The organism is Agromyces larvae (assembly GCF_022811705.1).
GTDB lineage: Bacteria > Actinomycetota > Actinomycetes > Actinomycetales > Microbacteriaceae > Agromyces > Agromyces larvae.
The window spans coordinates 342,648-398,638 of the sequence record NZ_CP094528.1 but is presented as its reverse complement, the minus strand read 5'-3'; the positions used below and the strand labels follow the sequence as shown (position 1 = coordinate 398,638).

53 protein-coding genes and 1 pseudogene (2 of these 54 cut by a window edge) are annotated in these 55,991 nt (G+C 71.3%); 24 read left to right on the top strand and 30 right to left on the bottom strand.

Translation table 11 applies throughout. The features are described from left to right. On the top strand, positions 1-206 hold the 3' end of the coding sequence (gene bcp / locus MTO99_RS01760) for a thioredoxin-dependent thiol peroxidase (RefSeq protein ID WP_243556442.1). It extends 271 nt beyond the left edge of the window; the window shows 206 of its 477 coding nt (coding positions 272-477); its start codon lies off the left edge, out of view; its stop codon occupies positions 204-206. Between the two features lie 47 nt (positions 207-253). On the opposite strand, the gene MTO99_RS01755 is transcribed toward bcp, so the two are convergent. Next, positions 254-676 carry a hypothetical protein gene (locus tag MTO99_RS01755; protein ID WP_243556440.1) on the bottom strand — a complete coding sequence of 141 codons (423 nt, stop codon included), beginning with the start codon at positions 674-676 and terminating at the stop codon, positions 254-256. Between the two features lie 206 nt (positions 677-882). Here MTO99_RS01755 and MTO99_RS01750 point away from each other — a divergent pair, with 206 nt between their 5' ends. Beyond that, a complete protein-coding gene (locus MTO99_RS01750; RefSeq protein ID WP_055859573.1) occupies positions 883-1,131 on the top strand; it encodes a WhiB family transcriptional regulator in 249 nt (82 codons plus the stop codon). Positions 1,132-1,179: 48 nt separating this feature from the next. Here MTO99_RS01750 and MTO99_RS01745 read toward each other — a convergent pair whose 3' ends face one another. The 3 genes from MTO99_RS01745 to MTO99_RS01735 form a co-directional block, all read right to left on the bottom strand. After that, on the bottom strand, positions 1,180-2,688 hold the full coding sequence (locus MTO99_RS01745; RefSeq protein ID WP_243556438.1) for a sensor histidine kinase: 1,509 nt from the start codon (positions 2,686-2,688) through the stop codon (positions 1,180-1,182). Positions 2,689-2,754: 66 nt separating this feature from the next. Continuing rightward, positions 2,755-4,014, bottom strand: coding sequence for a CpaE/TadZ family protein (locus MTO99_RS01740; protein WP_243556436.1), 1,260 nt, complete (start codon positions 4,012-4,014; stop codon positions 2,755-2,757). After that, a complete protein-coding gene (locus tag MTO99_RS01735; RefSeq protein ID WP_243556434.1) occupies positions 4,014-4,649 on the bottom strand; it encodes a hypothetical protein in 636 nt (211 codons plus the stop codon). The genes MTO99_RS01740 and MTO99_RS01735 overlap by 1 nt, the downstream gene beginning before the upstream one ends. Before the next feature lie 139 nt (positions 4,650-4,788). Between MTO99_RS01735 and MTO99_RS01730 the strand changes: the two genes are divergently transcribed. Continuing rightward, positions 4,789-5,091, top strand: coding sequence for a helix-turn-helix domain-containing protein (locus MTO99_RS01730; protein WP_243556432.1), 303 nt, complete (start codon positions 4,789-4,791; stop codon positions 5,089-5,091). 18 nt (positions 5,092-5,109) lie between these two features. On the opposite strand, the gene MTO99_RS01725 is transcribed toward MTO99_RS01730, so the two are convergent. Next, the gene (locus MTO99_RS01725; RefSeq protein WP_243556430.1) at positions 5,110-5,697 is read right to left on the bottom strand and encodes a hypothetical protein; all 588 of its coding nucleotides are present in this window, start codon (positions 5,695-5,697) and stop codon (positions 5,110-5,112) included. A gap of 163 nt (positions 5,698-5,860) precedes the next feature. On the opposite strand from MTO99_RS01725, the gene MTO99_RS01720 reads away from it, so the two are divergent. Next, entirely contained in the window at positions 5,861-6,310 is a 450-nt protein-coding gene (locus tag MTO99_RS01720) for an Rv3235 family protein (RefSeq protein ID WP_243556428.1), read from the top strand. Positions 6,311-6,613: 303 nt separating this feature from the next. Here the strand turns inward: MTO99_RS01720 and secA are convergent, their stop codons facing one another. The 6 genes from secA to mtrA form a co-directional block, all read right to left on the bottom strand. Continuing rightward, a complete protein-coding gene (secA, locus tag MTO99_RS01715; protein WP_243556426.1) occupies positions 6,614-9,412 on the bottom strand; it encodes a preprotein translocase subunit SecA in 2,799 nt (932 codons plus the stop codon). A 168-nt stretch (positions 9,413-9,580) separates the two neighbouring features. Then, positions 9,581-10,276 (bottom strand): ribosome hibernation-promoting factor, HPF/YfiA family, encoded by a 696-nt coding sequence (gene hpf / locus MTO99_RS01710; protein WP_243556424.1) that lies wholly within the window; start codon positions 10,274-10,276, stop codon positions 9,581-9,583. 91 nt (positions 10,277-10,367) lie between these two features. Further along, positions 10,368-11,129 carry a ComF family protein gene (locus tag MTO99_RS01705; protein WP_243556422.1) on the bottom strand — a complete coding sequence of 254 codons (762 nt, stop codon included), beginning with the start codon at positions 11,127-11,129 and terminating at the stop codon, positions 10,368-10,370. Positions 11,130-11,220: 91 nt separating this feature from the next. Next, positions 11,221-12,909 (bottom strand): LpqB family beta-propeller domain-containing protein, encoded by a 1,689-nt coding sequence (locus tag MTO99_RS01700; protein ID WP_243556420.1) that lies wholly within the window; start codon positions 12,907-12,909, stop codon positions 11,221-11,223. Next, positions 12,902-14,659: an MtrAB system histidine kinase MtrB gene (gene mtrB, locus MTO99_RS01695; RefSeq protein WP_243556418.1), complete on the bottom strand. Its 1,758-nt coding sequence runs from the start codon at positions 14,657-14,659 to the stop codon at positions 12,902-12,904. Before mtrB ends, MTO99_RS01700 begins: the two co-directional genes overlap by 8 nt. Before the next feature lie 6 nt (positions 14,660-14,665). Further along, entirely contained in the window at positions 14,666-15,346 is a 681-nt protein-coding gene (gene mtrA, locus MTO99_RS01690) for an MtrAB system response regulator MtrA (RefSeq protein WP_243556416.1), read from the bottom strand. 161 nt (positions 15,347-15,507) lie between these two features. On the opposite strand from mtrA, the gene MTO99_RS01685 reads away from it, so the two are divergent. Genes MTO99_RS01685 through MTO99_RS01665 form a run of 5 tightly spaced genes read left to right on the top strand, consistent with a single transcriptional unit; the run spans position 15,508 to position 21,137 of the window. Then, positions 15,508-16,755 (top strand): hypothetical protein, encoded by a 1,248-nt coding sequence (locus MTO99_RS01685; protein ID WP_243556414.1) that lies wholly within the window; start codon positions 15,508-15,510, stop codon positions 16,753-16,755. Positions 16,756-16,762: 7 nt separating this feature from the next. Further along, positions 16,763-17,452, top strand: a complete 690-nt coding sequence (locus MTO99_RS01680) for a DUF4129 domain-containing protein (protein ID WP_243556412.1) — start codon at positions 16,763-16,765, stop codon at positions 17,450-17,452. Continuing rightward, positions 17,449-18,777, top strand: coding sequence for a DUF4350 domain-containing protein (locus MTO99_RS01675; protein ID WP_243556410.1), 1,329 nt, complete (start codon positions 17,449-17,451; stop codon positions 18,775-18,777). Before MTO99_RS01680 ends, MTO99_RS01675 begins: the two co-directional genes overlap by 4 nt. Then, positions 18,774-19,745 carry an AAA family ATPase gene (locus MTO99_RS01670; RefSeq protein ID WP_243556408.1) on the top strand — a complete coding sequence of 324 codons (972 nt, stop codon included), beginning with the start codon at positions 18,774-18,776 and terminating at the stop codon, positions 19,743-19,745. Before MTO99_RS01675 ends, MTO99_RS01670 begins: the two co-directional genes overlap by 4 nt. Further along, entirely contained in the window at positions 19,746-21,137 is a 1,392-nt protein-coding gene (locus tag MTO99_RS01665) for a DUF58 domain-containing protein (protein ID WP_243556407.1), read from the top strand. It begins immediately after the preceding gene. A gap of 100 nt (positions 21,138-21,237) precedes the next feature. On the opposite strand, the gene MTO99_RS01660 is transcribed toward MTO99_RS01665, so the two are convergent. Then, positions 21,238-22,233, bottom strand: coding sequence for a stage II sporulation protein M (locus MTO99_RS01660; RefSeq protein WP_243556405.1), 996 nt, complete (start codon positions 22,231-22,233; stop codon positions 21,238-21,240). Positions 22,234-22,252: 19 nt separating this feature from the next. On the opposite strand from MTO99_RS01660, the gene MTO99_RS01655 reads away from it, so the two are divergent. Beyond that, complete coding sequence (locus tag MTO99_RS01655; RefSeq protein ID WP_243556403.1) at positions 22,253-23,095, top strand: RDD family protein; 843 nt, start codon at positions 22,253-22,255, stop codon at positions 23,093-23,095. A 105-nt stretch (positions 23,096-23,200) separates the two neighbouring features. Here MTO99_RS01655 and ahcY read toward each other — a convergent pair whose 3' ends face one another. The 3 genes from ahcY to MTO99_RS01640 all read right to left on the bottom strand — a co-directional run bounded on the left by ahcY (position 23,201) and on the right by MTO99_RS01640 (position 26,438). Next, a complete protein-coding gene (gene ahcY / locus MTO99_RS01650) occupies positions 23,201-24,676 on the bottom strand; it encodes an adenosylhomocysteinase (RefSeq protein ID WP_243556402.1) in 1,476 nt (491 codons plus the stop codon). Positions 24,677-24,758: 82 nt separating this feature from the next. After that, on the bottom strand, positions 24,759-26,201 hold the full coding sequence (locus MTO99_RS01645; protein ID WP_435520785.1) for a phosphomannomutase/phosphoglucomutase: 1,443 nt from the start codon (positions 26,199-26,201) through the stop codon (positions 24,759-24,761). 18 nt (positions 26,202-26,219) lie between these two features. Continuing rightward, positions 26,220-26,438, bottom strand: a complete 219-nt coding sequence (locus MTO99_RS01640; RefSeq protein WP_256461028.1) for a DUF3499 family protein — start codon at positions 26,436-26,438, stop codon at positions 26,220-26,222. Between the two features lie 132 nt (positions 26,439-26,570). On the opposite strand from MTO99_RS01640, the gene MTO99_RS01635 reads away from it, so the two are divergent. After that, the gene (locus tag MTO99_RS01635; RefSeq protein WP_243556395.1) at positions 26,571-26,927 is read left to right on the top strand and encodes a hypothetical protein; all 357 of its coding nucleotides are present in this window, start codon (positions 26,571-26,573) and stop codon (positions 26,925-26,927) included. Positions 26,928-26,974: 47 nt separating this feature from the next. On the opposite strand, the gene MTO99_RS01630 is transcribed toward MTO99_RS01635, so the two are convergent. The 5 genes from MTO99_RS01630 to MTO99_RS01610 form a co-directional block, all read right to left on the bottom strand. After that, positions 26,975-28,420, bottom strand: a complete 1,446-nt coding sequence (locus MTO99_RS01630; RefSeq protein ID WP_243556394.1) for a DUF5719 family protein — start codon at positions 28,418-28,420, stop codon at positions 26,975-26,977. Further along, the gene (locus MTO99_RS01625) at positions 28,410-31,643 is read right to left on the bottom strand and encodes a glycosyltransferase (protein ID WP_243556392.1); all 3,234 of its coding nucleotides are present in this window, start codon (positions 31,641-31,643) and stop codon (positions 28,410-28,412) included. The genes MTO99_RS01630 and MTO99_RS01625 overlap by 11 nt, the downstream gene beginning before the upstream one ends. A 129-nt stretch (positions 31,644-31,772) precedes the next feature. After that, a complete protein-coding gene (locus MTO99_RS01620; RefSeq protein WP_243558884.1) occupies positions 31,773-32,093 on the bottom strand; it encodes a WhiB family transcriptional regulator in 321 nt (106 codons plus the stop codon). A gap of 169 nt (positions 32,094-32,262) precedes the next feature. Then, complete coding sequence (gene galE, locus MTO99_RS01615; protein ID WP_243556390.1) at positions 32,263-33,225, bottom strand: UDP-glucose 4-epimerase GalE; 963 nt, start codon at positions 33,223-33,225, stop codon at positions 32,263-32,265. A 79-nt stretch (positions 33,226-33,304) separates the two neighbouring features. After that, complete coding sequence (locus MTO99_RS01610; protein WP_243556387.1) at positions 33,305-33,457, bottom strand: hypothetical protein; 153 nt, start codon at positions 33,455-33,457, stop codon at positions 33,305-33,307. Between the two features lie 92 nt (positions 33,458-33,549). Between MTO99_RS01610 and MTO99_RS01605 the strand changes: the two genes are divergently transcribed. Next, entirely contained in the window at positions 33,550-34,524 is a 975-nt protein-coding gene (locus MTO99_RS01605) for a GlxA family transcriptional regulator (protein ID WP_243556385.1), read from the top strand. A gap of 378 nt (positions 34,525-34,902) precedes the next feature. Next, positions 34,903-35,271 (top strand): GIY-YIG nuclease family protein, encoded by a 369-nt coding sequence (locus MTO99_RS01600; RefSeq protein WP_243556384.1) that lies wholly within the window; start codon positions 34,903-34,905, stop codon positions 35,269-35,271. 124 nt (positions 35,272-35,395) lie between these two features. On the opposite strand, the gene manA is transcribed toward MTO99_RS01600, so the two are convergent. Then, complete coding sequence (manA, locus tag MTO99_RS01595) at positions 35,396-36,640, bottom strand: mannose-6-phosphate isomerase, class I (protein WP_243556383.1); 1,245 nt, start codon at positions 36,638-36,640, stop codon at positions 35,396-35,398. A gap of 113 nt (positions 36,641-36,753) precedes the next feature. Here manA and MTO99_RS01590 point away from each other — a divergent pair, with 113 nt between their 5' ends. The 3 genes from MTO99_RS01590 to MTO99_RS01580 all read left to right on the top strand — a co-directional run bounded on the left by MTO99_RS01590 (position 36,754) and on the right by MTO99_RS01580 (position 40,754). Further along, positions 36,754-37,932 (top strand): acyl-CoA dehydrogenase family protein, encoded by a 1,179-nt coding sequence (locus MTO99_RS01590; protein WP_243556382.1) that lies wholly within the window; start codon positions 36,754-36,756, stop codon positions 37,930-37,932. A gap of 162 nt (positions 37,933-38,094) precedes the next feature. Beyond that, positions 38,095-39,444 (top strand): O-antigen ligase family protein, encoded by a 1,350-nt coding sequence (locus tag MTO99_RS01585; RefSeq protein WP_243556381.1) that lies wholly within the window; start codon positions 38,095-38,097, stop codon positions 39,442-39,444. Beyond that, positions 39,441-40,754 (top strand): O-antigen ligase family protein, encoded by a 1,314-nt coding sequence (locus MTO99_RS01580; protein ID WP_243556380.1) that lies wholly within the window; start codon positions 39,441-39,443, stop codon positions 40,752-40,754. Before MTO99_RS01585 ends, MTO99_RS01580 begins: the two co-directional genes overlap by 4 nt. Before the next feature lie 35 nt (positions 40,755-40,789). Here MTO99_RS01580 and MTO99_RS01575 read toward each other — a convergent pair whose 3' ends face one another. Together MTO99_RS01575 and MTO99_RS01570 are read right to left on the bottom strand one after the other, a co-directional pair. Continuing rightward, entirely contained in the window at positions 40,790-41,401 is a 612-nt protein-coding gene (locus MTO99_RS01575; protein WP_243556379.1) for a class I SAM-dependent methyltransferase, read from the bottom strand. A gap of 30 nt (positions 41,402-41,431) precedes the next feature. After that, positions 41,432-42,757, bottom strand: a complete 1,326-nt coding sequence (locus MTO99_RS01570; protein ID WP_243556378.1) for a polysaccharide biosynthesis protein — start codon at positions 42,755-42,757, stop codon at positions 41,432-41,434. Between the two features lie 38 nt (positions 42,758-42,795). Here MTO99_RS01570 and MTO99_RS01565 point away from each other — a divergent pair, with 38 nt between their 5' ends. After that, entirely contained in the window at positions 42,796-43,746 is a 951-nt protein-coding gene (locus MTO99_RS01565) for a glycosyltransferase family 2 protein (protein WP_243556377.1), read from the top strand. Between the two features lie 76 nt (positions 43,747-43,822). Here the strand turns inward: MTO99_RS01565 and MTO99_RS01560 are convergent, their stop codons facing one another. Both MTO99_RS01560 and galE (MTO99_RS01555) read right to left on the bottom strand, forming a co-directional pair. Further along, entirely contained in the window at positions 43,823-44,812 is a 990-nt protein-coding gene (locus MTO99_RS01560; RefSeq protein WP_243556375.1) for a glycosyltransferase family 2 protein, read from the bottom strand. Further along, the gene (gene galE, locus MTO99_RS01555; RefSeq protein ID WP_243556373.1) at positions 44,809-45,765 is read right to left on the bottom strand and encodes a UDP-glucose 4-epimerase GalE; all 957 of its coding nucleotides are present in this window, start codon (positions 45,763-45,765) and stop codon (positions 44,809-44,811) included. The genes MTO99_RS01560 and galE (MTO99_RS01555) overlap by 4 nt, the downstream gene beginning before the upstream one ends. Positions 45,766-45,853: 88 nt before the next feature. Here galE (MTO99_RS01555) and MTO99_RS01550 point away from each other — a divergent pair, with 88 nt between their 5' ends. From MTO99_RS01550 to gmd, 6 genes are all read left to right on the top strand, one after another. Continuing rightward, positions 45,854-47,287: a hypothetical protein gene (locus MTO99_RS01550; RefSeq protein WP_243556371.1), complete on the top strand. Its 1,434-nt coding sequence runs from the start codon at positions 45,854-45,856 to the stop codon at positions 47,285-47,287. Between the two features lie 48 nt (positions 47,288-47,335). Then, positions 47,336-48,256 carry an alpha-1,2-fucosyltransferase gene (locus MTO99_RS01545; RefSeq protein WP_243556369.1) on the top strand — a complete coding sequence of 307 codons (921 nt, stop codon included), beginning with the start codon at positions 47,336-47,338 and terminating at the stop codon, positions 48,254-48,256. Positions 48,257-48,316: 60 nt separating this feature from the next. Further along, positions 48,317-49,600 carry a lipopolysaccharide biosynthesis protein gene (locus MTO99_RS01540; protein WP_243556367.1) on the top strand — a complete coding sequence of 428 codons (1,284 nt, stop codon included), beginning with the start codon at positions 48,317-48,319 and terminating at the stop codon, positions 49,598-49,600. Between the two features lie 121 nt (positions 49,601-49,721). Further along, entirely contained in the window at positions 49,722-50,648 is a 927-nt protein-coding gene (locus MTO99_RS01535) for an NAD-dependent epimerase/dehydratase family protein (protein WP_256461027.1), read from the top strand. A gap of 36 nt (positions 50,649-50,684) precedes the next feature. Beyond that, on the top strand, positions 50,685-51,857 hold the full coding sequence (locus tag MTO99_RS01530; protein ID WP_243556363.1) for a DegT/DnrJ/EryC1/StrS family aminotransferase: 1,173 nt from the start codon (positions 50,685-50,687) through the stop codon (positions 51,855-51,857). A 60-nt stretch (positions 51,858-51,917) separates the two neighbouring features. Beyond that, the gene (gmd, locus tag MTO99_RS01525) at positions 51,918-52,949 is read left to right on the top strand and encodes a GDP-mannose 4,6-dehydratase (protein WP_243556361.1); all 1,032 of its coding nucleotides are present in this window, start codon (positions 51,918-51,920) and stop codon (positions 52,947-52,949) included. Positions 52,950-53,106: 157 nt separating this feature from the next. Here the strand turns inward: gmd and MTO99_RS01520 are convergent, their stop codons facing one another. The 3 genes from MTO99_RS01520 to MTO99_RS19235 form a co-directional block, all read right to left on the bottom strand. After that, positions 53,107-53,253, bottom strand: a complete 147-nt coding sequence (locus MTO99_RS01520; protein ID WP_243556359.1) for a hypothetical protein — start codon at positions 53,251-53,253, stop codon at positions 53,107-53,109. Further along, entirely contained in the window at positions 53,250-53,471 is a 222-nt protein-coding gene (locus MTO99_RS19240) for a hypothetical protein (RefSeq protein ID WP_435520784.1), read from the bottom strand. Before MTO99_RS19240 ends, MTO99_RS01520 begins: the two co-directional genes overlap by 4 nt. A gap of 167 nt (positions 53,472-53,638) precedes the next feature. Beyond that, positions 53,639-53,908, bottom strand: a complete 270-nt coding sequence (locus MTO99_RS19235; protein WP_435520783.1) for a DDE-type integrase/transposase/recombinase — start codon at positions 53,906-53,908, stop codon at positions 53,639-53,641. Positions 53,909-54,234: 326 nt separating this feature from the next. Here MTO99_RS19235 and MTO99_RS01505 point away from each other — a divergent pair. Continuing rightward, positions 54,235-55,193: pseudogene (locus MTO99_RS01505) on the top strand (IS30 family transposase); the annotation flags it as partial. 353 nt (positions 55,194-55,546) lie between these two features. Here the strand turns inward: MTO99_RS01505 and MTO99_RS01500 are convergent. Together MTO99_RS01500 and MTO99_RS01495 are read right to left on the bottom strand one after the other, a co-directional pair. Continuing rightward, a complete protein-coding gene (locus MTO99_RS01500; RefSeq protein ID WP_243556352.1) occupies positions 55,547-55,924 on the bottom strand; it encodes a DUF2304 domain-containing protein in 378 nt (125 codons plus the stop codon). A 16-nt stretch (positions 55,925-55,940) separates the two neighbouring features. Next, positions 55,941-55,991, bottom strand: partial view of a glycosyltransferase family 2 protein gene (locus MTO99_RS01495; protein WP_243556350.1) — the end only. Its footprint extends 594 nt past the window's final position; 51 of the gene's 645 nt are visible here — the last part of the coding sequence; the start codon falls outside the window, past its right edge; it ends in the stop codon at positions 55,941-55,943.

The following is a 55,991-nucleotide window of genomic DNA, read 5'->3' as shown; positions in this document are numbered from 1 at the left end:
TCACCCTGCTGAGCGACCCCGACCTCGCCGTGCAGCAGACCTACGGCGTGTGGGGTGAGAAGTCGCTCTACGGCAAGATCGTCGTCGGCGCCATCCGCTCGACGTTCATCATCGACGAGGACGGCCGCATCGAGAAGGCGCTGTACAACGTGAAGGCGACCGGGCACGTCGCGCGCCTGCGGCGCGAGCTCGGCCTCGCCGCCTGAGCCGGCGCACCGCAGCACCGCATCCGCCGCGACCCCGCCCGGCCGCCTCAGTGCGCCGAGGCGGGGTCGCGTCGCGTGAACGCGAGCCGCACCGGGTTCCAGAGCAGCAGCCCGGCCACCACGACCGCCGGAACGAGCAGCAGCCAGCCGATGTCGGGTCGAGCGAACAGGCCCTGGAACGCGCCCACCGCGACCGACACCTGCAGCACCTGCCACACGATCGCCGCGCCCCGGGTCCACGGTGCGAGGCGGAACGCGCCGATCGCGCATCCGGCCACCCACAGCGTGCCGATCACCACGAGCACGATGAGCGCGATCGCCGTCGCGTAGCTCGACGGTTGCAGCGAGAACAGATCGACCACGAGCCATCCGAGCACCGCGACCATCGCGAGCGCCTCGAGCGCGAGCAGCACGCGAACCGTCCAGATCGCCGCACGCACTCCTGGGGGCGTTTCGGCGGCCTCATTCACAGCGTTATCCCATGCACGACTATTGATTCGCTCTCTGCCCTATGCCACCATTTAGGTGACCGAGTTGATGCTCACAGGGACGTGAGCCGATCAGTTCTTGATCCTACTTCCCGAGATTCGGTCACTCCCCCCGCAACCCACCGGTTCCCGGTCGTGCGAACACGCGCGCGTGGTTGTGACCCGAAGAACCCACAAGGAGCATCTCCATGGATTGGCGCGACAAAGCCGCCTGCCTCACGGCCGACCCCGAGCTCTTCTTCCCGGTCGGCAACACCGGCCCGGCGGTCGACCAGATCGAGAAGGCCAAGGCGGTCTGCGCGCGCTGCACCGTGACCGAGATCTGCCTCCAGTACGCCCTCGAGACCGGTCAGGACTCGGGCGTGTGGGGCGGCCTCAGCGAAGACGAGCGCCGCGCCCTGAAGCGCCGCGCGGCACGCGCCCGTCGCGCGGGCTGATCCCCGTTCGCGCCGAACCCGCGCCGACGACATCGGCGCGGGCTCAGGTCAGCGTGCCACGGTCGCCTTGCCGGCGATCCAGTGCAGCGGCACCTCGATCGTGACCTCGGTGCCGCGACCGACGATCGTGTGCCAGTCGATCGTGCCGCCCAGTTCGCCCTGGATCAGGGTGCGGACGATCTGCGTGCCGAGCCCTTCGCCGACCTTGCCCTCGGGCAGGCCCGACCCGGTGTCGCGCACCTGCACGGTGAGCGTCAGATCGCTGCGGTCGGCGATCACCTCGACGTCGCCCTCCTGACCCGCGAGGCCGTGCTCGACCGCGTTCGTCACGAGCTCGGTCAGCGCCAGCGCCAGCGGCGTCGCGTAGGCGCTCGGCAGCACGCCGAACGTGCCCGACTTCTTCGGGTGCGCGGTCGTGTTGTGCGCTGCGGCGACCTCGGCGACCAGCAGCAGCGCCCGGTCGAACACCTCGTCGAAGTCGACGTTCTGGCTGAGCCCCTCGCTCAGCGTGTCGTGCACGACCGCGATCGCGCCGACGCGGCGCATCGCCTGGGTGAGGGCCTCGCGCGCTTCGTCCGAGTGCGTGCGCCGCGCCTGGATGCGCAGCAGCGACGCCACGGTCTGCAGGTTGTTCTTCACGCGATGATGGATCTCGCGGATCGTGGCATCCTTCGTGATCAGTTCCTGCTCCTGGTGGCGCAGTTCCGTCACATCGCGGGTGAGGACGATCGCGCCGATCCGCTCGCCCCGGTGCCGGATCGGAATGGCACGGATCGCGACCGTGACCCCGCGCGACTCGATCTCGGTGCGCCACGGCGCCCGGCCGGTGACGACCAGCGGCAGCGATTCGTCGACGACGAGCTTGCCGGTCAGCAGCCGGGTGGTGACCTCGGCCAGCGACTCGCCTTCGAGCTCGTCGTCGAATCCCATGCGGTTGAACGCGCTCAGCGCGTTCGGGCTCGCGAAGGTGGTCACGCCGTCGGCATCGAGCCGGATCAGCCCGTCGGATGCGCGCGGCGCGCCTCGGCGCGGGCCGGTCGGCGCCCCGAGGTCGGGGAAATCGCCCGAACCGATCATCTGGAACAGATCGTCGGCGCAGTCGTTGAACGTGAGCTCCTGCCGGCTCGGCGTGCGCGTGGTGCTGAGGTTGGTGTGCCGCGTGATGACCGCGATCGGTTCGGGTGCCAGTTCGGTGCCGGCCGGTGAGAGGCGGCGCATGACCGGGATGGCCCGCACCCGGGTCGGCATCTCCTCGTACCAGTCGGGCGAGGACGAATCGACGATGCGCCCCGACCGGAACGTGCCGGTGACCAGGTCGCGCCACTGCGGCTTGATGGCCTGGCCGACGAAGTCGCGGTAGAACAGCGTGGCCGCGCTCGAGGGTCGCGAATGCGCCACTGCGACGAAATCGTCGTCGCCGGACGGAACCCACAGCACGATGTCGGCGAAGGCGAGGTCGGCGAGGAGTTGGAGGTCGCCGACGAGCATGTGCAGCCAGTCGACGTCGGCCTGACTGCTGCGGCCCTGGGCGAGGACGAGTTCACTGAGGGTCGACACGTTCCCAGCGTAGTGCCCGGCTCCGGCGGGGTGCCGGGCGCGCTGTCCGGGCTGGGGCCCTCGGGCTCACGCGGGCGGTGCGACCGGTGCCGGGCGACCGAGCCCGGGAAGCGCGCGACGGCGTCGCGGCGCGCGCTCGACCGGCGGGGCGAACGCGGCATCCGCGTACGCCCGGAGTGCCGAGCGCAGCGGCGACCGCGGTGCGGCCACGCGCAGCGGGGCGCCCATGAGCACCGCGGCGTCGCACGCGCGCGCGTCGTTCGGCAGCAGCACGGGGCGATCGATGCCGCCGAACCGGCGCAACGTCTGGCGCACCTGCATCGACGCGTCGACGCCGAGCACGCTCGCGCGCACCCGGTTGACCACGACGTCGACGCGTTCGGCCTCGACCGCCTCGAGCAGTTCGGCGTGACCGCGCAGCAGCCGGGACAGCCCGATGGGATCGGCGAGGCCGACCGCGAGCACGCGGTCCGCGGCGGCGAGTGCGGCGAACGTCGCGCCGTTCCGGCGCGGCGCGAACGGGTCTCCGGTCACCGATTCGTCGGTTTCGAGGCTGAACCCCGTGTCGACGACCACGACGTCGGCGATCGTGCGGATCGCGTCGAGCGCCGTGGCGACGCGGTCTTCGGCCAGCTCGGGCCAGCGCCCGGGCCCGACCAGGCCGGTGAACACGTCGAACGCCACGCGGGATGCGGTCGATCGCTGGGCGATGCGCACGAGTTCGGCACGGTCGAGCGCGCCCGATGCCGCGAGCCGGCACGCCGACGCGAAGCCGGGCGCCTCGTCGAGTAGCCCGAGCACGGGTGCGACGGTGCCCCCGTACGGATCGGCGTCCACGAGCGCGACGCGCAGACCGGTCGCGGCGAGCTCGGCCGCGAGGTTCACCGCGATCGTCGTGCGCCCGGGGGCGCCCGCCGGACCCCACACCGCGACCACGCGGGAGCCCGACCGGGCGGGCGGCAGCGGACCGGCAGCCCTGGATGCCACAGGCACGCCGCCGCTCACGAGCCGTTCGATCTCGGCCCACGACGCCGACGAGTCGACGATCTCGTGCAGTCCGAGCTGCGCGGCCATCGCCCGCTCGCGGTCGTCGCGGGCGACGGCGATCAGCCGCACGGCGCGCTCGTCGCACGCCGTCAGCAGTTCGGCGCTCAGCGTGTCGCGCCCGGCCCCGACGAGGACGACGTCGATGGACGCGCCGTCGAGGCCCGCCGCGACTTCGCGCCAGTCTGCGGCACGGGCGACGAGATCGTGCCCGTGTTCGACGAGATCGGCGAGCAGACGATCTTCGGTAGCGGGGTCGAGCGCGACGATGAGCCGGGCCATCAGTGCGCACCGCCCTCGCGTGCGGCGACGAGATCGATGGCATCGCCGGCGGCGAGGGCCTGCAGCACGGCGGCGATTCGGTCGCGGGGAACGAGCAACTCGACCTGGGCGCCGCTCTCGGTGATCATGCCGTCGGTGTCGATGAGCGCGGCCACCTCGGCGCCTGGGACGAGCACGGCCGGGGTATCGAAGGTGCCGTGTTCCAGCGCTGCGGAGCTCCACACGTCGACTCGTGCTCCGGCGGCGACCCCCTCGGGCAGCAGCCCGCGGGTGACGACGACCACGCTCGCCACGTCGGCGTCGGCCCGATCGCCGACGGCCGAGACGGGCACGAGTTCCCCCGCCCCGATCGTGCGGAGGACCACGAGCCCGCCGTCGGGCAGGTCGTCGGCGGCGAGATAGCGACCGGTGTCGGCCGGCGCGCCGAGTCGCACCGACCGCACCTCGAGGTCGTCGGCGGTGAGTTCGGTGCCGGGCGTCACGGTCTCGCGCACGGCGTACACCTCGGTGGAGGCGTCGAGTCCCGAGACGAGGGCCCACACCCCGAGCACCGAGCCCGCGACGACGACCATGCCGATCAGCAGCCGGGGGTCGAGCCGGACGGCTCCGCGATCGTGATCGGGGCGGCGTGGCATGGGGCACCTCTTTCTCTGACGACGCGTCGGTCGCGGCCTGCGCGACCGCGTCGCATCCATCGTGTCCCGAACCCGAGAGGCCGCCGTGAACTTATCCACACGCTGCCCGTCGCGCGCCGGGCGGCCCGATAATCGAGGAATGACCAGACGTCGCACCAGTGAGGTCGGCAGATTCATGTCGGTGGCCGATGCCGCCGAGCTCCTCGCCGTCGACGTCGCCACCGTCGACGAGCTGATCCGCACCGGCGAACTGCCTGCGATCCGGGTCGGCGAGTCGGGTCCGTGGCGCATCGAGGTCGCCCAGCTCCAGCTCTGGGTCGACGATCGGTACGAAGACACGCGTCGCTACTCGAGTTGGCATCAGGGCGAGTTCTCGAACGTGTTCGAGCTCTCGACCGCGGGCCGCGGCGGCCGGGTTCGTCCCGTCGACGGCGACCTGTAGGCGGCTGCTCGCTCGCCGCTACTCGAAGCCGACGAGCACGATCCGGTCGAACGACACGATGCGGTAGCCCCGGACCTCGCGTTCGCGGCGGGGTACGCCGGCGTCGTGCTCGGCGAGGTCGAGATGGTCGCGTGCGACCCGGTCGATGGTGCCGTGGTACCGGCCCTCGACGGTCGTGACGGCCACGGCGGTGCGCCGACGGGACAGATCGCGGAGCACGAACGCGAGGCCGATGCGCTCCTGCAGGGCGTTCGCGCGGGGCGGCGCCGGCACCAGCCCGGCCCGCACCTGCTCGCGGGTCGGCAGCACCGCCGCCACCGCGGCGAGCGGGACCACGCAGCGACGCGGGCCGAGCTCGGCGCCGACGGGGTCGCCGCTCAGCCAGTCGCGGCCGAACCCGGTCGGTCGGATGCTCCGACGCTCGCCGTCGGCGAGTTCCAGTCGGAGCGGAGCATCCGACTCCGCCGCCATCGCGACGAGCCGCTCGCGCAGGGACAGCCGGGCGAGCCGGAGCCGTTCCTCCTCGATCGCGAGGGCGCGCTCCTCGTCGCGCTGCTCCTGGTCGAGCTGCGACTCGAGGTCGTCGAACAGCAGGTCCCAGCGCATGCTGCGACGCTACCCGCGGGCGCGCGGGGAGGAACCGAGTTCTCCACAATCCGACACAATGCTTGACACCGGAAACGGACGCGACATACCGTTCCCATCACGACCCATCCCCCGGATGAGGGACAGGCCGCCGCCCCCGCTGCCCCGCCCTACAGGAGCGCCCATGCCCGCACTCAGCGCCGACGCCTCCGCGCGCGCGTCCACGTCCCGTGCGTACGGGCCGGCCCTCGACGATGACGAGCTGTTCGGGCGACAGCGCTCGTCCCGCGCCGAGCTGCCCGATCCCGCCCCGATGCTCCGCTCGCTCGCCCACTGCGTGATCGAGATCTTCGCCGGGGCACGCGACCTCGAGCAGATCGCCCGATGGGTGACCGACGACGTCTACCGCAACCTGTCCAAGCGGGTGGTGCTGTCGGCGCGAGCGCGCCGCGCGAAAGGCCTCAGCCCCCAGCGCCCCGTGTTCGGCGTCGGCAACGTGCACGTGTGCGAGCCGATCGACGGGGTCGTCGAGGCCGTCGTGCTGGTGCACCAGCGTCATCGCGTGCGCGCCGTGGCGATCCGACTCGAAGGGTTCGATGCTCGCTGGCGCGCGAGCGCCATCGGCGTGCTCTGAGCGCGGCCCGCGCGCCCACGCTCGCACAACCCCACCCGGCACGCCCCGTTCCAGGTCGATCCCCGCGATCGAGTTCGCCCGGGCGCGTCCTCGCTCACCCGAACCGACCTCGCGGCAAGCACGCCTCGCCGCGAGCACGCCTCGCGGCAAGCACACCTCGCCGCAAGCACGCCTCGCCGCAAGCACGCCTCGCCGCAAGCACGCCTCGCCGCAGGCGGCACGGACGCGGATGCCCCGCCCGATCGAACCGATCGGGCGGGGCATCCGCACACCGTCATCGCGACGGGCGACCCGACTCAGTACTCAGTTGCCGCGGCGCTCCTGGGCGCGCCGCTGGGCGCGGTTCTGCGGCTCCTGGCCGGCGGCGTCGCCCGAGGCGGGCTGGCCGAACGCCCCACGGGCCGGGGGCTGCTGCGGCTGCTGGGGCGCCTGCTGGGCCGCGACGGCGCGACGGGCGCGCTGGGTCGCCGCCTGCTGCACCTGACCGCGCTGGTTGCGCACCTCGACGCCGCCCGAGTCGCTCGGCGCCGAGTAGCTGAGCTTCTCAGCGGGAGCTTGCGGCCGGCTGAGCCCCTTCGCCTCGATGGTCGGTGCGGCCCCCTGCTGGGCGACCTCCACCTCGAGGTTGAAGAGGAATCCGACCGTCTCCTCGCGGATCGCACCCATCATCTGCTGGAACATGGCGAAGCCCTCGCGCTGGTACTCGACCAGCGGGTCGCGCTGGGCCATGGCGCGCAGGCCGATGCCGTCCTTCAGATAGTCCATCTCGTAGAGGTGGTCGCGCCAGCGGCGGTCGATCACCGACAGCACGACGCGGCGCTCGAGCTCGCGCATCGCGGGCGAACCGAGCTGCTCTTCGCGGCGCTGGTACGCGAGCCTCGCGTCGGACAGGATCTCGCGGCGGATGAAGTCGCGGTTGACGCGGCCCTTCTCGCCCGCCTCGGCGACGACCTCGTCGATCGTGATGTTGATCGGGTAGAGCGTCTTCAGCTCGGTCCAGAGGGCGTCGAAGTCCCACTCGTCGGGGTTGCCCTCGGCGGTGTGCTGGTCGAGCACCTCGTCGATGACGTCCTCGAGGAACCGCTGGGTGCGCTCGTGCAGGTCGTCGCCCTCGAGGATGTGCCGGCGGTCGGAGTAGATCGCCTCGCGCTGGCGGTTGAGGACGTCGTCGTACTTCAGCACGTTCTTGCGGATCTCGGCGTTGCGCGCCTCGACCTGCGACTGCGCCGAGCGGATGGCCCGGGTGACGACCTTCGACTCGATCGCCACGTCGTCGGGCACGCCGCGGGCCATCAGGCTCTCGGCGGCGCCCGCGTTGAACAGGCGCATCAGGTCGTCGGTCAGCGACAGGTAGAACCGGCTCTCGCCGGGGTCGCCCTGACGCCCCGACCGGCCGCGCAGCTGGTTGTCGATGCGGCGCGACTCGTGCCGCTCGGTGCCGAGCACGTACAGCCCGCCGGCGGCGAGCACCTTCTGCGCTTCGACGTCGACCTCGGCCTTGACCGCCTCGAACACGGTGTCCCACTCGGCCTCGTACTCGTCGGGCGTCTCGGCGGGCGACAGGCCCTTCTCGTGCATCTTCTGCACGGCGATGAACTCGGCGTTGCCGCCGAGCATGATGTCGGTGCCGCGGCCGGCCATGTTGGTGGCGACGGTGACGGCGCCGAGCCGGCCGGCCTGCGCGACGATCGCGGCCTCACGGGCGTGGTTCTTCGCGTTCAGCACCTCGTGCCGCACGCCCTTCTTGGCGAGCAGGCGCGAGAGGTACTCGCTCTTCTCGACGCTCGTCGTGCCGACCAGCACCGGCTGGCCCTTCTTGTGGCGCTCGACGATGTCTTCGACGACCTGGGCGAACTTCGACTCCTCGTTCTTGTACACGAGGTCGGGCTGGTCGATGCGCACCATCGGCTTGTTCGTGGGGATCGGCACCACGCCGAGCTTGTACGTCGACATGAACTCGGCTGCCTCGGTCTCGGCGGTGCCGGTCATGCCGGACAGCTTCTCGTAGAGGCGGAAGTAGTTCTGCAGCGTGACGGTGGCGAGGGTCTGGTTCTCGGCCTTGACCTGCACCCCCTCCTTCGCCTCGATGGCCTGGTGGATGCCCTCGTTGTACCGGCGGCCGACCAGGATGCGGCCGGTGTGCTCGTCGACGATGAGCACCTCGCCGTTCATCACGACGTAGTCCTTGTCGCGCTTGAACAGCGCCTTCGCCTTGATCGAGTTGTTCAGGAACGAGATGAGCGGGGTGTTGGCCGACTCGTACAGGTTGTCGATGCCGAGGTAGTCTTCGACCTTCTCGATGCCCGGCTCGAGCACGCCGACCGTGCGCTTCTTCTCGTCGACCTCGTAGTCCTCGCCGGGGACGAGCCGCTCGGCGAGCCGCGCGAACTCGTTGAACCAGCGGTTCGCCTCACCCGACGCCGGACCCGAGATGATGAGCGGCGTGCGCGCCTCGTCGATGAGGATCGAGTCGACCTCGTCGACGATCGCGAAGTAGTGGCCGCGCTGCACCATGTCGCTGGCCTGCCACGCCATGTTGTCGCGCAGGTAGTCGAAGCCGAACTCGTTGTTCGTGCCGTAGGTGATGTCGGCGGCGTACTGCTCGCGGCGCTGGGCCGGGTTCTGCCCGGCGACGATGCATCCGGTGGTCATGCCGAGCGCGCGGAACACGCGACCCATGAGCTCGGACTGGTACGACGCGAGGAAGTCGTTCACGGTGACCACGTGCACGCCGCGGCTGGTGAGCGCGTTCAGGTACGCGGCCGTGGTCGCGACGAGCGTCTTGCCCTCACCGGTCTTCATCTCGGCGATGTTGCCGAGGTGCAGGGCGGCACCGCCCATGAGCTGCACGTCGAAGTGGCGCAGACCCAGCGTGCGACGCGAGGCCTCGCGCACCGCGGCGAACGCCTCGGGCAGCAGGTCGTCGAGCGACTCGCCGTTCGCGTACCGCTCGCGCAGCTCGACCGTCTCGTGCTTCAGCTCCTCGTCGGTGAGGGAGATGAAGTCGTCTTCGAGGGCGTTGATCGCCTTCGCGTAGTTCTCGAGCCGCTTCAGGGTTCGGCCCTCGCCGACGCGAAGGACCTTTTCCAGAATCGAAGCCACGAATGCTCTCCTGTCATCGTCGGGCGCTCGGCCCTCGGGTGGGCCGGGCACGCCGGAAGGCGCCTGTGCAGAGGCACATCGTACCCATGCTAGTCGCGTGCAGGCTGAGCGGCTGCGCCGGAGCCGGCTCCGGTCGGGGGTCGAGGCCCGCCCGACCGGAGCCGGGGCTCAGGCCGTCACGCGCTGCGGCTCGCGCGCATCGGCGTCCCCGGATGCCTCGGCGCGCTCGTCGAGCCCGATGAGCCCGTAGTCCCAGCCCTTGCGCCGGTAGACGACGCTCGGGCGCCCGGTCTCGGCGTCGACGAACAGGTAGAAGTCGTGGCCGACCAGCTCCATGAAGTAGAGCGCGTCATCGACCGTCATCGGTCCGGAAGCGAACACCTTGCGTCGGATGACCACCGGGCAGTACACGTCGTCGTCTTCGGCGGGAGCCTCGTCCACGACCGGGATGGCCCCGGTGCGCACGCGCTCGAGCACCTCGACGTCGGCGGCCTGCATGCCCACGCCGCTGAAGCCGTCGTCCGCGGCCTCGCGCAGCGAGGTGGGTCGGCGCTGCCCGCGGTGCACCTTGCGGCGGTCCTTCGCGCGGCGGATGCGCTCGAGCAGCCGCCCCAGGGCGACGTCGAACGCCGCGTACTTGTCGGTGCCGTCGGCTTCGGCGCGGACCACCGGCCCGCGGCCGACGAGGGTGAGCTCGACGCGGTCGGACCCGGGGTTGCCGTTCTTCTCGTTGTGGCGCGTCAGCTTGACGTCCAGCGAGATCGCGCGCTCGGCCAAGTGGGAGACCTTTTCGGCCTTCTCGGTGACGTAGGCACGGAATCGATCGGTGACCCCCAGGTTTCGTCCGACGATGTTCAGTTCCATTTCGGCCTCCATCTCCCGGCGTGTCACCCGGTTCTGAAGGGGTGGTTCGACCACGCCTGTCCTGACACGGTACGCCCGCGGCCTGTGGATGTCACGAGAATGTCACGACGCGTCCTGCGACGGGCTCGGGCTCGGGCCGCGGCACGGCCGGGTTGCGCCGCGGCGTCTCGGCGATCACCGCCGCGCCGACGACCTCGCCGCCGGCGGCGATCAGGGCCCTGGATGCCTCGGCGAGCGTCGATCCGGTGGTGCAGACGTCGTCGACCAGGATGAACCGGCGCCCGTGCAGCGGCCGCCCCGCCGCGAGCGAACCGGCGGCGTTGCGGCGACGCGAGGCGAGGTCGAGTCCGGCCTGATCGGCATGGTCGCGCACGAGCCCGAGGACGCGTGCGGGACGCAGCCCCGCAGTGCGCAGCAGCCGGTCGACCGGCACGAACCCTCGCGCCCGTCGCGCCGCAGCGGTCGACGGCACGGTGCAGAGTTCGACTCCGTCGACGTCGAGCTCGGCGAGCGCGGCACCGATCGCGGCGACCAGCGCCGCGGCGAGCGGAAGCGCGGCATCGGTGCGCCCGCCGTCCTTGTAGGCGGTGATCACCCGGGCGACGGTTCCGCCGTACTCGAGCGCGGCCCAGCCCGCCACACCCTCCCGGCTCAACCGGCGGGGTGCGGGCCGCAGCGGCGCGAGGCATCCGTCGCAGACCGAGCGATCGGGCGCGCCGCAGCCGGCGCACGAAACCGGCAGCACCACGGCGAGCGCATCGCGCACCGCACCGCGGACGGCATCGCGCACCGGGGTCGCCGCGGCGCGCCCGCGCGCGGCGGAGGCTGCGGCGGTCGGCGCGGGTCGGGGCATCCGCCCATGTTCGTCGATCGCGACGATCCGCCGGGCGCGGCCGCCCGCACCGGTGCGGCCCCGGTGACGGACGAGCGCCGGGGAGGAGTACTCAGTCGGGCTGCTGCGCGGCGAGGAACCGCAGGCCGCTCGCCTGCACCTGCCAGCCGACCCCGCTGCGGCCCGAGAGCTCGCCCGCGGCGGTGAGCACCCGCACCTCGCGTTCGGCGTTGCCGCCGACCAGCGTGCGCCCGTCCGCGGGGCCCGGGTCGGAGCTCGCCGGGGCGCCCAGCACTTGCGTGGTGAGTCTCGTTCCCGCGTCCGTCGAGCTCAGCACCGCCACGGTGCGGTCGTCGAGCCAGGCGGCGTCGAGCGGTGTGCCCGTCACATCGGCGAGCTGGAGCACCTCGGGTCCGACGGCGACCGGGATGCCGTCCTCGTTGCGCTCGACCGCGGCCGCGACGAGACGGGCGCGCACTCCGTCGGCGATGAGCGCGATCACGCGGGTGCCGTCGCGCGAGACCTGCAGCGCGATGAGCCGCCCGCCGGCCCAGGGCACCGCCACCTGGACCGGCTCCGCGGCGGCGCCGGCCGGACCGTACACGACGACCTGGTCGGGCGTGGCGGCCGGGGTCGACCACACCACGCCGAGCGAGTCCAGGACGGGGGTGACCAGCCCGTCGCGCGGGTCGAGCTGCTCGGGCTCGCCGTCGGCCGAGACGCGCCAGACGCCGTCGGCGGTCAGCACCGCCGCCGTCTCGTCGCCGGGACCGACCGCCGCCGCCAGCGGAGCGCGTGCCGCGACCTGCTCGCTGAGTCCCGCGATCGGCACCACGCCGTCGTCGCCGACATGGCCGAACCGCTCGCCGTCGAAGGCGACCGGCTGGGAGCCCACCCGGGGGTTGACCGTCGGAGTGGACGCCGACTCGGGGACATCCTGGACCGCGCCGTTCAACGAGAGGCGCACCCGCTGCACGCTGCGCACCGACTCGAGGCTCAGACTGAGCTGGGCTTCCATCCGCTGGATGCTCCGGGTGTCGTCGGCGACGGCGTCGACGTCGACGGAGGCCACGCCCGCGACGATCGGCACCGTGTCGGCCTCGAGTCGCGACCCCTCGGGGAACGCCGACTCCACGCCGGGCGCGAGCCAGTCGGCCGGGCCGTCGAGCAGGGCGCGCACGATGCTGGTCTGCACCGCGTCGCGGCCCGCGAACCAGCGCACGTCGGGCACCGCGTAGCGGAACCCGGGATCGAAGAAGTAGAGCGTGTGCGTGCGGTAGACCCGCGCGAAGTCGAACGCGTCGATGAGCAGGCCGAGCGGTGCCGCGCTGATGCGCCACTCCCCCTCGACCTGGGTGAAGGTGTACGTCAGCGGGATCGGGGCGCTGGAGGCCGCCGGCTCGTACTGGCCGTTCGGCAGCAGCGAGGCGGTCGGGATCGCCTGCACGACCATCTGGTCCTCGCCGGTCTGCTGGTACGTGCGGTCGACGGCCTCGTCGACGGTGGCGCCGGCACCCGCGTCCCACTCGTCGGCGAAGCCGGGCGCGAGGAACTGGCGCGCGACGTAGTAGTTGTTGCGCGGGTCGGTCGCCGCGTCGATGAACCCCCGCAGGATCTGCTCCTGGTCGGCCCCGGCCCGCGGCATCGACGCGACCCGATCGAGGTCGAGGGCATCTGCCGAGGTCTGGCTGCCCCCGGCGTGCACGCCGCCGCTCGACGGGATGCTCGCGCAGCCCACGAGGGCTGCCACCACGGCGAGGGCGACGGATGCCGCCGCGAAGCGCCTCCGCGTCCTACGCATCCCGGACCCCCGCTCGATCGTCGCCGGGACGGCCGCGTGCGGCATCGCCGACACCCCGCCAGGCCGGCGGCACGGCCTCGACCCCGAACGCGCCGGTGTCACCCGGTCGCGCGAGATCGGGCGGGGCCGGTTCGGGACCCGTGGCATCGGGGTCGTCGGGCTCGAGCGGGAGCGGCGGCTCGATCACCTCACGGCCGCGCGTGCGCGGCACGACCAGGCGGAACACGGTGCCGCGCCCCGGCTTCGACCACACGTCCAGCGTGCCGCCGTGGGCGGCCGCGTCCTCCAGCGAGATCGCGAGCCCGAGCCCGGTGCCGCCGATCGTGCGCGACCGGCTCGGATCGGCCCGCCAGAACCGGTCGAACACCCGCACCCGCTCCTCCTCGGTCATGCCCATGCCGTAGTCGCGCACGCTGAGGCCCACCGCCTGCTCGTTCGAATCGACCGCGACGACGATCGGCCGGCCCTCACCGTGCTCGATCGCATTGCCGACCAGGTTGCGCACGATGCGCTGGATGCGCCGCGGATCGACCTCGGCGTCGAGGTGGCCGCCGGGGGCGACCAGGCGCAGCTCGCTGCCGTGTTCGCGGGCCAGGTCGTGCATCGACTCCACCGCATCGCCCGCGAGGTGCACCAGGTTGGTCGGCTCGGTCGCCAGCTCGACCGAGCCGGCGTCGTAGCGGCTGATCTCCAGCAGGTCGCCGAGCAGCGCCTCGAACCGCTCGGTCTGGGTGTGCAGCAGTTCGACGGTGCGCGCCGTGGTGGCGTCGAACTCGTCGCGCTGCCCGTGCAGCACGTCGCCCGCGAGCCGGATCGTGGTGAGCGGGGTGCGCAGCTCGTGCGAGACATCCGAGACGAAGCGCTGTTGCATGACGGACAGCTCGGCGAGCTCGCGGATGCGCGCCTGCAGGCTGTCGGCCATGCCGTTGAAGCTGGCCGACAGGGTCGCGAGCTCGTCCTCGCCCTTGGCTGGCATCCGCACCCCGAGATCGCCGGCCGCGAGCCGGCGGCTCGTCGCCGCGACCGTGCGCACCGGTTCGATGACCCACCGCACGACCAGCAGGATGATGGCGCTGAGCAGCAGGATGAGGGCGATCGCCCCGATGAGGCCGGTCACCTGCATGAACGCGAGGGTCGCCTCGGCGTCGGCGAAGTTGTAGCCGATGTAGAGCAGGTAGCGGCCGGCCCCGGGCACCTGGAGGTCGCTGCCGACGACGACGCCGGGGTCGGTGCCCGTCTCGAGCGCGGCCGGCACCCGCGGCAGCGCGACCGACTGCCAGAACTGGGTGCCGGGATTGTCCTGCACGACGTCGCGCAGCTCGGGGGTGATGACGCCGGCGAGCTGCGGCGAGAGCTGATCCTGGGGGGCGAGGGTCGACGGATCCTCATCGGTGTCGCGGAACAGGCCGATCGCGGACGAACCCGACACCGCCTGCACGCTCTTGACCGCCTGATCCATCACGTTCTGCAGCGCGACGCGCTCGGTCGCGTCGGTCGAGCCGACGATCGTCTGCGCCGCGTCGGTCGCCGCGTTCGAGGCGTCGAGCACGCGTTCGAGCTGGTTCGTGAACAGGTTGGATGCCACGTTGAACGTGATGAACAGCCCGATCACGAGGATCGCGAGCGTCGAGAGGCCGATCGTGAGCAGCACCGTGCGGAACTGCAGCGATCGCCGCCACAGCCCGGCGATGCGCCGCGGCACCGCCCGCCAGCCGCCGACGGCGCGCACCGCGGGTGCCGACCCGGTCATGGCGGCCTACGTGGTGGCGCCCGCGCGGTACCCCACACCGCGGACGGTCATGACGATGCGCGGATTGTCGGGGTCGTGCTCGACCTTCGCGCGCAGGCGCTGGACGTGCACGTTGACCAGGCGGGTGTCGGCCTTGTAGTGGTACCCCCACACCTGCTCGAGCAGCATCTCGCGGGTGAACACCTGCTGTGGCTTCGACGCGAGCGTGAGCAGCAGGTCGAACTCGAGCGGAGTGAGCGCGATGCGCTGGTCGCCGCGGCGGACCTCGTGGCCGGCGGCGTCGATGACGAGGTCGCCGACCGCGATCGTCTCGACCGCCGGCTCGGGCGCGGGGCGCAGCCGGGTGCGGATGCGGGCCACCAGCTCCTTCGGGTTGAAGGGCTTCACGATGTAGTCGTCGGCGCCCGACTCGAGGCCGCGCACCACGTCGGCCGTGTCGCTCTTGGCCGTCAGCATGATGATCGGCGTGCCGCTCTCGGCGCGGATACGGGTGCACACCTCGATGCCGTCGACCCCCGGCAGCATGAGGTCCAGCAGCACCAGGTCGGGCTTCGACTCGCGGAACGCCGCGAGCGCGCCGCCGCCGTCGGCGCAGAACACCGGGTCGAAGCCGTCGGCGCGCAGGACGATGCCGATCATCTCGGCGAGGGCCGTGTCGTCGTCGACGACGAGTACGCGTGAGCTCATGCGTCCAGTTCTCCGGTGGGGCGTCGGTGGGTCATAGCGTAGTCGCTCGCCGCCGCGAGATGGCTGAGCGCGCGGCCTCGCGGCCGGGGCGGTGGATGACGCCTCACGGCCGCCGCCGCCTGTGCCACCATTGGGGAACGACCCGGAGGGAGCGCGACGACGTGTCCGATCAGGAATGGCAGGCACCCGGTGGCGGCGCCTGGCCGCCCCAGGTCCCACCCGCGCCCGCCGCGCAGCCGGGGTACCCGCAGCCGGGGTACCCGCAGCCCGGGTACCAGCAGTCGGGGTACAGCCAGCAGCCGGGTCACGACCAGCAACCGGGGTATCCGGCGCCCGGCGCGCCCGCCGGCTGGACGCCGCCGCCGAAGCCCGGGCTGCTGCCGCTGCGCCCGCTGGGCTTCGGCACCCTGCTCTGGGCGCCGTTCCGCACGCTCCGGCGCAATCCCGCGCCGACCTTCGGCACCGGGCTCCTCGTGCAGCTGGCCACGGTGGTGGCCACCGCAGCCGTGGTCGTGCCGTTCATGTTCATCCTGCTCGACCGCACCGGCAGCGCCGCCGGCGAGGACGCCGACACGCTGTTCGCCGGCGCCGTGGGCGGATTCCTGCTGCTCATGCTCGTCCCGATCGCGGTGTCGGTGGTGGCGAGCGCCCTCGTGCAGGGCGTGATGGTCGTCGAGGTCGCCACCGGCACGCTCGGCGAGAAGCTCGGGTTCGGGGCGCTGTGGCGGCGCGCGGCGCGGCGGATCTGGCCGCTCATCGGCTGGACCCTGCTGTTGTCGGCGGCTGTGCTGCTCGCGGTGCTCTCCGTGGTCGTGGTCGTCGTGATCGCGGCGATGCTCGGGCCGGTCGGCCTCGCGGTGGGCGTGGTGTTCGCGATCGTCGCGGGCCTGGGGCTGGTGGCGCTCGGCGCATGGCTCGGCGTGAAGACGTCGCTGGTGCCGAGCATCATCGTGCTCGAAGAGGCCGGCATCCGGCGGGCGGTCGCGCGATCGTGGCGGCTCACCGACGGCTACTTCTGGCGCACCCTCGGCGTCGAGTTGCTGGTCGCGGTCATCCTGAGCACGGCGTCGAACGTCGTGGTCCAGCCGATCTCGTTCCTCGGGGGCATGCTCTCGGTGCTGATCGATCCGACGGGCACCGGCTCGGGCGCCGTCGTGCTCATCGTGCTCACGGTCGTGTCGACGGTGCTGTCGTTGCTGATCGGCGCGATCACGCTCGTCGTGCAGTCCGCGGTCATCGCCGTGATCTACCTCGACCTGCGGATGCGCAAGGAGGGGCTCGACCTCGAGCTCGAGCGCCACGTCGAGCTCCGCGATGCGGGGCATCCGGTCGGCGACCCGTACCTGCCGCGCCCGGTCGCGCCGGTCCCCGCGCCCGCGTCGCCCGGCGCGCCGTACGGCTGGGCCTGACCGCCTCGTGCAGCTCGAGATCCCCGTCGACCCCGACGCGCCCGAGGCGCGGCGGTGGCTGCAGGACGAACTCGCCAAGGCCGAGTACCAGGCTGCGCAGCCGACCTGGTTCGACCGCCTGATGGCGGCGATCCGCGACTGGTTGGCCGGGCTGTTCGACGGCTCGATCGGCGTGCCCGGCGCCGTGGTCGTCGCGATCGTCGTGGTCGCGGTGCTCGCGCTCGTCGTGATCGGCCTGCTCGTGTTCGGGCTTCCGCGCCTGCGCCGTCGGCGTGCCGCACCCGCACCGCTCTTCGACGACGGCGACACCAGAGACCTCGACACCCTGCGCCGCGCCGCCGACGCGGCGGCCGGCCGCCAGGACTGGCCGTCGGCGATCGAAGAGCGGTTCCGCGCGCTGGTGCGCGGCCTGGTCGATCGCGACCTGGTTCGGGTGCATCCGGGCACCACCGCGCACGGCGTGGCGGATGCTGCGAGCCGACGGTTCCCGGCCTACCGCGCCGGACTCGGGGGTGCGGCCGACGAGTTCGACGGCGTCCGCTACCTGGGCCGGCCCGGTGGGCGCGAGGCGTACGAGCGGTTGACCGCCCTCGAGCGGGCACTCGCGTCCGCGGCACCGCACCGGGACGAGCCGCACGGCGCCAGCCCGCACGGCGCCGGCCCGCACGGCGCCGAGATCGCGCAGGGGGTGCGATGAGCCTCGCCGCACCGCCGAAAGCCCGCCCCGACGGCGCAGCCGAGCCGGTCGCCGCCGTCGCCGACACGCCGACCGTGCGGGCGGCGCTGCGACGCGCCCGCACCTGGATCGTGCTCGGCGCCGTGCTCGTCGTCGGTGCGATCGTCGTGCTCGTGGTGCAGGGCGGCCTGCGCGCCCCCGGCCCGGCGCTCGGTGCCGACAACGCCGCGCCCTCGGGCGCCCGGGCGCTCGTGCAGGTGCTGCGCGGCCAGGGCGTCGAGGTGACCGTCGCGCACCGTCTCGACGCGGCCGTCGACGCGGCCGACGGTGCGACCGTGCTGCTCTACGACGAGTTCGGGTTGCTCGACCGGGCGAGCCTGCGCCGTCTCGCCGGCGCGGCCGACGGCCTGGTCATCGCCGCCCCGGGCTTCGCCGCGCTCGAGGCGCTGGCGCCCGGGGTGCGCCTCGCGGGCACAGCGGTCGGCGACCTCGACGAGGCGGACTGCGACCTGCGGGCCGCCGAGCGGGCGGGCGAACTCGGCGCCGGACAGCGGCTCCTCACCGTCGACGACGCCGCGGCCGATGCGGGCTGGGTCGGCTGCTTCCCCGACGACGATCACGGTTTCGCGCTCGTCGTCGGCCCGTCGGTCTCGGGCGGCGAGCTGTCGCTCGTGCCCTCGACGGCGGTGTTCGCGAACGACACCATCGACGAGCGCGGCAACGCGGCGCTCGCGCTGGGCCTGCTCGGCTCCCGCGAGCACCTGGTCTGGTACCTGCCCGGGCCCGCCGACGCCGAGCCGGCCGCGGCGACCGCCGGCGAGCTCACGCCCGGCTGGGTCAGCCCCGTCCTGGTGCTGCTGCTCGTCGTGGGGCTCGCCGCAGCGATCTGGCGCGGTCGCCGGTTCGGTCCGCTCGTGATCGAGGATCTGCCGGTCGAGGTGCCCGCCGGCGAGACCGCCGAGGGGCGCGCACGCCTGTACGCCCGAGGGACCGGTCGCCTGCACGCGCTCGACCAGTTGCGCATCGGATCGGTGGGCCGGCTCACCGCACTGCTGCGCCTGCCGCGATCGGCGCCGCTGTCCGAGGTGATCACCGCGACCGCCGCGGCGACCGGGCGGGCGCCGATCGACGTCGAATCGGTGCTCGTGGCGGCCGTCCCGGCCGGCGACCGAGAGCTCGTCGACCTGGCCGATCGCCTCGCCGCGCTCGAGCAGCAGGTGCGCGACGCGCTCGGCCCCGCAGCATCCGGCCCCGCAGCATCCCGCCCCGCAGCATCCGGCCCCGCGACCACCCGCGACCCCGCGGCATCCGACCCCACCACCGACCCCCGAGGAAGGCGACCATGACCGACCCGAACCCCGCCGACGCCGATCTGCGCGCCGCGCTGAACCGTGTGCGAGCCGAAGTCGGCAAGGCCGTCGTCGGCCAGGACGGCGCGGTGACCGGCCTCATCATCGCGCTGCTCGCGAACGGCCACGTGCTGCTCGAGGGGGTCCCCGGCGTCGCGAAGACGCTGCTCGTGCGCACCCTGAGCCGCACGCTGCACCTCGAGACCCGTCGCCTGCAGTTCACCCCCGACCTGATGCCGGGCGACGTGACGGGCTCGCTCGCGTACGACCCGCGCACGGGCGACTTCACCTTCCGCGAGGGGCCGGTGTTCACGAACATCCTGCTCGCCGACGAGATCAACCGCACGCCGCCGAAGACGCAGTCGGCGCTGCTGGAGGCGATGGAGGAGCGCCAGGTGTCGGCCGACGGCGTCACCCGGCCGCTGCCCGACCCGTTCCTGGTCGCCGCGACGCAGAACCCGATCGAGTACGAGGGCACCTACGCGCTGCCCGAGGCGCAGCTCGACCGGTTCCTCATGAAGCTGGTGCTCGACGTGCCCGAGCGCGACGCGGAGTGGGCGATGCTGCGTCGGCACGCCGACGGGTTCGATCCGCACGACCTCGCCGCCGCCGGCGTCGAAGCCGTGCTCGATGCGGCCGAGCTGGCGGCCGCGCGCGCCGCCGCCGCCCGGGTCGGCGTCTCCGACGACGTGCTCGCGTACGTCGTCGACCTCGCGCGCGCGACCCGCCGCAGCCCGTCGATGCGGCTCGGGGTCAGCCCGCGCGCGGCGACCGGGCTGCTCGCCGCCGCCAAGGCCTGGGCCTGGCTGACCGGATACGACTCGCTCACACCCGACCACGTGCAGGCGATGCTGCTGCCGGTGTGGCGGCACCGGGTGCAGCTGCGCCCCGAAGCCGAGCTCGAGGGGGTCGCGGTCGACCAGGTGCTGCGCGGCATCGTGCAGCAGGTGCAGGTGCCGCTCTAAATGGCCGTCTCGGGTCGGTTCGTGTGGCTCGTCGCGGCGGGCGCGGTCGTCGTGGTGCTCGCCGGGTGGGCGGGCGGGTCGGCGCCGAGCGGCTCCGCGGCGGGCGGGTCGGCGCTGCCCGGCGACGGCGCGGCGGCGGCCTGGCTCGCGCTCTCGGCCTGGCTCCTGCTGGCGGCCGGCATCGGCGCGATCGACCTGTCGCTGGCCGGGTCGCCGCGGCACGTCGCGATCGAGCGCACCCTGCCAGAACGGGTGCGGCTCGACGAGCAGGCGACCTCCGAGCTCGTGGTCGTGAACCTCGGATCGCGACCGCTCCGCGCGGTCGTGCGCGACGGCTGGCAGCCGTCGGCCGGGGTGGTCGGGCCGAATCGCACGCGGGTGCGCATCCCGCCGGGCGAACGACGGCGGATGTCGCAGACGCTGGTGCCGACCCGTCGCGGCGACCGGCGCACCGAGCGGGTCACGATCCGCTCGTGGGGGCCGCTCGGGCTCTGGGCGCGGCAGACGTCGCTCGTGGCCCCCGGGCGGCTGCGGGTGCTGCCGCCGTTCCGGTCGCGCGTGCACCTGCCGTCGCGCCTCACCCGCCTGCGCGAGCTCGACGGGCGCACCCCGCTGCTCATCCGCGGCCAGGGCACCGAGTTCGACTCGATCCGCGAGTACGTGCGCGGTGACGACGTGCGGGCGATCGACTGGCGCGCCACCGCCCGCCGCAGCGACCCCGAGTCGCGCGGCGGCTCGAAGCTCATGGTGCGCACCTGGCGCCCCGAACGCGACCGGCGCATCGTGATCGTCGTCGACACCTCGCGCACCGCGGCCGCCCGCATCGCCGACGAACCCCGCCTCGACACCGCCTTCGAGGCATCCCTGCTGCTGGCCGCGCTCGCGTCGCACGCCGGCGACCGGGTCGACCTCGTCGCGTGGGACCGCCGCGTGCGCGGGCGCGTGCACGGCACGACCGGACCCGAGCTGCTGGCCCGCATGGTCGACGTGATGGCGAACCTCGACGCCGAGCTCATCGAGGCCGACTGGTCGCGAGTTCCCGCGCAGGTGCGCCGGCTCACCAGTCGCCGCGCGCTCGTGGTGATCCTCACCGGCGCCGACTCCCCCGCGAACGCCCGGGGCCTGCTCGCGATGTTGCCGCAGCTCACCTCGCGGCACACGGTCGTCGTGGCATCCGTCGCCGATCCCGACGAGGTGCTCGCGGCCCGCCGCATCGACGATCTCGACGAGGTCTACCGGGCCGCGGCCGCCGAGCGCTCGCTGCTCGACGGCGCGCGGGTCGGAGCGGCCATCCGCCGCCTCGGCGCGGAGACGGTCACCGCCCCGCCGCTCGAGCTGCCGCCCGCCCTGGCCGACCGCTATCTGGAGCTGAAGGCGGCCGGGCGGCTCTGACCCGCCGGGCGACGCCGTGCCGCCGGGCGACGCCGTGCCGCCAGGCGACGCCGTCCCGCCGGGCGACGCCGTGCCGCGGCAGGCCGTCGGCCCGGTCGGCTCAGCCCGCGACGAGGCGACGCGACCCGGCTTCGAACTCGACGAGGTCGCCCGTCTCGCCGGCGCGTGCCGCACGACGGCCGAGCCCGAGCATCGCGAACAGCAACCCGCCGAACGCGAGCACCCCGATGCCGATCTTCACCGGCCACGGCCAGGGCGCGGGCGTGACGAACACCTCGATGATCCCCGAGACGAAGAGGAAGAACACGAGCCCGATCGCGACCGTGAACAGCGACCGCGCGTCCTCGGCGAGCGCTGCTCCGCGCGTGCGCGCGCCCGGGGCCACCCACGCCCAGAAGATGCGCAGCCCGGCCGCCGCGGCGACGAACACGCAGGTGAGCTCGAGCAGGCCGTGCGGGGTGATGTAGAGGAAGAACGTGTCGAGCTCGCCGTAGGCGGCCATGACGGCGGCGTTCAGCCCGAGGTTCATCGCGTTCTGCAGCACGACGACCGGCACCCAGACGCCGAGCACCCCGAACGCCACGCACTGCGCCGCGATCCAGGCGTTGTTCGTCCACACCGCGCCGGCGAACGAGGCCGCCGGGTGCTCGGAGTAGTACGCGACGAAGCCCTCGTCGGCCAGCTGCGCCAGCTCGTCGTCGCTGCCGAGCGTGGCGAGCACGCGCGGGTCTCCGGCCGCCCACCAGGCGAACAGCGCGGCGACCGCGAACGTCACCAGCGCGACCGCGAGGGTGAGCCAGCGCAGCCGGTAGAGCGCGGCGGGCAGGCTCACCAGCCAGAACCGGATGAATCGGCGCAACGGGTTCTCGGGCGCACCGGTGAACCGCAGTCGCGCGCGCGCCAGACGGATCGACAGCCGGTCGCCCAGCGCGGTCGACCCGGCGGTGGTGCGGATCAGCGACAGATCGGATGCCCCGGACTGATACCGCTCGATGAGCTCATCGGCTTCGGCGCCGCCGAGGAACCGGCCGCGGGAGAGCGCGTCGAGCCGCTGCCAGTCGTCGTGGCGCGCGGCGGCGAGGGCGTCGAGGTCCATGTCTGATTGAATACTAGCCATGTCGCAGGCCGCCCCCGCCGACCGCTCCGTGTCCCGGCTCGTCGACGACGGGCTCCTCACCGGCGAGGCCGTCGCGCTCGATGTCCGCCCGGCCAGCGCCGTGATGCGCGGCGGCGGCACCGCGATCGACGTGTTCGCGACCCTCGTCGTGATCGGCGGCGTGCTGTGGCTGGCGTCCTCGTTCTCGCTCGACGAGGCGGCCGTTCGGGCGGTGGCGGTCACCGGGCTCGTCGTCTGCCTCGTGGTCGTGCCGACGGCGGTCGAGACCGCGTCGCGCGGCCGCTCGCTCGGCAAGCTCGTGATGGGTCTGCGGGTCGTGCGCGACGACGGCGGGGCGATCGGGTTCCGGCACGCGTTCATCCGGGCGCTCACCGGTGTGCTCGAGATCTACCTCACCCTCGGCGGGCTCGCCGTGGTCGTCGGGTTCCTGAATCCGTCGTCGAAGCGGCTGGGCGACCTGCTCGCGGGCACGCACGCCCAGGTCGAGCGCGTGCCCCGGTTCGAGCCGCAGTCGTTCGGGGTGCCGACCCAGCTCGCCGGGTGGGCGGTCACGGCCGATGTGGGCCGGCTGCCCGATCCGCTCGAGCGGCGCATCGCCGCCTTCTTCCGCAACGCCCCGCATCTCGAGCCGCCGCGCCGGGCCGCGATCGCCGCGAGCCTCGCCGCCGAGGCCGCGCCGTTCGTCTCGTCGGTCCCCGACGCGCCGGCCGAGCTGTTCATCGCCGCGATCGCCGCGCTCCGCCGCGAGCGCGACCTCACGGCGCTCTCGCTCGAGGACCGGCGCATGGCCGACCTCGCCCCGGTGCTCACCGCGCGGCCGAACGGGTTCCCCGAGCGTTGAACGCCGGCCGCGAGGCATCCGTTTCACCGACGAGCGCGCTCGCAAGCGGCGTCGTCCGACGAGCCGTCGAACTGCGGGTCTTCTACGGACGCGCCGCGCCCGCGATCAGTACCGGTAGTGGTCGACCTTGTACGGGCCCTCGACCGGCACGCCGATGTAGGCCGCCTGCTCGGGGGTGAGCTCGGTGAGCTCGACGCCGAGTGCGTCGAGGTGCAGGCGCGCGACCTTCTCGTCGAGGTGCTTCGGCAGCACGTACACGCCCACCGGGTACTCGGCGGGGCGGGTCCACAGCTCGATCTGGGCGAGCACCTGGTTCGTGAACGAGTTCGACATCACGAACGACGGATGCCCCGTCGCATTGCCGAGGTTCATCAGGCGCCCCTCGCTGAGGACGAGCACGCTGCGCCCGTTCGGCAGCCGCCACTCGTGCACCTGCGGCTTGATCTCGACGCGCTCGGCGCCCGGCAGCGATTCCAGGCCGGCCATGTCGATCTCGTTGTCGAAGTGGCCGACGTTCGCGACGATCGCCAGGTGCTTGAGGCCGAGCAGGTGCTCGACGCGCACCACGTCCTTGTTGCCGGTGCCGGTCACGAGGATGTCGATCTCGCCGATCACCGACTCGAGGCGCGACACCTGGTAGCCGTCCATCGCCGCCTGCAGCGCGCAGATCGGGTCGACCTCGCTCACGATGACGCGCGCGCCCTGGCCGCGCAACGCCTCGGCGGCGCCCTTGCCGACGTCGCCGTAGCCCGCGACGAACGCGACCTTGCCGCCCATGAGCACGTCGGTGGCGCGGTTCAGCCCGTCGGGCAGCGAGTGGCGGATGCCGTACTTGTTGTCGAACTTCGACTTCGTGACCGAGTCGTTGACGTTGATGCCGGGGAACAGCAGCTCGCCCGCCGCGTGCAGCTCGTAGAGGCGGTGCACCCCGGTCGTGGTCTCCTCGGTGACGCCCCGCAGGTCGGCGGCGATGCGGGTCCAGCGGTCGGTGCTGCGCTCGAGCGAGGCGCGCAGGGTGTCGAGGATGACCCGGAACTCGTGGTTCGTGTCGGGCCCCGGCTCGGGCACGGCGCCGGCTGACTCGAACTCGCGGCCCTTGTGCACGAGCAGCGTGGCGTCGCCGCCGTCGTCGAGGATCAGGTTCGGGCCGATCCAGTCGGCGCCCGCCGCCTCGGCCTCGCTGCTCCAGTCGAAGATGCGGTCGGTGCACCACCAGTACTCTTCGAGCGTCTCGCCCTTCCAGGCGAACACGGGCACGCCCCTGGGGTCGTCCACGGTGCCGTCGGGGCCGACGGCGACGGCCGCGGCCGCCTCGTCCTGCGTGGAGAAGATGTTGCAGCTCGCCCAGCGCACCTGCGCGCCGAGGGCCACGAGGGTCTCGATGAGCACCGCCGTCTGCACGGTCATGTGCAGGCTGCCCGCGATGCGGGCGCCGGCGAGCGGCTTGGACTCGCCGAACTCGGCGCGCAGCGCCATGAGGCCGGGCATCTCGTTCTCGGCGAGGCGCAGCTGGTGGCGGCCCGCCGCGGCGAGCGAGAGGTCGGCGACCTTGAACGGCAGGGTGGACGTCGTGAGACTCATGCCGTCCATTCTGGCAGGCCCGACCCCCGATGCTCTGCTGAGCAGGTGCGGGCGGGTCGGGCGGTGGCGGGCGGCAGCGGCGTCAGGCGCGGATGAGGGCGAGGAACTCGTCGCGATACCGCGCCATGGTCGCGGGGTCGGATGCCTCGACGTTCAGCCGCAGCAGCGGCTCGGTGTTCGACGGGCGGATGTTCGCCCACCAGAACGGCTCGGTCTCGGCGGTGACCCCGGTGACCGTGAGCCCGTCGAGCTCGTCGAACTCGGCACGCCCGGTGAACGCCTCGACGATGCGCGTGTACGCGGCGGGGATGTCGGCGACGGTCGAGTTGATCTCACCCGACAGCGCGTACGGCGTGAACCGCTGCGCGAGCTGCGACAGCGGGGCATCCTGCGACCCGAACTCGGCGAGCAGGTGCATCGCGGCGAGCATGCCGTTGTCGGCGCCCCAGAAGTCGCGGAAGTAGTAGTGCGCCGAGTGCTCGCCGCCGAAGACGGCGCCGGTCTGGGCCATCCGGTCTTTGATGAGCGAGTGGCCGACCCGCGTGCGCACCGGCGTCGCACCGGCCTGCTCGATCGTCTCGGGCACGATGCGCGAGGTGATGAGGTTGTGGATGACCGAGACATCCGCTTCGCCCGCCGCGCGCACCCGCGCGATCTCGCGCAGCGCGACGATCGCGGCGACCGCCGACGGGGTGACCGCCTCGCCGCGCTCGTCGACGACGAAGCACCGGTCGGCGTCGCCGTCGAACGCGAGGCCGAGGTCGGCGCCGTGCGCGACGACCGCGCGCTGCAGGTCGACCAGGTTGGCCGGTTCGAGCGGGTTCGCCTCGTGGTTCGGGAAGGTGCCGTCGAGTTCGAAGTAGAGCGGGACGATCTGAAGCGGCAGCACGGGCAGGCCCGCGGCCTCGCCGAGGACGGCGGGCACGGTCAGCCCGCCCATGCCGTTGCCGGCGTCGACGACGATCTTCAGCGGTCGGATGCCCGACAGGTCGACGAGCGAGCGCAGATAGGCGGCGTAGTCGGCGAGCACGTCGAGGTCGGTCACGCTGCCGGGCTCGGAGACCGACGGGATGCCTCGCTCGAGGAAGTCGCCCGCCCGGTCGCGGATCGCCGCGAGCCCCGTGTCGAGCGAGATGCCCTGCGCACCGGCGCGCGAGAACTTGATGCCGTTGTAGGCGGCGGGGTTGTGGCTCGCGGTGAACATCGCGGCCGGCGCGTCGTAGCGCCCCGACGCGAAGTAGCTCTCGTCGGTCGAGCACAGACCGATCGCGAGCACATCCGCCCCGCGCGCCACGGCGCCGCGCGCGAACGCCGCGGCGAACCCCGGCGACGAGTCGCGCATGTCGTGGCCGACGACGACTCGGCCGCCGGCCGCGCCCACCTCGTCGACGAAGGCGGCGGCCAGCGCCTCGACGACGGTCTCGTCGAGTCCGTCGCCCACGATGCCGCGCACGTCGTAGGCCTTCACGATGGCGTCGAGCGCCCCGCGGGCGCCGGGAACTGCAGAGTCGGTCACGGTGAGCAAACCTACCCGATGCGCGTCTCAGCGCGGACTCGCGGGGGCTCCCCCGATCGGGGCGTGACGCACCACCTGCCAGCCCCGCGGCACCGAGGTGCGCTCGGCATGCCGCGCGCACAGGTCGTACGCGTGCGGCTCGGCGCGGAACGCGAGCGGCCCGAGCACCACCATCGAATCGGCGTAGTCGTAGGTGAGCGTCGCCACCGCCTCGGCGGTGCATGCGGAGCGCGAACACGGTCTCATGGCCCGACCAGACTAGCGATCCGGCGCCGCACTACGATGGAGGCCATGCCCCGCCCTCGCCGTGTCGCCCGTACTCCGAGGTCGCCGCGGCGGCTCGCCCGCGACCGACACGGTCGCGGCTTGCGATCCCCCGTGACCGGGCCGCATCTGCCGCTGCTCCACTCGCGGCTCGACGACTTCGATCTGACGATCGCGAGCACCGCCAGCTACCTGCGCGGCCTGTGGCCCGAGCTCGAGGGGGTGGTCTTCGAGGTCGCCCAAGGGCCTGCCGATGCCATCCACGAGGACCACATCGACCGCTGGAAGGTCTACCACGACGAGCGTCGCATCGTCTTCTTCCGGTTGCCCATCGTGCGATTCATCCGCGTGCTCGAGGGCGAGGAGCGCCAGGAGAAGCTCCTCGTCGAGAGCTGCGTCTTCCGCGCCGTCGCCGACCTGCTCGGTCGCGAGCCGTGGGAGCTGTCGCCGGGCCGATACCGCCCGTACTGAACGAGCGGCCGCCGCGGGCAGTCGCGTGCGCCTCGGGTGCTCGCCCCTCAGCGCGGATAGACCCGGATCGGCGCGTCCACCGGGCCCGGCGGCTCGATCGCGAACGACGAGAGCATTCGCGCCCCGATCGACGAGACCGACGCGAAGAGCCCGTCCACCCCGCGCAGCACCAGTTCGTCGCCCGGTGAGACCGTGACCGCGATCGCGCCTCCGCCGGGCACCGTGATCTCGCGCTCGGCGCCGCGGGTCGCCACCACCGCGTGCACATCCTCGCGCCCCGGCGCGGCCAGGTGCAGCACGGGCGCCGCGACATCCGGCACCGCGACGGCGAGGTCGCCGATCAGCGCCGTCGTCGCCGGGAACCAGGCGAAGTCGCCCGCCTCGTCCTCCTCCTCGCCGGGCGCGATGCTCGATCGGGCGGCGGCGACTACCGGGCCGTCGGCGACCAGATCGATCGAATAGGCGCCGGGCGAGAGCTCGCCGAGCGGGACGTCGATCGCCTCGCCCGCCAGCAGCGTCACCTCGATCGAGGTGCGTGCCGCACCGTGTTCGGGAACGACCGACACCGTCGCGTCGACGTCGTCGGCGCCGGGCGCGAGCAATCGCAGCGCCGGGAACGCGTCGCCGTCGAGGTGGTCCTCGTCGGAGGCGACGCCGCCCGCCTCGGCCACCACGACGCCGGGGATGCGCACCTGATCGGCGGGAGACGCCGCCGGCGCGATGAGCTCCACCCCCGCCGGCACGAGCCCGTCGATCGCCGACTGCTGCAGCGTCGCGGCGATGCGCCCGCCCGAACTCGTCACCCGCACCACCGGTGCGGCGAGATCGGGTGCCAGGCCGGCGAGCGAGACCACCCGCTGCGTGCCGGCCGGCACGACCAGCCCGAGCCCGGCCGGCGCGTCGATCGGCCCCGCCTCGCCGTAGATGCGCAGATCGACGGTCGCGGCCACCTCGGCCGGGTTGGCGAGCAGCACGAGGGTCGTGCGCCCGAGTGCGGTGGATCCGCCGACCAGCCACGACTCGGCCGCGGGTTCGCGGCAGGCCGCGACCGCGAGCCCCGCGAGGGTCTCCTGCTGCGCCCGCTGCGACTGCGCGCCCGCGAGCATGCCGATCTCGGCCGCGGTCGGCTCCACCTCGATGGCGACCGGCCCGCGGTCGACGTCGGCCTCGTCGTCGTCGGGCGCGTCGATCGGCACCTCGTCGACCTCGATGTCGGCCGGGAAGGTCGCCGTGACCAGATCGGCCGAGCCGAACGACGAGGCGGTGGTCGCCGCCCCGGCGTCTTCGGCGAGCTCGAGCAACGGCCCGGGGCACACCCGCTGCTGCCGGCTCTCGACCGGTGCCACGACGACCGACTCGGGCTCGGCCCGATGCTCGGGCCACGGCACGATCACCGCGGCGGCGACCGCGGCGGTGCACACGATCGCGGCGGCCAGAGCCACCGCGCCGCGACCGACGGCGCGCAGCGCTCGGGTGCGTCGCTCAGCGGGCATCATCATCGCCTCCCTCGGCGGGTCGGTCGGCGGGCTCATCGGATGCTCCGGGCCCGGTGGATGCTCCGGACCGGACGGTGTCGGCGGGCTCATCGGATGCTCCGGGCTCATCGGATGCTCCGGGCTCGACGGATGCTCCGGGCTCGACGGGCTCAGCAGGCTCGACGGGCTCCGCGGGCTCGACGGATTGGTGCCCCTGGCCGGGGACCTCCTGCTCGACGCCGTCGGATGCGTCGGCGGCATCCGGAGCGCCGGCGTCCGCGTCCGCCGCGTCGTCGGTCGGCACAGCCTCCGCTCCCGTCGGGGCCTCGGCCTCCGCTCCCGCGGGTGGCGCCGCCGAGGCCGCGGCCTCGGCGTCGCCGGCCGCGGCGTCGTCGGGCGTGGGACCCGCGCGCTTCGGACGGCGCGGCGGGCGCCGCCGGCGCTCGGCCTCCCGACCGACGCCGGTCGGAATCGACAGCAGCAGCACGAACCCGAGCACGACCCACTGCGCGGCCGTGATCCATCCGGCCGTCGGCGCGCCGGCGTCGGCGGGGATCGCTGCGGCCGGCGCCGGCGACGGAGCATCCGCGAACCGGTACAGCCGACCGAACGCGGTGTCCCCGACCACGATCAGCGCGGCGTTGCCGTCGAGCGCGGCATGCGCCCGGTCGTGGGCGGCCTGGGCACGACGGTCGCGCTCGGCGTCGCCCGCGGGCGGAACGAGCAGCACGAACCGGGCGCCGAACTCCTGCACCGCGGCACCGGCGTCGGCGCCGCTGCGCGACGCGAGGTTGCCCGCGATCTCGGCGAGCGTCGTCTCGTCCTCGGTGAGGCCGGTGCGGGTCGACGCGAGCGTCGACGCCGCGTCGAGCGTGTCGCCGCTGCCGTGCACCAGTTCGGCGTGCACGCTGCCGCCGCTCACCGGTTGGATCGTGATCGTGGCGACCCGCGGATCCTCGACGGACTCGGCGACCACGAACGCGGGCATCGTCCGGTCGGCGGCGGGATGCACCGCGGCCTGCCCCGTCGTGAGCGCGATCGCCGTGGGCAGCACGGCCGCGAGCGCGGCGGCGCCGGCGACGGTGGCGAGCCAGGCCGTGCCGTGCCGCAGCCCGTCCAGGCACAGCACGGCGCCCGCGATCACGCCGAGCCACATGAGGCTCTGGCCGGCGCCGGTCCACACCGCGACCGGGTCGGCGCCGACGGTCGCGACCGAGACGTGTGCCGCGGCGACCGCGACGGCGAGGCCGAGCAGCGCGGCGCCGATGGCGGCGAGCGCGGGCAGCACGCGGCGCCGCGCGAAGGCCAGGACGGCCAGCACCACGAGCGGCGCGAGCAGCGCGGTGGCGATCCAGTGCGGATCGACGCGGTCGCCGAGGCCGGCGATCGCATCGATCGTCGCGGGCCATCCCCCACCGCTGCCGCCGGGGAATCCGAGCACGAGCCACCACGGGTCGGGCACGGCGCCGGGCACGGGTGCGCCGGGGTCCGCCGCGAGCCCGAGCGGCGTGCCGCGCGAGACCTGCTGCCACGCCAGCGGCAGCGACAGTGCGAGCGCCGGCAGCGGCACGACGAGCAGCCGCACGGCGCGACGCCCGCTCACGGCGAGCCCGACGAGCCAGCTCACCACGAGCGCGGGCGTGAGGCTCGGCGCCGCCGCGACCACGCCGACGGCGAGCAGCCCCGCGGTCGCGGCGGCGGCCCACGACCTCGCCGCGCCGAGCCCGGCGTAGGCGAGCCAGCCGAGCAGTACGTGCGCGAGCACCGCGGCGGGTCGGCCGTCGGCGAGCGCGACGAGGAACGGCGGCGTGAACGACCACGCGATCGCACCGAGCGCCCGCAGCGCGCCGCGTTCGGTGAGCCGCGACACCGTGAACCACGCGCCGAGCGCGGCGGCCGGGACGGCGATGATCCAGAGTGCGACGAGCGCCCACGACGGCGACCAGAACGCGAGCGATCCGAGCACCGCGAGCACGCCGGCGAACGGGTCGGCCGCGCCGACGAACCCGGCGCCGACGTCGCGCCAACCGTAGCCGGCGTTGCGCCACAGCTCGCCGAGCTCCCCGGACAGCGGCAGCAGCGCCCCGCCCGCGACACCGCCGGCGCCGAAGAGGCGCGCGTTGAGCACGATGCCGATGACGACGGTCGCCAGCAGCACCCACCCGCCGCCCGTGGCGAGGAACCTCGCCCCGTCGGTCCGGCCCCTGGCCCGCGCGCGTCTGGCCTCGGCGTCGAGCCGTCGACGCCGGCGCACCTCGTCGGGCGGCACCCGCAGCGGCGCGATCGCCGACCACCCGGTCGACCGGGCGCGCTTCAGCGTGCGTCGCGCGGCACCGATCGAACCGAACGAGAACATGGCTCGCAGCGCCGCGCCGAGTTCGCCGACGATGCGCCCGGGCGCCTTGATCAGCAGCATCCCGATCGAGCGCACGATCGCCAGCGGCAGCAGGGTGAGCCAGTGCAGCGGCAGAGCCGCCGCGGGGGCGTACACCATGCGGCGTCGCAGCTGTGCGCGGCGCGTGAGCGCGTGCCGACGGCGCACCGTCCGTGCACCGCCCACCGGTTCGCCGGCGACCCCGGCGCCCGCGAACCGCACCCGCGCGGTCGGTGCGACGGACACCCGATGGCCCGCGAGCCTCGCCCGGATCGACAGGTCGAGGGCGTCGTCGACGACCGGCAACCCCGGATCGAATCCGCCGAGCGCGCGCCACGTCTCGTGACGCACGAGGATGCCGGGCGCGTCGGCGCCGAGCACATCGCTCAGCTCGTCGTGCTGCCCCTGGTCGAGTTCGTCGCCGACGAGGTCGACCGTGCGGCCGTATCGGGTGATCGAACGGCCGAGGTGGGCGATGCGATCGGGCTGATCCCACTCGACGAGCTTCGGGGCGGCGATCGCGACCGACCGGTTGAGCTCGAGCAGGGCCACGAGTACGGCGAGCGCATCGGGAGCGGGTGCGGTGTCCTCGGCGAGCAGCCAGAGCGCGTCCGCGTCTCCGGCGGCCGGCTCGAGCACCGCGTCCGCCGCCCGCACCGCCTCGCCGAACGGAACCCGGTTCGCGAGCTGGATGACATGCGTGGGCGCGACCGCGGCGACCTGGTCGAGCGCCTCCTGCCCGGCGTCCGCGAGCACCGCGATCACGGCGTCGGGGCGGCGTTCCTGCGCCTGCAGGGCGTCCAGCGTGGCCTGCAGACGGTCGCCGGCGTGCTGGACGACGAGGATCGCGGTGACTCTGGGGAACATCGGGGTCAGCCTAGGCGGCGGGCCCGCCGCGGCTCGGGAACCCGGGTGGGCGTGCCGCGGAACGGGTCCGCCGGCCCGGCGGCCGGCTGCGATGCCGGTCGCCTCGTCGACGCGATCGTGCGCGGCGCGTCAGACGGCGCGTTTGCGCAGCTTGCGCCGCTCGCGTTCGGAGAGCCCGCCCCAGATGCCGAAGCGTTCGTCGTTCGAGAGCGCGTACTCGAGGCACTGCGCACGGACTTCGCAGCCCGTGCAGATGCGCTTGGCATCCCGTGTCGAGCCGCCCTTCTCGGGGAAGAACGCTTCAGGATCGGTCTGCGCGCAGAGCGCATCGCTCTGCCACGACAGCGGATCGTCGTCGCCCACCCCGGGACGCACCCCCGGAACGCCGAGGCGCACCGGGTCGACGAACCAGTCTTCAGGTACTCCAGAACGATATTCAGGATTGCCCATATCGTCTCCCACCCAGTTGTACCGACCGCCGCGAGGGCGTGTCAGAACAATTACACCGATGTGATTCGATCGAGTCAAGCCGGGAATCGTAAACCCTCAAGCAGCCGTCGAGGCTTCACGGCGCGCCCGACACGCCGACGGCGTATCCGAGCCGTAACCAACTGAGCCCTCAGACCGCGGCCTTGCGGGCCTGCCAGGCGCTCTCGACCATTTCGGCGAGGGTGTGCCGCATCCTCCAGTCGAGGTCGCGGGCGGCCAGTTCGCCCGACGCGACGATGCGCGCGGGGTCACCCGGCCGACGCGGGGCGATCTCGGGCGTGAAGTCGATGCCGGTCACCTGGGCGACCGCCCGCATGATCTCGCCGACCGAGACCCCGTCGCCCGAGCCGAGGTTGTACACCGGCTCGATCGCCTCGCCGGCGTCGAGTCGCTGGGCGGCCACGACGTGGGCGTCGGCGAGATCGGCGACGTGGATGTAGTCGCGCACGCAGGTGCCGTCGGGCGTCGGGTAGTCGTCGCCGTTGATGCGCGGCGTGCGCCCCGACAGCAGCGCGTCGAAGACGAGCGGGAACAGGTTGTGCGGGCTCACGTCGTACACCTCGGGCGTGCCCGATCCGACGACGTTGAAGTAGCGCAGGCTGGTGTGTCGCAGCCCGTGCGCGCGAGCCTGGTCGGCGAGCAGCCACTCGCCGATGAGCTTCGACTCGCCGTAGGGCGACTCGGGATGCTTCGGAGTGCTCTCGGTGACGAGGTCGACGTCGGGCGTGCCGTACACGGCGGCGCTCGACGAGAAGACCATGCGGTCGACGCCGCCGTGCTCCATCGCGGCGAGGAGCGTCGCGGTGCCGGTCACGTTCTGGTGATAGGCGCGCAGCGGCTCCTGCACCGAGACGCCTGCGAACTTGAACCCGGCGAGGTGTACGACGCCCGTGACGCCGTACCGCTCGATGGTCTGCTCGACGAGCGGCCCGTCGAGGATCGAGCCCTGCACGAACGGGGTGCCCGTCGGCACGAACGCCTCACGGCCGGTGGAGAGGTCGTCGAGCACGACCGCCTCGATGCCCTTCGCCGCGAACGCGCGGGCCACGTGGGCACCGATGTAGCCGGCTCCGCCGGTCACCAACCAGGTCATCTCGTCCGCCTCTCCGGGCACCGCCGCGGCGCCCGTCCGATGGTACTGGACGGGCGTGACGGCGAACTGGCGGCGCGGCTCAGCGCGCCTCGGCGATGCCGCGGACGTCGGCGTCGTGGAGACGGTCGGGGATGCCCCGCCAGCCGTATCCGTCGTGTGCGAACGAGAGCGCAGCGCCGACGATCGCCCATGCGACGACGCCGGTGATGAGGAACAACAGGATGATCGACATGGCAGGAACGCTACGGCTTGCCAGATCCTGCCGACAGTGGCAGAGTTGACGCAGATCGGCTCATTCCTGCCAACCCCCGCTGGAGGCTCCCCATGCTGAAGACCGTCGCCTGTCTGGCCGTGCCGCAGATGGCCCCGTTCGAGTTCGGCGTCATCTGCGAGGTGTTCGGCATCGACCGCACCGACGACGGCGGAGCATCCTTCGATTTCCGCATCCTCGCCGCAGATCCGGGCCCGATCCCGACCAAGCTCGGGTTCTCGATCAACGTCGAGCAGGGCCTCGAGTTCGCCGACACCGCCGACCTGGTCGCGGTGCCCGCCTCACCCGTCGGCACCGAACCCGACGAGCGCATCCTCGAGGTCGTGCGCCGCGCGGCCGCGCGCGGCGCGTGGGTGCTCAGCGTCTGCTCGGGCTCGTTCACGCTTGCGAAGGCCGGCGTCCTCGACGGCCGCCGTGCGACCACCCACTGGATGTACGCCGACCGGCTCGCGCGCGACTTCCCGCAGATCGACGTCGACCCCGACGTGCTGTTCGTGCAGGACGACAACATCGTCACCGGCGCCGGCACCGCCGCCGGTATCGATGCAGCGCTGCACATCGTGCGCACCGAACTCGGCGCCGCGCAGGCGAACATCGTCGCCCGCCGCATGGTGGTGCCGCCGCAGCGCGACGGCGGGCAGTCGCAGTTCATCCGCACCCCCGTCGTCGAATGCCGCAGCGACTCGCTCTCGGGCATCACCGCGTGGATGGTCGAGCACCTCGACGAAGACCTCACCGTCGACCGCCTCGCACGGCGGGCGCTCATGTCGCCGCGCACCTTCGCGCGGAAGTTCCGTGCCGAGACCGGCACCACCCCGAACGCGTGGCTCAACCGCCAGCGCCTGCTGCGCGCGCAGGAGCTCCTCGAGGCGAGCGACCTCACCCTCGAGGAGATCGCGCGCGAGACCGGGTTCGGTGCGGCATCCGTCATGCGGCACCACTTCGTGAAGGTGCTGCAGACCACGCCGACCGCCTACCGGCGCGCCTTCGGCCACCGCCTGACCGACCTCGAGGCCCTCGCCAGCTGACCGACGCGCCGAGCCCGCCGAAGCCCGCCGAGCCCGCCGAAGCTCGCTGAGCCCGTCCAAGCCCGCTGAGCCCGTCGAAGCGCGCTGAGCCCGTCGAAGCTCGCTGAGCCCGTCGAAGCTCGCTGAGCCCGTCGAAGCGGACTCCCTTCGACCAGCTCAGGGAGCCTGTCGAAGCTCGCTGAGCCCGTCGAAGCGCGCTCCCTTCGACCAGCTCAGGGAGCCCGTCCAAGCTCGCTGAGCCCGTCGAAGCGGACTCCCTTCGACCAGCTCAGGGAGCCTCGACCAGCGCTCCTCCACAACCCGGCGGTTGGACGCCCGGCTCCACGGATGCCTCGCGAGACATCCGGCACGTCCGCTGACCCGCACGATCATGACCTGATGATCTGGGTCTACATCCTGCGCTGCAGCAACGGGGCGTACTACGTCGGCAGCACGAGACAACCGGTCGAGGCACGCGTCTGGCAGCACAACCAGGGTCTCGGCGCGAACTTCACCCGCAAGCATCGACCGGTCGAACTCGTCTACGCCGAAGCGTGGGATCGCATCGACGACGCGTTCGCGCGCGAGAAGCAGCTGCAGGGATGGAGTCGCGCGAAGAAGCTCGCACTCATCGAGGGCCGGGGCGATCAACTGCCGTCCCTCGCGCGGACGAGCAAGCGGAGGCTCCCTGAGCCTGTCGAAGGGGGCCCCGCTTCGACAAGCTCAGCGAGCTACGACAGGCACAGCGAACCGCCCACGGCTCCCTGAGCCTGTCGAAGGGGGCTCCGCTTCGACAAGCTCAGCGAGCAACGACAGGCACAGCGAGCCGCCCACAGCTCCCTGAGCCCGTCGAAGGGGCCCGCTTCGACAGGCTCAGCGCGCTTCGATGAGGTCAGCCGGCGGATGCCTCGCGGCCGACTGTCGCGATCCACGCGACGCCGTCGCCGCGCACCACGACCCGGCGTTCGTCAGGAGTGACGTACACCGCCTGCCCGCGTTCGACGTCGGCTCGGGACCGCTCCCCCGCGAGCGCCACCGGCGCGCCCTCGACGAGCACGATCGCGGGGCCGTCGAGCTCCACCGACGATTCGCCCGCACCGGGCTCGACCCGGTGCAGCACGAAGTCGGGCACGTCGGGCCGGAACGTCCGCACGCCGGGCGAGGGCTGCTCGGGCTCGAGCCGCGGCGGTGCGATCGGTGTGAAGTCGAGCACGTCGAGCAGTTCGGCCACGTCGATGTGCTTCGGGGTGAGCCCGCCGCGCAGCACGTTGTCGCTCGCGGCCATGAGCTCGATGCCCAGTCCGCGCAGGTAGGCGTGGATGTTGCCGGCCGCGAGGTAGAGCGCCTCTCCGCGGCGCAGCCGAACCCGGTTCAGCAGCAGCGAGATCACGATGCCGGGGTCGCCCGGGTACGCGCCCGAGAGGTCGACGACGGTCGCGAACGAGTCGGCGTACGCCGACTCCTGGGCCTCGCGCGAGCGGGCGAGCCGCACCACGCGCTCGACGACCCAGACGGCCTGCCCGGTGTCCTCGCCGCGGCCGTCGCGCAGCAGCCATTCGACGGTGTCGGCGAGTCCGGCCTCGAGGTGCTGCTCGAGCAGGTCGAGGGCTCCGGGCGCCGGCGCGGCATCCGAGGCATCCGCCGCCCGCAGGATCTCGAGGATCTCGCGCACCTCGCCGAGCGGGCGGAAGCCCGATAACGCATCGAAGTCGTCGCTCACCGCGACGATGAGTTCGGGCTTGTGGAACTCGTCTTTGTAGTTGCGGTCGTACGCGTCGATCGGCACGCCGTCGGCCTCTTCGCGGGCGAAGCCGGCGCGCGCCTGCGCCGAGGTCGGATGCGCTTGGAGCGACAGCGGCCCGCCCGCGGCCAGCAGCTTCAGCAGGAACGGCAGCCGGGCTCGGTCTCCGAGCTCGGTGCCGAGCGCGGCCTCGGGGTCGGCGGCGATCCATTCCGCCAGATCGGATGCTCCGCCGGCCTGCGCGGGGTCCGCGATCCGTGCGGGCGAACCGGGGTGCGCGCCGAGCCACAGCTCGGCCTCGGGTCCGCCCGAGGGGGCGGCGCCGAGGAACCCGGCGATCTCGGTGATCGAGCCCCAGGCGTAATCACGCGGGCTGTTGCGGATCGCGACAAACATGCAGGAGGGTCCTTTCGGGGCGGTAGGTCCCAAGCTACAACGGCCTCGCCCGGCGATTCGCGCGCGGCCTACGCTCGTGGCATCCCCGCCTTGACGATGAGGAGACCTCTGCCATGTCCTTCGAACCGCTCGCGAGCGACTTCTACGGCTACCACGACCTGCTCACCGATCGCGAGCGCGAGGCGCTCGGCGAGCTGCGGGCCTGGCTCGAAGCCGACGTGAAGCCGATCATCGGCGGGTACTGGGAGCGGGCCGAGTTCCCGATGCAGGTCGTGAAGCCCCTCGCCGACCTGGGCGTGCTCTCCTACGCCTGGGACGAGACGGCGCCGTTCGAGAACTCGTCGGTCTTCCGCGGCTTCGTCGCGCTCGAGCTCGCGCGGGTGGATGCCTCGGTCGGCACGTTCGTCGGCGTGCAGAACGGCCTCGCCACCGGGTCGATCTCGATCGCCGGCTCGAAGGAGCAGCGCGAGGAGTGGATCCCGAAGCTCGCCTCGGGCGAGATCATCGGCGCGTTCGGCCTCACCGAACCCCTCTCGGGGTCGGACTCCGCGAAGGGCCTGCGCACCACCGCCCGTCGCGAGGGCGACGAGTGGGTGCTGAACGGCCAGAAGCGCTGGATCGGCAACGCCACCTTCTCGGACATCACCGTCATCTGGGCGAAGGACGAGGCCGACGGCCAGGTCAAGGGCTTCATCGTGCCCACCTCGACGCCCGGGTACTCGGCCACCAAGATCGAGGGCAAGATCAGCCTGCGGCCCGTGCAGAACGCCGACATCACGCTCACCGACGTGCGCGTGCCCGAGTCGCTGCGGCTGCAGAACGCGAACTCGTTCCGCGACACCGCCGCCGTGCTGCGCGCCACCCGCGCCGAGGTCGCGTGGGCGGCCGTCGGCACCGCGGTCGGCGCCTACGAAGCCGCCGTCGCGTACGCGAAGGATCGCGTGCAGTTCGGCAAGCCGATCGCCTCGCACCAGCTCATCCAGGAGCACCTGGTGAACAGCCTCGGCAACATCACCGCGTCGCTCGGCATGGTCGTGCGCGCCTCGCAGCTGCAGGACGCCGGCCGACTCGCCGACGAGCACTCCGCGCTCGCCAAGGCGTATGCCACCTCGCGCATGCGCGAGACGGTGTCGTGGGCCCGCGAGGTCTGCGGCGGCAACGGCATCGTGCTCGACTTCCACGTGGCCCGGTTCTTCGCCGACGCCGAGGCGCTCTACTCGTACGAGGGCACGCGCGAGATGAACACCCTCATCGTGGGCCGTGCGGTCACGGGTGAAGCGGCGTTCGTCTGAGCGGTGGCACCCTCGCTTCGACAGGCTCAGCGAGCGGTGGCACCCTCGCTTCGACGGGCTCAGCGAGCGGTGGCACCCCCGCTTCGACGGGCTCAGCGAGCGGGGGCTCCCTGAGCTTGTCGAAGGGAGCCCGTCTGGCCGCGCCGCGATAGCCTTGGTCGCATGACCTCGGCCCGTCGCTCCGCCCTCGTCGGCGCGTACGCGACGTTCGCCCTCTTCACGCTGCTCGCCGGCCAGTTCTGGCGCAACCTGCTCGGCTGGTGGGGCTTCGGCGCGATCGCCGTGCTGGTGGTCGCCGGCGCGGTCGCACTGCTCGTCGTCACACGTCCCACCTGGATCTGGCGTCGAGTGCCCAAGTCGACGTTCGCGTTCCTCATCATCGCCACGGCGTCGATCGCGTGGTCCGCGTACCCCGGGGCATCCGTGCTGGGCGTGGCGATCACCCTCGCCACCGTGACCGTCGCGATCGCGCTCGTGCTGTGCCTGGCCTGGGGCGCGATCGTGCGCGCGCTGGCCGCGGCGATCAAATGGATCCTCGCGCTCTCGATCGTCTTCGAGCTCTGGGCCGCACTCGTCGTACGGGGGCCGGTGCTGCCGCTGTTCCCCGATTTCGAGGTCACCGACTCCCTGCCGAAGGCGTTCTTCTGGTCGCGCGGCCTCCTGCTGCAGGGCGGGCCGATCGAGGGCCTCGTGGGCAACCGCAACCTGCTGGCCATGATCGCGCTGCTCGGCCTCATCGTCTTCGCGTGCCTGCTCGCCGCGGGCAGCGTACGACGCGCACAGGGCATCGGATGGCTCGTGGTCGCCGCACTCGTGTTCGCCCTCACCCGCTCGGCCACCGCGACGCTGGCGGGCGTGGCAGTGCTCGCGGCCGTCGCGTTCGCCGCGTGGGCGCGACGTATCGACCCCCTCGCGCGCCGCCCGCTCTACTGGACGGCCGCCGCCGCCGGCGCGGCGACCCTCGCCCTCGTCGCACTCGGCTGGAACACGCTGCTGCAGGTGTTCGGCAAGAGCGACGACCTCACCGGCCGGTTCGACATCTGGGCGTCCGTGTGGCAGCTCATCACCGAGCGGCCGTGGTTCGGCTGGGGCTGGGTCGGCTACTGGAACCCCTGGGTCGAACCCTTCGACGGTCTCGCCGTGCGCAACGGCGTCACCTACCTGCAGGCGCACAACGCCTGGCTCGACGTGTGGCTCCAGGTGGGCGTCTTCGGGCTCATCGCGTTCGTCTCGATCGCCGTCGGAGCGCAGTGGCGGAGCTGGTTCCTCGCCGTCGATCAGCCCAGGGATGCGACGGGGCATCCGATCGCCTTCTCGGCCGCGTCGCTCGTACCGCTGCTCCTGCTCGTGGCGCTGCTCGCCCAGAGCCTCGCCGAGAGCCGCCTGCTCATCGAAGGCAACCTCGCCCTGCTCATCATGATCGCCTGGTCGACGAAGCGGCGGCAATGGGCGCACGACCCGCTCCCGGCCGATGCGGCCAGGCCGAGGTTCGACGTCGCCGGGCCGCGATGACCCGCGAGTCGCCGTTCGCCCACGCCTGGCACGCGACCCGCGGCGCCATCGGATCCGCCCGGTTCGCGCAGGCCCTCACCCTGATCTCGATCGGGCTGGCGTTCTCGACGCACGCGATCCGCGCGCTCATCGGCACGGCAGGGCTGGTCGCCGCGCTCGTCGGCCTGCTCGTCCTCGCGGGGGCGTCGCTCGTCGCACGCTGGCGTGCCGTGGAATGGTACGGGATCCTGCCGCTCACCATCCTCGTGTTCGTGGGCTGGTGCGCCGCGTCGCTGCTCTGGACTCAGAACACGCGGTACACCGTGATCGGCGTGGCCTCGCTCATCGCGTTCGGCGTGCTCGGCGTGTACATCGCGCTCATGCGCGACACCATCCAGATCGTGCGGGCGTTCGGCGACGTGCTGCGTGTGCTGCTCGGCGTCTCGCTCGCGCTCGAGGTGCTGAGCGGCATCCTGCTCGATCTGCCCATCGCGTTCCTCGGCATCCGCGGCGACCTCGCGAACCTGGGGCCGATCCAGGGCATCTTCGGCACCCGCAACCTGCTCGGATTCGTGGCCCTCGTGGCGCTCGTCACCTTCGTCGTCGAGTGGCGCACCAAGATCGCCCGCGGCGGCAAAGCCGTCGCATCGGTCGCGCTCGCGACCCTCTGCATCGTCTTCGCGGCCTCGCCGACCGCCTGGATCGCGCTCGGCGCCACCGCCGTCGCACTGGCCGCACTCGTCGGCCTCCGACGGGTCGCCCCCGCCACCAGGTGGGTGTGGCAGCTCGTCATCATCGGCGTCGGACTCGCCGCCCTCGTCACCGGGTGGCTGCTGCGCATCCGCATCATCGAACTGCTCGACGCACGAGCCGAGTTCGACGTGCGGCTCGACCTCTGGCGCGAGATCTCGCGCTACCTCGCCTCGAACGCGCTGCAGGGCTGGGGCTGGGTCGGGGTCTGGCCGTCGGAGCGCACCCCCTACACCTGGATCGCGGTTATGACCGGACGCGACCACGGATCCGCGCTGAGCGCGTACATCGACGCGTACTTCCAGGTCGGGGTGATCGGCGTGCTGCTGTTCGTCGCGCTCGTGGGCGTCGCGCTCGTGCGGGCGTGGCTGCTCGCCTCGTCGCGACGCAGCCCGGTGTACGTCTGGCCCGCGCTCATCCTCGTGGCGATCGCGGTGACCTCGTTCGCCGAGAGCTTCGCCCTGGTGGAGGGCGGATGGCTGGTGCTCGTCGTGTGCGCGGTGAAGGCCGCGCGGGATATGAGCTGGCGGGATGCGCTGGCGCGGCCGGGGGTGGGGCTGCCGCAGTCGGATCGAGCCTGACCCCGAGCCGGCCGCAGCCGCGCCCGCGCCCGCGGTCAGCGTCGTCTCGCGACCGCGACGAACTCGTTGTACGTGTACGCGCGTCCGGCGACTCGCGGGAGCGGGAACGAGAATCGGCGTTCCACCGCGAGCCCGGCGGCGTGGGCGATCTCTTCGAGGCCGGCGAAATCGACGAACTGCACGTGCGTCGCATCCGATCGGTAGCCGCGCTCCTGCGGGGTGATGAAGCAGACCTGCCCCTCGGCCCGCAGGTAGGGGAGGTAGGCCGTGACGAGCGCGATGTCGGACTCGCGATCCATGTGCTCCATGACATGCGCGAACAGGAGCGAGTCGTATGCCTCCGGCACGGCCGCCGTCGAGGCCGCGAACTCGTCGACGGTGTACGCCTCGAGGCCGCGCTCCCGAGCGATCGCGATGGAGTCCGCGTTGTGGTCGACGCCGACGCCGTTTCCGCGGAGGTGGGCGAGGTTGCGGCCGAGTCCGCAGCCGACGTCGAGCGTTCGGCCGAGCTTCAGTCGACGGATGTTCCAGCGGTACGGCGCCTGGACATCGATCAGACGGCGCCACCGGGCCGACTCGATCGTCTTCAGACGCTCGGCGTAACCGGGCGCCGCCGTCGGGGGAGTCTCGTCAGATCCAGCATCCACGGTGTGCCTCCTCGAGCCACACGATAGCAATCAACGGGCGGAACCCGACCAGCGGAGCAGCCCGAGGTGCACGGCCACGCCCACGAGCGGCCCGACGGCGAGCGCGAGCGGCACCGACGCTTCGATCGTCAGCGGGAGGAACAGCAGCGCGATCGTCGTCGCAGACGCGATTACCCAGCCGAGCGCGTAGGCGGTGTGCAGGCTCCGCGCGAGCACCGCCGGACCCGTCACGCACAGCATGCCGATGCAGCCCGACGAGACCACGAGACCCGCGAGGAGCGAACCGGGAAGGGCGAAATCCGCGCCGACGAACGCGTCGAGGGCCCACTCGCCCGCGAGCCAGGCGATCGCCGCGAGGACGACCGCGACGCCGACGACGATCGCGGACCAGCGCGCGAGGAGGCGCGGCGCCTCGCGCCGCGCCGCGCCGAACGCCGTCACGAGGTAGCTCTGCAGGGCCGTGAGCGGCACGAGGAGCGGAGCCCGGGTGAGGGTGATCGCGAAGATGAGCGCACCCAGCAGAGTCGCGTCGTCGGATGCCTCGACGAGCGCGAGCACGAGTGGGAAGCCGTTGATGAGCAGCGCCGTCGCCGAGGCGGCGACGACTGTCTGCACCGAGTTCGCGGCGAGCCGGCGGAAGCTGACGTCCACGCGTCCGTCTCGGATCAGACGCCGGCCGCCGATCGCGAAGCAGCCGACGATCACGATCACGTACGGGGCGACGACCGCCCACGCGAGCACCTCGGTGCCCGCGCCGAAGTCCGTCGCGACTCCGACTGCAGCGAGCCTCAGCACGCCGTCCGCGGCGATGATCACCCCGAGCAGCAGCCAGCGACGGTGGCCCGCGAACAGCCCGCTCGCGACGGCGACGACCGCACTGAGCCCCGAACCGATCGCGACGGGGATCGAGAGGTCGGAGTGCGCCGTGCCGAATGATTCGGGCGCCCACCAGACCGCGGTGCCGATCGCGACCGCGATGACGAGCAGCCCGGACGCCGTCGCGAGGACCCAGAGCGAGCTGCCGCGCCGTGCCGCTCCGACCGCCGAGGCTCCCGCCGGCCCTTCAGGGGAACCGGATGCGGACGCCGACACCGACGCCGACGCGGACGCCGCGCGTGTCGCCTCCTGCTGGAGACCGAACAACACGCCGACGATGAGGTAGAGCGCCGACCAGAACACGCCGAACACGGCGTATTCGGCCGCACCGAGGGAACGGGCGGTCAGCCAGAGGACCAGGTACCCCGCGACACCGCCGACGAGGGTGCCCGCGAGCATCCACAGCACCGACGTCGGGCGGCGCTCGGTCGACTCTCGCGCATCGTCGACCACGGCCGGCTTTCCCTTCGATTGGTACACTGACCGACAGCCTACGCGTCGGCCCGATGCCTCGGCGCGTGCCCACCGGGGAGTCCGACTTGACCGTTCCTGCCGAGAATCCGCACACCGTCGAGGTCCCGTTTCTCGACATCCTCATGCCGTTCTGGGGCGACCCCGGGCAGTTCCGAGACGCCGTGGAGAGCGTGCTCGCCCAGACCGATCCCGGCTGGACCCTCATGGTCATCGACGACGCCTACCCCGACCGCTCACCCGGTGAATGGGTTCGGGCGCTCGAGCACCCGCGCGTCCACTACCGGCGCAACGCCGTGAACCTCGGAGTAAGCGGCAACTTTCGCGAAGCCGCCCGGGTTGCCTCAGCGCCGTACACGACCGTCATGGGCTGCGATGATCTGCTCCTGCCCGGGTATGTCGAGCGGATCCGACAGCTCGTCGCGACGCATCCCGAGGCCGCATACGTCCAGCCCGGAGTGGAGGTCATCGATGGAGAAGGGCGGGTGACGGCCCCCCTCGCCGACCGGGTGAAGTCCATGTATCGGCCCCGAGTGAACCCTGCTGGCCCCGTCGAGCTGAGCGGAGAACGGCTCGCGACGAGCCTCCTGCGGGCCAACTGGACGTACTTCCCATCGATCGCCTGGCGCACCGATCTTCTGAAGCGCTTCGACTTCCGGGACGACTACGAGGTCGTCCTCGATCTCGCCCTGCAAATCGAGATCGTGCGGGAAGGAGGCATCCTCGTGCTCGACGACCGGCCCGAGTTCCGCTATCGGCGCCACGCAGCCAGCGCGTCCGCCAAGCGCGCCACCGAGGGATCGCGCTTTCAGGAGGAACGGCGGTACTTCTCCGAGGCGGCGCGCGCGATGCACGAACAGGGGTGGGGTCGCGCCGCCCGGGCCGCATCCAGGAGGCTCACCTCGCGCTTGAACGCCCTCTCGGTGCTGCCGAGCGCGCTCGTGGCCCGCAACGGCGCGGCCGCCAGGACCCTCCTGCGCCACGGCCTAGGCCGGTGACCGAGACTCGAGCGCACCCGGTCGCGAAGCGCCGGAGTCTTCTCTCGCGGGCCCTGCCGACGTCCAGCTCCACAGCTCAGACGGGCTGCACAAGATCGCGCAGGATGTCCTGCGCGCCGAGTCCGTAACGCCCGTAGCGGCCCGTTCGCGCTTCACGGAGCACTGGAACGATCCGGCCGAACCGGCTTCGCGGGTAGGCGCTGCGCACCTGCTCGTGCACGAGCTTGTCGGCGACGACTTCGGCGAGATCCGCACGATCGGATGCGATCGCAGGCAGTCGCCGGGCGAGATCCGCCGCACGTGCGCGGAGGCGCACGTTGCGCTCCGTGCGAGGTGCACGAAGACGCCCGATCTTGCCCGTGAGCTCGAGCGCCGTGACGCCGATCTGATTGCCGCCGTGCTGGCGGTAGTCGATGAGCTCGTCGTCGATGACGGCGATGCCGCCGATGACGGATGCCACGACGGCGAGCCATTCGTCATGGACCCACGTGGGCGGGAAGGGCGACGCAGCCTCGACGAGCGATCGGCGCACCATCATCGTGGCCCCCGTGAGGAGGTTGCGCTTCAGCAACTCCTCGAACGCAGCGCCGACACGGATCCGCTCGAGCGTGGTGCCTTCCAGGCCGAGGGTGCCGAAGAGGGTCGCCCCGATCGGCTCGCCCTGGTCGTCGACGAGGCGGGCACCCGACGCCACGAGCTGAAGCCCCGGCCGTGCGTCGAAGACTTCGACCGCCCGTTCGATGCGATCCGCCCGCCAGATGTCGTCCTGGTCGGAGAGCGCGATGAGATCCCCCGTCGCGGAGCGCAGCGCCTGCTCGAAGTTCGCGGTGACTCCGAGTGGCGGATCGTTGCGGAGGACGACGAGATCGGGCGCCGCGCCGCCGGAACCGCGGTGTTCGGCGACGAGCCGCTCGGCGAGTTCGACGGTGCCGTCGGAGGACGCGTCATCGGAAAGGACGATCTCGTCGACCGCGCGCGTCTGGGCGAGGATGCTGCGCAGCTGGGCCTCGAGGAAGCGCGCGCCGTTGTGGGTGCCGAGCGCGACGGAGACGCGCACGCCGGTCATCGGCGCACGTGGGCCGCCCACGCGGACTCCACGATGTCGCGCAGGCCGAACTCCGAGCGCCACCCAAGCTCTCGTGCGATGAGCCTGGGATCGGCGACGACCTCGGCGGGATCGCCCGCGCGTCTCGGTTCGACGACCGGTTCGATCGTCGAACCCGACACCTCGAGGATGGCGTCGATCATCTCGCGCACCGAGCTTCCCGTGCCGGTGCCGACGTTGAAGACCCGATGCCCGTCGCGCACCGTGTCGAGCGCCGCGAGGTGCGCGCGCGCGAGGTCGAGGACGTGGACGTAGTCGCGGATGCACGTGCCGTCGGCCGTCGGGTAGTCGTCGCCGAAGATGCGCGGACCCTCACCGGCGTCGAGCCGCTCGAACACCATCGGCACGAGGTTCAGCACCGCCGTGTCGGCGAGCTCGGGCCATCCCGCGCCCGCCACATTGAAATAGCGCAGGCTCGTTGCGCGCACCGCGCCGGTCGCGGCTGCCGCCGCGAGCATCTGCTCGCCGACGAGTTTCGTCGCGCCGTACGGGTTGATCGGCACGGTCGGGGTCGATTCGTCGAGCAGCACCGACGGCGTCGCGCCGTACACCGCCGCCGACGAGGAGAAGACGATGTCGCGCACGTCGGCCTCTTCGAGCGCGAGGAGGAGGCCTGCCAGACCGCCGACGTTCTGCTCGTAGTACCAGGCCGGGCGGGCGACCGACTCCGCCACCTGCTTCTTGGCTGCGAAATGGACGACGGCGGAGACCTCGTGCGCACGGAGCACGTCGACGAGGTCGGTCCGGCGGCCCGTGTCGCTCAGATCGAGTTCGACGAGCGGCACGCCATCGAGGCGGGCGGGGATGCCCGAGCTCAGATCGTCGACGACGACGACCTCGTCTCCACGCTCGAGGAGGAGACGAACCACGTGACTGCCGATGTAGCCGGCACCGCCGGTGACGAGGATGCTCACCGCGGCAGTCTACGTGGTCGCAGCCGACGACTCTGGTCCGAGCGCACAGGTGTTACCAGGTAGGGTGTTCAGCCGGGAGAGGAGCCCAATGTCGAACGTGCTCGCGGAACAGCCGTCCACCGTCCAACACCGGGTGAGATCGTGGTTGGGGCGGTTCTGGGTACCGTTGGCGCTCGTGCTCGTCGCCGTCGGATATTCGAGTGCGGTGACGATCCAGCACTCCGATGCGATGTCTCCCATCGACGAGTGGGTCTACCTCGACTACCTCGACAAGCTCCCCACGCAGGGAGTACTTACCCCAGGTGAGGAGATCGGCCCCGAAGGTCTCGATCGGATGGCGTGCGACGGCGTGTTCCCATACGGTCCGATGGGCGCGGCGTGCGGTTCGAGCTACGCGGATGTCTCGACGTTCCCGTTCGGCGGGATCACCTCGGCCGACCCGTACACGCCGTTCTACTTCGGGGTGACGCGGGTCGTCGGCGACGCCATCCATTTCGTGTCGGGGGTCGACCAGCTCACCGCGTGGCGCCTCACGGGATCGCTCTGGCTCGCCGCGTCGGTGCTCCTCTTGTGGCTCCTGCTTCGGCAGTGGCGGGTCTCGTCGACGGCGGCGCTCGGCCTGGGGCTGGCCTTCATCGCGTCACCGTTCGCCTGGTGGACGTACACCTATGTGAGCACCGACGCGCCCTCCTTCCTCGCGGGCGCGGCACTGCTCTTCGTGACGACGAGATTCGTTCGCGGCACCGGCTCGCTCTGGTGGATACCGGCCATCGCGGTGCTGGCCACGATCTTCAAGGTGACGAACCTGCTGGCCGTCGGCCTCTCGGCGCTCTACCTCGTGATCCACGGGCTCATCACCGTCTGGAACCGGCGCAAGCAGCGCGTCTCGGGTGCCGAAGGGCTCGCGGAGTTCGGCGGGTCGCCCGCCGAGGGTCCCGCCCCGGCCAGGAGGCTTCGCCGCGAGTGGCTCGTGCTCATCGTCGCGGCTGCGACGAGCGTCGCGGCGATCCTGACCCAGTTCGTGTGGCTCCGAATCCACGCGTCACTGCGACCCGAAGGCGCCGCGGGCTCGTCGGGCGGCAACCCGCTCGGCGTCCAAGAGCTGCTCGGGCAGATGGCGAACTTCCTGCCCGGCACGATCACCTCGAATGTGAACATAGCGGGCTCGACCGGGTACGCGCTTCCCATCCCCGGCTTCGCCGTGACGCCCCTCAGCTGGCTCACGATCGCTGGAGTCATCGGCGCGTTCTGGGCGCTTCGCGGGGTGACACCGCGGAGCCCGCTCGTCATCGCCATCGCGATCTCGTCGGTCGTCTTCGCACCAGCGCTCGCGCTCGCGCTCTATGTCACGACCGGATCGTATTTCACGCTGCCTCCGCGGTACGGCGCGTCGATCCTCGCGGGCTTCCTGCTCGCGGCCGGACTCGTGATCCGCAATCGCTGGGCGTCATGGATCCTCGTCGGCTACGGCGTGGCTTTGCTCGGCGCGATGTCCGTCCTCACGGCACTGCTCCACGACTGACGTCACCATCCACCTGCACCCGCCCGTCGGCCCGAGGGAGAGCACCACATGGCAGCGGTTCGAGACATCAGCGACGGCATCTGCGCGTATCTGCAGGGCGGCTTCGGCAATCAGCTGTTCATCCTCGCTGCGGCGTGGGAGCAGGCCGAACGCCTCGACTGCCCGCTGTACGTCGACGCCTCGCGCTTCATCGCGAGCGATCCGATCGAGCGCACCAAGGAGACCCCATGGGGCTTCCAACTCGCCGGGGTCGCGTTTGACGGCACCGTCCTTCGGGAGGACTCCCCCTGGTACCGCAACTCTCCTCGCCGACCGGCGGCGATCCGCCATCCCGGCCGGGGCTCCACGCGCCTGAAGGTCTATCGCCAGCCCACACTCAACTTCCACGACACCGTCAACCGCGTCACCCCCGGGACCACCCTCTTCGGGTACTTCCAGGCGTGGCGGTATTTCGAGGGCGTCTCCGACCAGTTGGCCGCGGCCCTCACCGGAGCGAAGATCTCAGCGCCCGAGTCCGAGCAACTCGCGAGGCTTTGTCAAGCCGAGACAATCACCGCGCACGTGCGGCGCGGCGACTACCTCACGCCGCAGGCCGCGCGGCATCACGGAATCGCGAGCGCGACCTATTTTACTCGTGCGATCTCGCTCCTCCGGCAGCTCCAGAGCGATACCTCACGCGTCCGAGTCTTCTCTGACAGCCCCGACCTCGTTCGCGACGAACTGGCCGAGTTGCAGGAACTCGACTTCGTCGAAGACACTGGCATCCTCGGTAACGTCGCCACGTTAATCGCTATGAGCAACGGCGTCGGATTCGCGATGAGCAACTCCTCGTTCAGCTGGTGGGCTGCATGGCTTCTCTCACGCAGAGACCCGAACGCGCCGGTCGTGGCCCCCCGCCCGTGGCAAGCAGACGGTCAGAGCGGACATGACTTGCTCCTCCCGAACTGGCACACGCTCGACGCTCGCTGAGTCGCTCGCCGGCAGCTCTCGCTGCGATCGCTCGGAGCGCGGACGCATAAGGTGTCCTACATGGTGAATCCCTCGTCGTCTGGTCGACGCGAAGCATCGACCCCGACGACCTCGGATACCGCGCGCACCGTGCACCTTCTGGCTGCGCAGTTCCTCCGGAATCTCGGTCCGCTCCTCATCCTGTTCCTCCTGGCGCGTATGACGGAGCCCGAAACGGTCGGCACCTACTCGCTCGCGCTGGCGATCGCCACCCCGTTCTTCGTGTTCGCACAGCTCGGAATGCGCACCGTGACGTTGACGCTTAGCCCCGAGGCCTCTTTCCGCAACTACACGATCGTCCAATCGGCGGCTCTGGCGATCGCCCTCGTCGCTGCTTGCGTCTTCGGCGGCGTCTGGGCCCCACAACTCGAAGCGGTCGTGCTGCTCGCCGCACTCGTGAAGGTCGCCGACGCATTCTCCGAACTCTCCTCGGGACCGTTGCAGCGCCGGGGACACTCACTCACCGTGTTTACCGCGAGCCTGATCGCGGCGATCCTCGTCTCGCTCGCCGCGGCCGTCGTACTCGCACTCACCCGAGAGCTCATCCCCACCATGCTGGCGCTCGCCACGTCCTCGCTCCTCTCGGCGTATCTGTTCCTCTTTCGGCCTGCGCATCGCGCTTCGATCGTCGCCGAGTCGGAGCATCCACCGCCCGCGGCGGGCGTCAGGCGAGAGACGCGCAGAATCGCCGCCGCCGGTCTCCCGCTCGGAGCCGCGATGTCGCTCATGTCGCTCATTGCAACGGTTCCCCAGTACCTCGTCACAGGCTCGTTCGGGGCCGCGGAGACCGCGCGGCTCGCGATCCTCCTTTACCTATTCGCACTCGCGGATATCGTCACCGGGGTCCTGTCCCAGGCTTGGATCCCGCAAGCCCAACAAGCGGCGCGCCGGGGGGCTGCGAGGGCGTCGATTCTCTCGATCACCGCTCGCGCGACGATCAAGTGGACGCTCGCATACGTCCCGATCACGCTGATCGGGCTCCTCCTCGCGACCTGGCTTGTCCCCCTCGTGTTCGGCAAGGCCTACACCCTCTCCCTCGCCGAAGCGATACCTCTCGGTCTCGCCATCATGGCGCTCCCGAGCGCGCATTTTATGGCGACCGCCGTCGCCATCCAGAACGCGTACGTTCACGCCCTCACACTCGCCGTCGGATCGACCGCGCTGTCCCTGGCGACCTGCCTCGTTCTGATTCCGCAGTTGGGGGTCGCCGGCGCCTTCTGGGCACTGCTCGTCTCGGTCGCGTCGCGCGCGGCGATCGCCGCGACCGTGCTCCGGCTCCGGAGCAGACGACCCCGAAGCGTCTAACCCCCTCCGGCCAGGAGAATCCTGCGATCGAAGGACGTGGAGCCAGATCAACTACACTCGACTAGTCGCCGACACGCGCTGGCACGGCACACCACGTGGTCCAATACCCAGGGAGCCCTTAATGCGAGTTCTCCTCACCGGCGGCAATGGCATGCTCGCTCGGTCCATCGCTGCTGCCTGGCGCACCGCCGGGCGGGACGACGAGCTCATTCCGGTGACTCGAGCCGACGCCGACTTGCGCGATCCGATCGCCGTCGAACGGCTCTTCCAGGAGATCGCTCCCGACACGGTGATTCACACTGCTGCCCGCGTCGGAGGCATCGCGGCGAACATCGCGGATCCCGCCGGGTTCCTCATGGACAACTTGCGGCTCGACTCCAACGTCCTCTCGACGTCGGTTGCCGCAGGCATCCGTCGATTCGTGTACTTCGGCAGTTCGTGCATGTACCCCAAAGACTACCGGCAGCCGCTCGTCGAATCCGATGTGCTCGCCGCTCCGCTTGAGCCGACGAACGAGGGGTACGCGATCTCGAAGATCGCCGCCGCCCGGTACTGCCAGTACACCGCCGAACAGTTCGGCTGGGACTACCGCGTCATCATCCCGTCCAACCTGTACGGCCCGGGAGACGACTTCGCACTCGACCGCGCCCACCTCGTCGCCGCCACGATCGCCAAGGCGCATGAGGCAAAGTCCACCGGGGCCACGAAGATCGATGTCTGGGGCGACGGACTCGCCCGGCGAGAGTTCACCTACGTCGGAGATCTCGCCGAATGGCTCGTATCGAAGCTCGACGGCCTCAGCGCGTGGCCCGCGCTCATGAACGTCGGCAAAGGTGAAGACTTCAGCATCCTGGACTACTACCGTGCGGCACTCAACGCCGTTGGATACGAGGCGGATCTCGTTACCGACCCGTCGAAGCCTGCGGGAATGCACCAGAAGCTCATGGACTCCAGCGTTGCATCCGAATTCGGGTGGTCCCCCTCGACCGACCTCACCGACGGCGTCGCTAAGACGTATGCCGACTACCTCGCTCGCCTCGACCACTGAGCACCCTCCCAGATCGACGAACCGAAAGACGCCAGCATGACCGCACCCCGATACCCCCTTGCCACGACCACGTGGGATAACGCCGAATACGAGGCCCTCCAATCGGTCATCACGAGCGGTCGGTTCACCATGGGGCCGGAGGTACGGGCGTTCGAGGAAGAGTTCGCCGCAGCGCTCGGCGCCCGGCGAGCAGTGATGGTCAACTCGGGCAGCAGCGCGAACCTCATCGCCCTCACTGCCGCCGTGGTGAATCCCGACATCGACCTCTCGCCCGGCGATGAGATCATTGTGCCCGCCGTGTCGTGGGCGACCACGTTCTACCCGGCGCACCAGCTCGGACTGCGATTGCGTTTCGTCGATGTCGATCTCGACTCGCTCAACATGAGCGCCGCGACCGTGGCGGAAGCGATCACCACTGCCACGAAGGCCATCCTCGCGGTGAACCTCCTGGGCAATCCCGCGGAACTCGTCGAGCTCTCGAAGCTCGCCGCCGAGCGGAACCTTGTACTCATCGAAGACAACTGCGAGTCCCTCGGGGCCAACGTGGACGGCCGCCAGGCGGGCACGTTCGGACTCGCGGGCACGTACAGCTCGTTCTTCTCCCACCACATCGCGACGATGGAGGGCGGGCTCATCACCACCGACGACGAGTACACTTACCAAGCGATGGTGTCGTTGCGTGCACACGGCTGGACACGAGAGTTGCCGAACGACAACCTCATCCACCCGAAGACAGGCGACGCATTCGACGATCTGTTCCGCTTTGTGTTGCCCGGCTACAACGTACGCCCGCTCGAAATGTCCGGCGCCCTCGGGCGGCAGCAAATCAAGAAGCTCCCCGGCCTCATCGCGGGCCGCCGTACCAATGCGAAGCTCTTCGTCGAGCGCTTCGCCGGTCGCGACGACGTGCGAGTACAGCGCGAACACGGCGAGAGCAGCTGGTTCGGATTCTCCCTGGTACTCGAAGGCCGTCTCGCGGGTCGGCGTGCCGATCTGGTGAACGCCCTCGCCGACCAAGGCATCGAGTCGCGCCCCATCGTCGCAGGCAACTTCACCCGCAACCCCGTCATGCGCTACTTCGACGCCGAGGTGCCCGCCACGCTGCCCGCCGCGGACAAGATCCACACCGATGGCCTCTTCCTCGGCAACCATCACTATCCGATCGAGCGCGAACTCGATCTCCTCCTCTCGGTCATCGACGGCATCTGACCAGCCGCCTCCGACAGGCGCCACAACATCCGTCACGGAGCAGAAAGCGAATACTCGAACATGTCCGACCAGAAGCCGAAGCGCGCATTCATCACCGGTATCACCGGACAAGATGGCAGCTACCTTGCCGAACTCCTGATCTCGAAAGGCTACGAAGTCCACGGCCTCATTCGTCGTGCCTCGACCTTCAACACGAGCCGCATCGACCACCTCTTCACGGATCCGCACTCCACCGACGCGAAGCTGACCCTCCATTACGGCGACCTGACCGACGGCTCGCGTCTCGTGACGCTGCTCAGCACCATCCAGCCCGACGAAGTGTACAATCTCGCTGCCCAGTCCCACGTGCGCGTGAGCTTCGACGAACCGGAGTTCACCGGCGACACGACCGGACTCGGTTCAGTGCGTCTGCTTGAGGCCGTCCGGCTCGCTGAGATCGATGTCCGCTACTACCAGGCGAGCAGCTCCGAGATGTTCGGCGCGACGCCTCCTCCCCAGAACGAGGACACCCCGTTCTATCCCCGGTCGCCCTATGGCGCGGCGAAGGTGTACTCGTACTGGATAACCCGCAACTACCGCGAGGCGTTCGACATGTTCGCGGTCAATGGCATCCTCTTCAACCACGAGTCGCCGCGCCGCGGCGAGACATTCGTGACGCGCAAGATCACGCGCGCCGCTGCCAGGATCGCCGCAGGCGTGCAGTCAGAGCTCTACATGGGCAACCTCGATGCGATCCGCGACTGGGGTTACGCGCCCGAGTACGTCGAGGCGATGTGGCGGATGCTCCAGCACGACGAGCCTCAAGACTACGTCGTCGCCACGAACACCGCCTACACCGTTCGCGACTTCCTCGACTTTTCGTTCCAGCGGGTCGGCCTCGATTGGCAGAAGTACGTCAAGTTCGACGAACGCTACCTTCGCCCGACGGAGGTGGACGCACTCATCGGCGACGCTTCCCGGGCCTACGACCTCCTCGGGTGGACTCCGCGCGTCAAGACCCCCGAGCTCGCGCAGATCATGGTCGACAACGATGTGAAGGCACTCGAGTTCGGCGGGACGACTTGGGTCGATGAGGTCGCCTGGACCGCGTGATCGGGGTCCGGGCTCGAGTCGCCTGAATCGAGTCATCCTCGGCGAGTTGCTCCAGCCCGCCTGAGAGAGCCGCTCGTTGCGGATGAGCTGCCGAAGAATGGTTGGTCGGCGTCTGATGCATCACACCGCTTCACTCGGCGATCGCTGGTCGTCTCGATCAGAGTCTTGGTCTGTCCTCGCGGGGCTTGGTGTAATCAGGACGCGATCGTGCCTCGTCGCGGATGATGGTGATGAGGGTGCCGGTGAGGTGGCTGCCGATCTGGAATGTAACGCCTTTGATCTTGATCCCTCCGTTGACGGTCACGCGTCGGGTGTTCTCCGGCAGCAGTGCGCCGGCGGCGGCGACGGGTGAAGGAGACGGGGCGGCGAGTGGAGCGGCCTCGGCGGATCGGCCACGGGCGTCGCGTCCCAGGCCTGCTGTGGGGTGACCTGGCCGGGCGGCCCCTGGTGCGGGCATTCGGTGTTGTAGACCAGGTCGAACTGGTCGACCTGCGCCTGCGGCTCACCGAGCGTCGAAGCCATCGGTTGCTTGTCGAGGTGTCGGAACAGGGTTCGTTCTTGCCGTGCATGGTCGGCTCGGAAGGCTTCCCCGTGATCGGCTCGACGCCGAGCCTGGTGACGGGGTCGACGAGCTTGCCGACGACCCCTCGCCGGGACGGGTTCAACGCGACGCCGTTGGCGGTGAGCAGTCATTGCGCGACACCGCGCGCGGCGATGCCTTTCGAGACGATGCGGACGGCGGCGTCGGAGGTCTCCCCGGCGGCGACACGGGATGCGACGGCGAGGCGGGAGTGGTCGTCGATGAGCTGGAAGATGACGCACGTGCGTCCGCCGGTCAACACGTACTCGGTCGCATCCAGCTGCCAGCACGCGTTCGGCGCCGGATACACGAACCTGAGAAACGACGCCCGCGGCCGCTTGTTCGGCGCCGCCCGAGCAACTCCGGCGTCACGGAACACGCGTGACAGCGTCGCGGTCGACGGGGCGGGCAGCCCATCGCGGTCATCTTCTCGTGCATGCTTATCGGCCCATGATCCAACCTCGACTGTTCCAGCGCCGCACGCACCTCGAGCGCTTGATGCTTGATGTCCTCGCCCAGCCCTGTCGGCGACGTTCGAAGCCGACGAGACTCGGCTCCAGCACCGCCGCGGGACCGTCCGCGACCGCGCGTAGCAGGTAGAACCTCTTCCGGGAGATGTGTCGACGACGTTTGAATTCTGGGCCGATGCGACGGGGCGGTTTCCAGCGACGGTCGCAACGAGGATCATCCGAAAGGGGTTCTCGCATGTCGTCTCGTCGTGTTCCGAAGGGGCCAGGTCGTAGGCCCAAGTCGTTGGCTCGGAAGCGGTTCATGGAACTGCTTGCCGAGGGCTGGTCGATGTCCGCGGCCGCGCGGGAGGTGGGTGTCGGCCGGTCCGCGGCAAACATCTGGAAGAACGGCACTACCGTTCGGCGCAAGGATGGCACCGTCAAGGTCGTGCCACCGCTTGAGCCGCTCTCCGTTCGTGTCATCTCGCCTCGGTTCCTTTCAGACTGACCCGACCCTTACACAGTCAATCTGACACGCCCGGAGAGCCGTCGACGATCAGCCGGGAGTTGCGACGCAATCTGCACTCGTCCGGACAGTATCGGCCATTTCACGCGCACGCGACCGCCGCAAGCCGGCGTCGGCGGACGCGACCGCTGAAGCTGACCTCCGACCCGGTGCTGCGCTCGTTCGTGGTCGCGCGGCTGAAGGAACGGTGGAGTCCGCAGCAGATCTCACGGGCGCTACAGCGCGCCCATCCGCAAGAGCCGGCACGGCGGGTCGCGACGGAGACGATCTACCAGGCGATCTATCGGCCCGCAACCGGCATCGTCCGTAAACCGGCGCCGTCACCACTACGGACCGGGCGTGATCACCGGCGCGGTCATACCCGTCAGATCCGCGCCGGGAGGCGGTTCGCGCAGCCGATGCTGTCGGTGTGGGACCAAGGCACCGAGATGGCCAAGCACCTCGACGTGACTGCAGACACCGGAACTCGGATCTACTTCTGCGACGCCGCGAGCCCGTGGCAGCGCGGCAGCAACGAGAACGCCAACGGCCTGCAACGCCAGTACTTCCCGAAGTCCACCGACCTGTCGGTGCACTCCCCACGGGACCTCGCTCGCGTCGAACTCGAGCTCAACCGCCGCCCCCGAATCACTCTCGGCGACCGGACACCGCACGAGCTCTTCAACGCTTTGCTAGCCTCCGAGAATCACGCTCGTTGCGACGACCGCTGGAATACAAGGCGCCGCCATGGCCTACTTTTCAAACGTCGTCGACAAGATGCCGTGCTCGGCGCAGAACGTCGTCACCGCGCCGCGCGGCGCGTCATCAGGCCACTGCGAGATCGTCAGACGGGACACGGGGATCGACAGGCTCATTTCGGCTCATACACGCATCAGAGCGACAGAAGTGTCACCACCGAGAAACCCCGGAATCGTCACCGATGTCCTGATCCAGAACTGTCACCGAAGTTCTGGGAGATGACACCTCGCGGGGCTTCGCGTGAGCCCTGAGATGCTAAACGTTGCGGCACAGAAACACGCCGCCCTGCCGGCATGAGGGGCCGTCAGCTGTCGGAGTGCTCCTCGGCCGGGGTCTCTTCCCACGGCCTCGACGCGTTCGCGAGCGCGACGGATCGGGCGAGCTGAGTGATCTCCCGCTCCTGCTGCCGGAACCGCAGCGAGGTGGAGATCGTGTGCCCGACGAAGACGATGATGAGCCCGTAGAGCAGCAGATCCGTTCCGCGGCCGACGCCGACCAGATTCGCGAGGCCGTTGATGAGCTGGGGAAAGAGCACGGCGACCACGGCGGCCAGGAACAGCATGAGCAATGCGATGCGCTTGATGGCGAGCTTGCGCGTGCCGCGTCCTGGGATGAGCACGATCGCCGCGAACGCGGCGAGGACGCCGATCAGCAGGAGCTTGATGAAGAACTGGTCTCCCATGGGTGACTCCTCTTTCCTATTTCAGGAACAGATCGTTGAGGATGTTGACCGAGTTCCAGATCGATTG

What these genes read in the sequence shown, in the direction of transcription:
- MTO99_RS01605 (WP_243556385.1), top strand. Translation starts at nt 33,550, where the DNA reads ATGCTGAAGACCGTCGCCTGTCTGGCCGTGCCGCAGATGGCCCCGTTC.
- MTO99_RS01675 (WP_243556410.1), top strand. Translation starts at nt 17,449, where the DNA reads ATGAGCCTCGCCGCACCGCCGAAAGCCCGCCCCGACGGCGCAGCCGAG.
- MTO99_RS01730 (WP_243556432.1), top strand. Translation starts at nt 4,789, where the DNA reads ATGACCAGACGTCGCACCAGTGAGGTCGGCAGATTCATGTCGGTGGCC.
- MTO99_RS01750 (WP_055859573.1), top strand. Translation starts at nt 883, where the DNA reads ATGGATTGGCGCGACAAAGCCGCCTGCCTCACGGCCGACCCCGAGCTC.
- mtrA (WP_243556416.1), bottom strand. Translation starts at nt 15,346, where the DNA reads ATGAGCTCACGCGTACTCGTCGTCGACGACGACACGGCCCTCGCCGAG.
- MTO99_RS01660 (WP_243556405.1), bottom strand. Translation starts at nt 22,233, where the DNA reads ATGGACCTCGACGCCCTCGCCGCCGCGCGCCACGACGACTGGCAGCGG.
- MTO99_RS01670 (WP_243556408.1), top strand. Translation starts at nt 18,774, where the DNA reads ATGACCGACCCGAACCCCGCCGACGCCGATCTGCGCGCCGCGCTGAAC.
- MTO99_RS01655 (WP_243556403.1), top strand. Translation starts at nt 22,253, where the DNA reads ATGTCGCAGGCCGCCCCCGCCGACCGCTCCGTGTCCCGGCTCGTCGAC.
- MTO99_RS01585 (WP_243556381.1), top strand. Translation starts at nt 38,095, where the DNA reads ATGACCTCGGCCCGTCGCTCCGCCCTCGTCGGCGCGTACGCGACGTTC.
- MTO99_RS19240 (WP_435520784.1), bottom strand. Translation starts at nt 53,471, where the DNA reads ATGGCTTCGACGCTCGGTGAGCCGCAGGCGCAGGTCGACCAGTTCGAC.
- MTO99_RS01720 (WP_243556428.1), top strand. Translation starts at nt 5,861, where the DNA reads ATGCCCGCACTCAGCGCCGACGCCTCCGCGCGCGCGTCCACGTCCCGT.
- galE (WP_243556390.1), bottom strand. Translation starts at nt 33,225, where the DNA reads ATGACCTGGTTGGTGACCGGCGGAGCCGGCTACATCGGTGCCCACGTG.
- MTO99_RS01560 (WP_243556375.1), bottom strand. Translation starts at nt 44,812, where the DNA reads ATGACCGGCGTGCGCGTCTCCGTCGCGCTCGGCACCCACAACGGCGCG.
- ahcY (WP_243556402.1), bottom strand. Translation starts at nt 24,676, where the DNA reads ATGAGTCTCACGACGTCCACCCTGCCGTTCAAGGTCGCCGACCTCTCG.
- MTO99_RS01550 (WP_243556371.1), top strand. Translation starts at nt 45,854, where the DNA reads ATGTCGAACGTGCTCGCGGAACAGCCGTCCACCGTCCAACACCGGGTG.
- MTO99_RS01700 (WP_243556420.1), bottom strand. Translation starts at nt 12,909, where the DNA reads ATGCGTAGGACGCGGAGGCGCTTCGCGGCGGCATCCGTCGCCCTCGCC.
- MTO99_RS01625 (WP_243556392.1), bottom strand. Translation starts at nt 31,643, where the DNA reads ATGTTCCCCAGAGTCACCGCGATCCTCGTCGTCCAGCACGCCGGCGAC.
- MTO99_RS01725 (WP_243556430.1), bottom strand. Translation starts at nt 5,697, where the DNA reads ATGCGCTGGGACCTGCTGTTCGACGACCTCGAGTCGCAGCTCGACCAG.
- gmd (WP_243556361.1), top strand. Translation starts at nt 51,918, where the DNA reads ATGTCCGACCAGAAGCCGAAGCGCGCATTCATCACCGGTATCACCGGA.
- MTO99_RS01735 (WP_243556434.1), bottom strand. Translation starts at nt 4,649, where the DNA reads ATGCCACGCCGCCCCGATCACGATCGCGGAGCCGTCCGGCTCGACCCC.
- manA (WP_243556383.1), bottom strand. Translation starts at nt 36,640, where the DNA reads ATGTTTGTCGCGATCCGCAACAGCCCGCGTGATTACGCCTGGGGCTCG.
- MTO99_RS01600 (WP_243556384.1), top strand. Translation starts at nt 34,903, where the DNA reads ATGATCTGGGTCTACATCCTGCGCTGCAGCAACGGGGCGTACTACGTC.
- MTO99_RS01620 (WP_243558884.1), bottom strand. Translation starts at nt 32,093, where the DNA reads ATGGGCAATCCTGAATATCGTTCTGGAGTACCTGAAGACTGGTTCGTC.
- MTO99_RS01540 (WP_243556367.1), top strand. Translation starts at nt 48,317, where the DNA reads ATGGTGAATCCCTCGTCGTCTGGTCGACGCGAAGCATCGACCCCGACG.
- MTO99_RS01640 (WP_256461028.1), bottom strand. Translation starts at nt 26,438, where the DNA reads ATGAGACCGTGTTCGCGCTCCGCATGCACCGCCGAGGCGGTGGCGACG.
- MTO99_RS01610 (WP_243556387.1), bottom strand. Translation starts at nt 33,457, where the DNA reads ATGTCGATCATCCTGTTGTTCCTCATCACCGGCGTCGTCGCATGGGCG.
- MTO99_RS01535 (WP_256461027.1), top strand. Translation starts at nt 49,722, where the DNA reads ATGCGAGTTCTCCTCACCGGCGGCAATGGCATGCTCGCTCGGTCCATC.
- MTO99_RS01545 (WP_243556369.1), top strand. Translation starts at nt 47,336, where the DNA reads ATGGCAGCGGTTCGAGACATCAGCGACGGCATCTGCGCGTATCTGCAG.
- mtrB (WP_243556418.1), bottom strand. Translation starts at nt 14,659, where the DNA reads ATGACCGGGTCGGCACCCGCGGTGCGCGCCGTCGGCGGCTGGCGGGCG.
- MTO99_RS01665 (WP_243556407.1), top strand. Translation starts at nt 19,746, where the DNA reads ATGGCCGTCTCGGGTCGGTTCGTGTGGCTCGTCGCGGCGGGCGCGGTC.
- MTO99_RS01590 (WP_243556382.1), top strand. Translation starts at nt 36,754, where the DNA reads ATGTCCTTCGAACCGCTCGCGAGCGACTTCTACGGCTACCACGACCTG.
- MTO99_RS01740 (WP_243556436.1), bottom strand. Translation starts at nt 4,014, where the DNA reads ATGGCCCGGCTCATCGTCGCGCTCGACCCCGCTACCGAAGATCGTCTG.
- MTO99_RS01530 (WP_243556363.1), top strand. Translation starts at nt 50,685, where the DNA reads ATGACCGCACCCCGATACCCCCTTGCCACGACCACGTGGGATAACGCC.
- MTO99_RS01630 (WP_243556394.1), bottom strand. Translation starts at nt 28,420, where the DNA reads ATGCCCGCTGAGCGACGCACCCGAGCGCTGCGCGCCGTCGGTCGCGGC.
- hpf (WP_243556424.1), bottom strand. Translation starts at nt 10,276, where the DNA reads ATGGAACTGAACATCGTCGGACGAAACCTGGGGGTCACCGATCGATTC.
- MTO99_RS01500 (WP_243556352.1), bottom strand. Translation starts at nt 55,924, where the DNA reads ATGGGAGACCAGTTCTTCATCAAGCTCCTGCTGATCGGCGTCCTCGCC.
- MTO99_RS01580 (WP_243556380.1), top strand. Translation starts at nt 39,441, where the DNA reads ATGACCCGCGAGTCGCCGTTCGCCCACGCCTGGCACGCGACCCGCGGC.
- MTO99_RS01705 (WP_243556422.1), bottom strand. Translation starts at nt 11,129, where the DNA reads ATGCCCCGACCCGCGCCGACCGCCGCAGCCTCCGCCGCGCGCGGGCGC.